The 56920-nt window shown below is 57.8% G+C and carries 40 protein-coding genes (1 of these 40 running past the window's edge); 34 read left to right on the forward strand and 6 right to left on the reverse strand.

Features of this window, described 5'->3' with window-relative positions; translation table 11 throughout:
• Together ACTEK7_RS34645 and ACTEK7_RS34650 are read right to left on the reverse strand one after the other, a co-directional pair.
• Window positions 1-80: the 5' end (the start) of a hypothetical protein gene (locus ACTEK7_RS34645; RefSeq protein ID WP_225147625.1), read on the reverse strand. The gene continues 1933 nt to the left of window position 1, outside the view; 80 of the gene's 2013 nt are visible here — the first part of the coding sequence; its start codon is at window positions 78-80; its stop codon lies beyond the left edge, outside the window.
• Between the two features lie 78 nt (window positions 81-158).
• On the reverse strand, window positions 159-2495 hold the full coding sequence (locus ACTEK7_RS34650) for an AAA family ATPase (RefSeq protein WP_225139955.1): 2337 nt from the start codon (window positions 2493-2495) through the stop codon (window positions 159-161).
• A 341-nt stretch (window positions 2496-2836) separates the two neighbouring features.
• Between ACTEK7_RS34650 and rfbC the strand changes: the two genes are divergently transcribed.
• From rfbC to ACTEK7_RS34745, 19 genes are all read left to right on the forward strand, one after another.
• The gene (rfbC, locus tag ACTEK7_RS34655; protein WP_036029165.1) at window positions 2837-3394 is read left to right on the forward strand and encodes a dTDP-4-dehydrorhamnose 3,5-epimerase; all 558 of its coding nucleotides are present in this window, start codon (window positions 2837-2839) and stop codon (window positions 3392-3394) included.
• 14 nt (window positions 3395-3408) lie between these two features.
• On the forward strand, window positions 3409-4467 hold the full coding sequence (gene rfbB, locus ACTEK7_RS34660) for a dTDP-glucose 4,6-dehydratase (protein ID WP_036029219.1): 1059 nt from the start codon (window positions 3409-3411) through the stop codon (window positions 4465-4467).
• Between the two features lie 7 nt (window positions 4468-4474).
• Window positions 4475-5464, forward strand: a complete 990-nt coding sequence (gene rfbD / locus ACTEK7_RS34665; protein ID WP_225139924.1) for a dTDP-4-dehydrorhamnose reductase — start codon at window positions 4475-4477, stop codon at window positions 5462-5464.
• Window positions 5373-6260 carry a glucose-1-phosphate thymidylyltransferase RfbA gene (gene rfbA / locus ACTEK7_RS34670; RefSeq protein WP_109143414.1) on the forward strand — a complete coding sequence of 296 codons (888 nt, stop codon included), beginning with the start codon at window positions 5373-5375 and terminating at the stop codon, window positions 6258-6260. Before rfbD ends, rfbA begins: the two co-directional genes overlap by 92 nt.
• A 109-nt stretch (window positions 6261-6369) precedes the next feature.
• On the forward strand, window positions 6370-13650 hold the full coding sequence (locus tag ACTEK7_RS34675) for a DUF4082 domain-containing protein (protein ID WP_225147624.1): 7281 nt from the start codon (window positions 6370-6372) through the stop codon (window positions 13648-13650).
• Window positions 13651-13660: 10 nt separating this feature from the next.
• Complete coding sequence (locus tag ACTEK7_RS34680) at window positions 13661-13981, forward strand: hypothetical protein (RefSeq protein ID WP_057029412.1); 321 nt, start codon at window positions 13661-13663, stop codon at window positions 13979-13981.
• Window positions 13959-16178: a peptidase domain-containing ABC transporter gene (locus tag ACTEK7_RS34685; protein ID WP_225114281.1), complete on the forward strand. Its 2220-nt coding sequence runs from the start codon at window positions 13959-13961 to the stop codon at window positions 16176-16178. The genes ACTEK7_RS34680 and ACTEK7_RS34685 overlap by 23 nt, the downstream gene beginning before the upstream one ends.
• On the forward strand, window positions 16175-17602 hold the full coding sequence (locus tag ACTEK7_RS34690) for an HlyD family type I secretion periplasmic adaptor subunit (RefSeq protein ID WP_074448161.1): 1428 nt from the start codon (window positions 16175-16177) through the stop codon (window positions 17600-17602). The genes ACTEK7_RS34685 and ACTEK7_RS34690 overlap by 4 nt, the downstream gene beginning before the upstream one ends.
• Before the next feature lie 852 nt (window positions 17603-18454).
• The gene (locus ACTEK7_RS34695; protein WP_036029170.1) at window positions 18455-18967 is read left to right on the forward strand and encodes a glycosyltransferase; all 513 of its coding nucleotides are present in this window, start codon (window positions 18455-18457) and stop codon (window positions 18965-18967) included.
• Between the two features lie 281 nt (window positions 18968-19248).
• Complete coding sequence (locus ACTEK7_RS34700) at window positions 19249-20313, forward strand: Gfo/Idh/MocA family protein (protein ID WP_036029172.1); 1065 nt, start codon at window positions 19249-19251, stop codon at window positions 20311-20313.
• Window positions 20314-20361: 48 nt separating this feature from the next.
• Window positions 20362-21834, forward strand: coding sequence for a lipopolysaccharide biosynthesis protein (locus ACTEK7_RS34705; RefSeq protein ID WP_036029173.1), 1473 nt, complete (start codon window positions 20362-20364; stop codon window positions 21832-21834).
• Window positions 21835-21848: 14 nt separating this feature from the next.
• Entirely contained in the window at window positions 21849-22376 is a 528-nt protein-coding gene (locus tag ACTEK7_RS34710) for an acyltransferase (RefSeq protein ID WP_036029176.1), read from the forward strand.
• A 91-nt stretch (window positions 22377-22467) separates the two neighbouring features.
• A complete protein-coding gene (locus ACTEK7_RS34715; RefSeq protein WP_225147623.1) occupies window positions 22468-23643 on the forward strand; it encodes a DegT/DnrJ/EryC1/StrS family aminotransferase in 1176 nt (391 codons plus the stop codon).
• A gap of 5 nt (window positions 23644-23648) precedes the next feature.
• Complete coding sequence (locus ACTEK7_RS34720) at window positions 23649-24641, forward strand: NAD-dependent epimerase/dehydratase family protein (protein ID WP_225147708.1); 993 nt, start codon at window positions 23649-23651, stop codon at window positions 24639-24641.
• Between the two features lie 306 nt (window positions 24642-24947).
• The gene (locus ACTEK7_RS34725; protein ID WP_225147622.1) at window positions 24948-25805 is read left to right on the forward strand and encodes a glycosyltransferase; all 858 of its coding nucleotides are present in this window, start codon (window positions 24948-24950) and stop codon (window positions 25803-25805) included.
• A 168-nt stretch (window positions 25806-25973) separates the two neighbouring features.
• Window positions 25974-26489: a UDP-N-acetylglucosamine--LPS N-acetylglucosamine transferase gene (locus ACTEK7_RS34730; RefSeq protein WP_225139932.1), complete on the forward strand. Its 516-nt coding sequence runs from the start codon at window positions 25974-25976 to the stop codon at window positions 26487-26489.
• Between the two features lie 505 nt (window positions 26490-26994).
• A complete protein-coding gene (locus tag ACTEK7_RS34735; RefSeq protein ID WP_225147621.1) occupies window positions 26995-28143 on the forward strand; it encodes a DegT/DnrJ/EryC1/StrS family aminotransferase in 1149 nt (382 codons plus the stop codon).
• Between the two features lie 115 nt (window positions 28144-28258).
• Window positions 28259-29416 carry a glycosyltransferase family 2 protein gene (locus ACTEK7_RS34740; RefSeq protein ID WP_225114277.1) on the forward strand — a complete coding sequence of 386 codons (1158 nt, stop codon included), beginning with the start codon at window positions 28259-28261 and terminating at the stop codon, window positions 29414-29416.
• Between the two features lie 48 nt (window positions 29417-29464).
• A complete protein-coding gene (locus tag ACTEK7_RS34745; protein WP_225147620.1) occupies window positions 29465-30748 on the forward strand; it encodes a glycosyltransferase in 1284 nt (427 codons plus the stop codon).
• A 178-nt stretch (window positions 30749-30926) separates the two neighbouring features.
• Here ACTEK7_RS34745 and ACTEK7_RS34750 read toward each other — a convergent pair whose 3' ends face one another.
• On the reverse strand, window positions 30927-31841 hold the full coding sequence (locus tag ACTEK7_RS34750) for a class I SAM-dependent methyltransferase (RefSeq protein WP_474810717.1): 915 nt from the start codon (window positions 31839-31841) through the stop codon (window positions 30927-30929).
• Between the two features lie 792 nt (window positions 31842-32633).
• On the opposite strand from ACTEK7_RS34750, the gene ACTEK7_RS34755 reads away from it, so the two are divergent.
• From ACTEK7_RS34755 to ACTEK7_RS34775, 5 genes are all read left to right on the forward strand, one after another.
• Window positions 32634-33647, forward strand: coding sequence for a glycosyltransferase family 2 protein (locus ACTEK7_RS34755; RefSeq protein WP_225114274.1), 1014 nt, complete (start codon window positions 32634-32636; stop codon window positions 33645-33647).
• A 225-nt stretch (window positions 33648-33872) separates the two neighbouring features.
• Window positions 33873-35147, forward strand: coding sequence for an O-antigen ligase family protein (locus ACTEK7_RS34760; protein WP_225139936.1), 1275 nt, complete (start codon window positions 33873-33875; stop codon window positions 35145-35147).
• 72 nt (window positions 35148-35219) lie between these two features.
• Complete coding sequence (locus ACTEK7_RS34765) at window positions 35220-36203, forward strand: glycosyltransferase family 2 protein (RefSeq protein ID WP_225114272.1); 984 nt, start codon at window positions 35220-35222, stop codon at window positions 36201-36203.
• Window positions 36204-36356: 153 nt separating this feature from the next.
• Window positions 36357-37418, forward strand: coding sequence for a glycosyltransferase family 4 protein (locus ACTEK7_RS34770; protein WP_225186826.1), 1062 nt, complete (start codon window positions 36357-36359; stop codon window positions 37416-37418).
• Window positions 37415-38140, forward strand: coding sequence for a polysaccharide deacetylase family protein (locus ACTEK7_RS34775; protein WP_057029398.1), 726 nt, complete (start codon window positions 37415-37417; stop codon window positions 38138-38140). Before ACTEK7_RS34770 ends, ACTEK7_RS34775 begins: the two co-directional genes overlap by 4 nt.
• A gap of 5 nt (window positions 38141-38145) precedes the next feature.
• Here ACTEK7_RS34775 and ACTEK7_RS34780 read toward each other — a convergent pair whose 3' ends face one another.
• Window positions 38146-38829, reverse strand: a complete 684-nt coding sequence (locus ACTEK7_RS34780; RefSeq protein WP_057029397.1) for a class I SAM-dependent methyltransferase — start codon at window positions 38827-38829, stop codon at window positions 38146-38148.
• A 754-nt stretch (window positions 38830-39583) separates the two neighbouring features.
• Here ACTEK7_RS34780 and ACTEK7_RS34785 point away from each other — a divergent pair.
• The 5 genes from ACTEK7_RS34785 to ACTEK7_RS34805 all read left to right on the forward strand — a co-directional run bounded on the left by ACTEK7_RS34785 (window position 39584) and on the right by ACTEK7_RS34805 (window position 48799).
• A complete protein-coding gene (locus ACTEK7_RS34785; protein WP_225147619.1) occupies window positions 39584-41248 on the forward strand; it encodes an FAD-dependent oxidoreductase in 1665 nt (554 codons plus the stop codon).
• Window positions 41245-42261 carry an aldo/keto reductase gene (locus ACTEK7_RS34790; RefSeq protein WP_225147618.1) on the forward strand — a complete coding sequence of 339 codons (1017 nt, stop codon included), beginning with the start codon at window positions 41245-41247 and terminating at the stop codon, window positions 42259-42261. The genes ACTEK7_RS34785 and ACTEK7_RS34790 overlap by 4 nt, the downstream gene beginning before the upstream one ends.
• 771 nt (window positions 42262-43032) lie before the next feature.
• Window positions 43033-45462, forward strand: coding sequence for an Ig-like domain-containing protein (locus ACTEK7_RS34795; RefSeq protein WP_225147617.1), 2430 nt, complete (start codon window positions 43033-43035; stop codon window positions 45460-45462).
• A 92-nt stretch (window positions 45463-45554) separates the two neighbouring features.
• A complete protein-coding gene (locus ACTEK7_RS34800) occupies window positions 45555-47489 on the forward strand; it encodes a type I secretion system permease/ATPase (protein WP_225147616.1) in 1935 nt (644 codons plus the stop codon).
• A complete protein-coding gene (locus ACTEK7_RS34805) occupies window positions 47486-48799 on the forward strand; it encodes an HlyD family type I secretion periplasmic adaptor subunit (protein WP_036029191.1) in 1314 nt (437 codons plus the stop codon). Before ACTEK7_RS34800 ends, ACTEK7_RS34805 begins: the two co-directional genes overlap by 4 nt.
• Before the next feature lie 313 nt (window positions 48800-49112).
• On the opposite strand, the gene ACTEK7_RS34810 is transcribed toward ACTEK7_RS34805, so the two are convergent.
• Complete coding sequence (locus tag ACTEK7_RS34810; RefSeq protein ID WP_109143422.1) at window positions 49113-49505, reverse strand: hypothetical protein; 393 nt, start codon at window positions 49503-49505, stop codon at window positions 49113-49115.
• 324 nt (window positions 49506-49829) lie between these two features.
• Between ACTEK7_RS34810 and ACTEK7_RS34815 the strand changes: the two genes are divergently transcribed.
• The 5 genes from ACTEK7_RS34815 to ACTEK7_RS34835 all read left to right on the forward strand — a co-directional run bounded on the left by ACTEK7_RS34815 (window position 49830) and on the right by ACTEK7_RS34835 (window position 54612).
• The gene (locus ACTEK7_RS34815) at window positions 49830-50432 is read left to right on the forward strand and encodes a transglutaminase-like cysteine peptidase (RefSeq protein ID WP_036029196.1); all 603 of its coding nucleotides are present in this window, start codon (window positions 49830-49832) and stop codon (window positions 50430-50432) included.
• Window positions 50433-50526: 94 nt separating this feature from the next.
• Window positions 50527-51324: a hypothetical protein gene (locus ACTEK7_RS34820; RefSeq protein ID WP_225147615.1), complete on the forward strand. Its 798-nt coding sequence runs from the start codon at window positions 50527-50529 to the stop codon at window positions 51322-51324.
• 448 nt (window positions 51325-51772) lie between these two features.
• Window positions 51773-52861 (forward strand): glycosyltransferase family 2 protein, encoded by a 1089-nt coding sequence (locus ACTEK7_RS34825; RefSeq protein ID WP_225147614.1) that lies wholly within the window; start codon window positions 51773-51775, stop codon window positions 52859-52861.
• A 6-nt stretch (window positions 52862-52867) separates the two neighbouring features.
• The gene (locus ACTEK7_RS34830; RefSeq protein WP_057029391.1) at window positions 52868-53782 is read left to right on the forward strand and encodes a polysaccharide deacetylase family protein; all 915 of its coding nucleotides are present in this window, start codon (window positions 52868-52870) and stop codon (window positions 53780-53782) included.
• A gap of 161 nt (window positions 53783-53943) precedes the next feature.
• Window positions 53944-54612 carry a formyl transferase gene (locus tag ACTEK7_RS34835; RefSeq protein WP_158284387.1) on the forward strand — a complete coding sequence of 223 codons (669 nt, stop codon included), beginning with the start codon at window positions 53944-53946 and terminating at the stop codon, window positions 54610-54612.
• Window positions 54613-54705: 93 nt separating this feature from the next.
• Here ACTEK7_RS34835 and ACTEK7_RS34840 read toward each other — a convergent pair.
• On the reverse strand, window positions 54706-56920 hold a 2215-nt coding region (locus ACTEK7_RS34840), incomplete at its 5' end, for a PQQ-dependent sugar dehydrogenase (RefSeq protein ID WP_474810723.1).

Below are 56920 nucleotides of genomic sequence, written 5' to 3' on the forward strand. Positions count from 1 at the left end.
CAGGCCTGCAGGCTTTCTGGCATTGCAAGCGCCGCGGCAATCGCCACCAACTCGGCCAATATGACAAGCCGGACCATCATGTGAACACCCGTGGTGTTGTGCGGTCACTCCGCTGGTCCCTCAGGCCAGCTAAAGGGGCAGGCCGCTATGAGCGAGCCTCAAGAGCCAGAAAGACCATAACGGATGTAATGGCTATCATGGTAATAGTAGCTCCGATGACCGTCATATCGAGCCATCGCCTTGGTATCGGTCTTGCTGAGAACTGCCCCAATCAGAGATTCGTGAACGTTTGGTGCCGTGTGCAGTGCGTGTTGCACGACATCAATCTTGGTCCGGCCCCATTCAACAACGAGAATGTAGCAGTCAATCAGGGATGAAGTGGCTCGAACATCCACCAACGGCGTCAAGGGCGGAAGGTCGACGATGATGTAGTCATACTCGGCTCGTAAACGGTCGAAGAGTTTGCTTATCGAGTCCGCGCAAAGAATTTCGCTGGTGTGGAGCAAAGGTCCGCGACGCACGGCGGGCAGAAATGCAAGATTGGTCGTCGGGTCCCTCCAGACAACTTCGGCGAGCGACCGGCTACCGTTTGCTACTTCGATGATCCCGCAGGCCGCCTTGGGCGCGAAGATGCCGGTTAGTGACGGATTCCTGAGGTCGCAATCGACGATGATAGCTCTTTTGCCGGTGTGCCCGATCAACTGTGCGAGCGAGGCTGCAATCGTGGTCTTCCCCTCATTCGGTAACGCAGAGGTAATGCCGACGACCTGGGAAGAGATTTTCGCCGGGTTGTGGTCGATCGCTAGCTTGATGGAACGAATGGCCTCCGTATATCGAGATAGTGGCATCCCGACCACGGTCTGATGAATTGCGGTTGGAGACGAGGCTATCCGTCGCTGAACATCATCATCGGTCTTCTGAAGGCGGATTGGTGGTTTGGGAGATTTGCGGGCCGGCAACAACGGGACCAAAGATAGACAAGGCAACTCCAGTACGGTTTCCACCTGTGAAGAGGTCCGAAAGACGCGGTCCATGAGGTCTCTGAGGAGCGCCAAGCCGATGCCCAGCGCGAGACCGCCGAGAATGCCAAACGCCAGGATCAACCTTGCTTTCGGCTTGCTCTTGCTCGCCGGCGGCGAAGCCGGAAAAAGTACCCGCGTATCCGAGGTGGGAAACGTCTCCTGCTGTGTAGAGCCCATGTAGCGCTGAAGGAAGGTCTCGTACAAGCTATGCAGGCCCTTTGCCTTGCTTTCCAAGTCCTTGATGGTCAGCTCAGCAGAATTGACCGAACGGGATTGCGAAACGGCTTTGGATAATTGCTTTTCGATCTCTTCCTGGCGCTGTTTGGCCAGTTCGAATTCGCTTCGGCTGACCTCGGCAAGTCTCTTGACCTCGTCAAAAATGGAGACGCGGAACTCTCGCGCGCGGTTTCGGATATTGACGACTGCCAAGTGGTCACGACCGACCCTCGCGGCCAACTCGGCCTCCCGTCTGGTGAGCTCCAGATATTGCTGGCGTAGCCCGGTAATAATCTGGCTGTTAAGCGCATCCGTTCCAATAGCATCCAGATTGTCTATCGAGGACGGCTTTTTCGGGTCGACGGCAAGGAGAGTTTCATAACGAGCCAACTTGGCGGTGGCTTCAGATGTCTGAGCACGTGCGGCGGCCAATCGATTGTTGATCTCCGTGATCTGCTGCTCGTCGATGGGCTTTCCACCCAGAGAAACAATGTTGTTCTGAGCCTTGTAGACGTCGACGGCACGTTGCGCGGCGAGGGCTTGGTCCCCCAGATCACGTAGCCTCTCCTGCAGCCAACTGGTTGCCTTGCGATTGGCGTCGAATTTTGCATTGAGCTGGTCTGCAACATAAGTGTCGGCTATCGCATTCACGATCTCCGCGGCCCGAGCTGCGTTGCTCGAGCTGTAGCTGATCTCAATGACCCGGCTGTACCCGACACGTCCAGCGGAAAGCCGACTGAGAAATGCGTCTACGAGAGTGTCCGATGGTTCGCCATTCGTCTCGGGTGGCGCATCCTTCTTCGATCTAGTCGAGGGCCATGGCCAAATTCGTTGCCAGAGCGCCTGCAAAGAGAGGCCGGATGCACTAAAGTCCGGATCCTCGGCCAGTTTCAACTTGTCAATTACTGCAACCGCATTGGCCTTTGATCTCAGGAGCTGAAGCTGTGTCTCGATTTGACTGAGATCGAAGGCCGGCTCGGCGAGGAGTGATTGCTGCTGGACAAATTGAGGCCTGGGATTGGCCAAAAGGATCTGAACCTGCGCCGTATAGGTTGGGGAAGCCACACGGAGATAGAGCAAGCTGGCCGCAGTGGCGAGTACGGCGGTAACAAGGATTACGAGATACTGACGCCGTAGAAGCCCGATGCCGAAATTGATGACGTCGGTGATCCCTCCACCGTCCGCCTGGGCGGGTTGCGCCGGTCCGTTCACCGGCAGCCGCATTCTATCCGCATGTTGAAGATTGTTCTGAAGCATCACGTACCTGTCCGACGATTGGTCACATTGCGCCCGCCCGCCCGCAGGCGGCATTTAAAGCGATCTGCGAGATGGTATGAAATTATATACCTTATAAAAACCTGCTTGCCAAATTAAATAGACAATATATTAATCGAAGCGGAGATGAAAAATGCAGGTGTGGCGGCTTTGCTCAAAGGGGCGTTTGCTAATGCCCTGAGATTTCCGTGACTTGCAGGCTGATCTAACGGCTTTCGCCGAAATCGTGCGACGGTTTCGTGGTTGATTGTGAGCGTGAAGATTAATCTCGACGGGGATTATGGTCCGCCTCAACGAATTGAGAGCGGACAGAAGGGTACCCAATGTTGGAGCTGCGATCCTTGGCGATCCCTGATGTCAAAGTCATTCGCACAGATCGGTTTTCCGACGCCCGCGGTTACTTCTCTGAGACCTTCCAGCGATCAGCGTTTGCAGAGAAGGGAATTCTCCATGACTTTGTTCAAGACAATCAGTCCAGCTCGGATCAGATCGGCACGGTGCGCGGCCTGCACTTCCAGCGGCCGCCGTTCGCCCAGGCGAAGTTGATACGGGTGTTGAGCGGGGCGATTCTCGATATTGCAGTTGACCTCCGGCGTTCGTCGCCCAGCTTCGGCAAGCACATCGCGATACAGCTGGATAGTGAAACCGGCGAGCAGGTGTTCATCCCGAAGGGCTTTGCGCACGGCTTCTGTACGCTGCAGCCCAAGACCGTCGTCTTATACAAAGTCGACCAGGTCTATGCCCCAAGTCATGACGGTGGCGTTTATTGGGCTGATCCAAGGTTAGCGATCGAGTGGCCCGTGACGTCCTCAGAAGCCCATGTGTCGCCAAAGGATCAGACTCTTCCTACGCTCAGCCAGCTCGGTTGCGTTTTCGACTAGTGGAGACGAGTAGAATGCGTATCTTGGTGACCGGCGGAGCGGGCTTTATCGGTTCTGCGGTCTGTCGCCGTTTGGTGCTACAGACCGGTGCCGCAGTGATCAACATAGACAAGTTGACGTATGCAGCCAATCTGGCTTCGCTCGCGAGCATCGAGAAGCTGGAGACTTATGCGTTCCTGCAATCCGACATCTGCCATCGCGCGGCCATGGATCTTGCGTTCGCTGACTATGAGCCTGACGCGATCATACATCTGGCCGCCGAAAGCCACGTCGACCGCTCCATCAACGGACCCGACGCCTTCGTCAATACCAATGTGGTTGGCACCTACACGCTCTTGGAGACGGCCAGAGCCTACTACGAACGTCTACCGGCTTCGAGGCGGAGGCACTTCCGATTCATCCATGTGTCGACAGACGAAGTCTACGGCTCGTTGGGACCAGATGATCTATTTCGCGAGGATACGCCCTACAGGCCGAGCTCGCCCTATTCGGCGAGCAAGGCCGCCGCGGACCACCTCGCACTCGCGTGGTTTCGGACCTACGGCCTGCCGGTGATGGTGTCGAACTGCTCGAACAATTACGGGCCGTATCAGTTTCCGGAAAAGCTCATCCCGCTGACGATTCTCAATGCGATCGACCGGAAGCCTCTGCCGGTCTATGGCGACGGAAGGAATATCCGCGACTGGCTTCACGTCGATGATCATGCCGCGGGCTTGATACGACTTTTGCACGAAGGAAGGCCCGGCGAGAAGTACAACTTCGGCGGAGATGCCCAGCGATCCAACCTGGAGGTCGTCACCCGGATCTGTGACGTTGTGGATCGCTTATCTCCGGGCGCGGGGTGCAGACGTTCTCTCATTACGTTCGTGCCGGATCGTCCCGGGCATGATGCCCGCTATGCAATAGACGCATCGAAAGCACATCGCGAGCTCGGCTGGAAACCGATCAGAACCTTCGAACACGGCCTGTTCGAAACCGTCGGATGGTATCTCAAGAACCGCGCCTGGTGGGAGCGTGCTCGTAGTGGGGTCTATGACGGCTCGCGTCTGGGTCTCCTGGCCGCCCAAAACTGAGGTGGAGATGACAGATCGACCAATCCTCTTTGCCGGACGGAATGGTCAGCTGGCAATGTGCCTTCGTGATCTTGCCACAACGCGCGGTTTGCCTGCGGTGGCTCTCGGGCGCCCAGAACTCGATCTAGAGAATCGGGAAGGTATCGACAAGCTCATTGCGTCGATCGGGCCGTCTGCGATCATCAACACGGCCGCCTATACGGCGGTAGATCAGGCCGAAGCTGAAGCGGCGAGGGCCTTCAGCATCAATCGCGATGGCGCGGCCGCGCTGGCGGATGTCGCGTGGCAAATGAACATTCCGCTCATCCATCTCTCGACCGACTATGTATTCGACGGTGCGAAACCCGAGGCGTACGACGAAAGCGACATTCCGGCGCCGTTGAACGTCTACGGCGCATCCAAGCTTGCCGGGGAGGCTGCTGTATTGGCAGCGCACCCGCTCGCGACCGTGATCAGATGCTCCTGGCTTTACAGTCCCTATGGCAGCAACTTCGTCCGAACGATGCTGCGGCTATGCGAGACGCAGCAGGTCGTAAGGGTTGTCAGCGACCAACATGGTAACCCGACTTACGCGTTCGACCTCGCAGAAGCCGTCCTTCGGATCGCTCAGCAATCACTAACCGACGATCGCAGGGCCACGGCCGGCATTTTTCATCTCGGTGGCCAAGGCGAGGCAAGCTGGTACGATTTTGCGCAGGCAATCTTTCACGAGTGTTCCCATCGTGGAGCGCGGATTCGGGCGCTCGAGGCGATCACGACTGAGGAGTTTCCGACCGCTGCGCGCCGGCCTCTGAACTCGCGTCTGGACTCATCCAAGGCCGAACGCGTGTTCGGGATCCGCTTGGCGCCTTGGCGCCATTCACTCCAAGCTTGTCTGGACCAGCTGGTCGGAGAAGGAGAAACCGATGCTGAAGGGAATCGTGCTGGCTGGCGGCAGCGGAACGCGCCTCTATCCGATCACACGAGTGGTCAGCAAGCAGTTGCTTCCGATCTATGACAAGCCCATGATCTACTATCCCCTGTCGACGCTGATGCTGGCAGGGATCCGCGAAATTCTGATCATCACCACGCCGTCGGATCGGTGTCAGTTCGAGGGATTGCTAGGCGACGGCAGCCAATGGGGGATCAAGCTTAGCTATGCCGAACAAACCCGCCCCGCTGGTCTGGCAGACGCGTTCATTGTCGGGGCCGATTTCATCGGAAGCGATCGCGTGGCGATGGTGCTTGGGGATAATATTTTCTTCGGCGATGGCCTGAGCGAGTTGCTTGCCAGGGCGGCAGGTCGCGCGGAAGGCGCAACCGTCTTTGCCTATCACGTGCGAGACCCAGAACGGTACGGCGTGGTCGCGTTTGATGAAGCGGACCGCCCCGTGTCGATCGAAGAGAAACCCAAACGGCCGGCTTCGAACTGGGCAATCACGGGGCTGTATTTTTTCGACAACCGCGTCGTCCGCTACGCTCGCCGTGTCGAGCCATCGGCGCGCGGCGAGCTCGAGATTACCGATCTTCAGATGCGTTACCTTTCGGCCAATGCGCTCCACGTTGAACGCATGGGGCGGGGATTTGCGTGGTTGGATACTGGCACGGTCGAATCTCTCATCGACGCAGGAACGTTCGTCCAGACCCTGGAGAAGCGGCAGGGAATGAAGATTGCGTGCCTCGAGGAGGTCGCGTTCAGACTTGGCTTCATTGATCGCGATCAACTTCTAGCGTTGGCTCAACCATTGGAGAAGAGCGGCTACGGCAAATATCTGAGCGAAATCACGCGACTGCCGCAGTTTGCCTCGCGTTAGCACCACTCGGCCGATATCGAATCTGAGTTAAATTAATGTATTGAATTGACCGCAGTTTAAAAGACAATTAAAATATTGAGAGGCGATTATTTATTTAATCGGTATGCTCATGCTGGTTCAAAAGGCGAACGCCTTCGGCCGGGGAACTCGGCACGTTCTTTGGGAGCAGGATGTTCCAGCCCTTTGGCAGGAATTGCCGGTCGCGAGCGCTTTCGCGGGTTTCGACGCACTTGGCCTCTGGGCTCCGCGGGGTGTTGATCGGTCAGTAAGCGGGGCATTCGCTCCAGGGGGGGACGTCTCGTTCTTCGAACGGACGTCTCGGGCCGACTCGGCGGGCTTGCGCGGCGTTTTGCCCGCTCTCTTCGCTGCACCTTCCCGGTCGCGATTGCCTGCGCTGCTATCTTCGACGTCTTTGACGAGCGGTCATAATGGCCTGACGCCAACGCTCTCATTTGTGGCGAGCGAAGCGGCGCGGAAATCACAATCGACTTCCACCCCAGGCGCCACTCACTGGGTGCATCCGATTGACGGAGCCTGGAATGTCGCAGCGAACTGGAGCGCCGGGCTCCCAGGCACCATCGACGCTGCGTTCCTCGATGCAGCCGGAACGTATGTCGTCACGAGCTCGGGCGGTGTTGATATTGGGAGTCTAATCCTCGATGCAGGTGCGACGCTTTCGTTGGATGCCGGCTCGCCATTTATCGTCGAACGCGATGTGCTGAACAATGGGACAGTCGAGGTTGGAGCGTTCCTCGGCAATCGCATTCCGACCGGGGAGTTCAGGGGTGACGTCAGCGGTACTGGATCTTTCGAGATTGCAGACAAGGCGATCTTGGAGATCGGAGGTTCGGTTTCCGGCCAGTTCTTGAATGGATCGTTCTCCGGCATAACGGTGTCGTTCGAAACGGGAACTGGCACGCTTGTCCTCGATCAGTCGGCCAACTTCCACGGCTTGATCGCGGGTTCGTCGCCGGGAGCGCCGCTTGCGCCAGGCAACCTCATCGACTTGAAGGATCTCCCCTTTACATCGTCGATGTCGGCGACCGTCCAATACGACAATAGCTCGAATATCAGCACGGTCGATTTCAGCAACGGTGCGGCCAATGTCTCCTTGCTGTTCTCGGGGATGGACTTGAATTGGAATTTTGAAAGCGATGGGCAGGGAGGCACCATTGTTTCCGATCCGCCCACGAATCCCATTGTACTGGAAAACCAGAAGCCAGGTACGCCGAAGAGTGTCTGGCAGATTCAGCCGGGCGAGAATTCAACTCTGACAGAAGGATTTGCGACAGCAATCAGCACCAATGTCGGAGGGACGGTCCAATTCAAGATCAACAACCTGACCGGCAACCCGAACTATCGCGTCGATGTCTACCGGCTCGGCTATTACGGCGGCGATGGTGCCAGGCTGGTTACGAGCCTGCAGCATCAGGCCGCAACGGCGGTCGTCCAACCCGATCCATTGCGCGATCCGTCGACCGGGCTCGTCGATGCCGGCAATTGGAGCGTGACCGATTCCTGGAGCGTACCGGCCGATGCGGTCTCGGGCGTCTACATAGCCAGCGTCGTCAACGGCACCGAGATTTTCCAGATCCCATTCATCATAAGGAACGACGCTTCGCACAGCGACATCGTCCTCCAGACAAGTGATCAGGACTGGCAAGCCTACAATGGCTGGGGAGGGGCCAACCTATATTTCGGGAATGGTCCGGGCGTCCGTGGATCAGCCTACGCGGTCAGTTACAATCGCCCCCTCATAACGCGTGACGGCGAGGGAACTTTTTCCGAGGGGGGAGACTCCCCGTTCACGGCTGAGTTTGCGGCCATTCAGTGGCTCGAGCAAAACGGGTACGACGTTTCTTACATTTCGGGAATCGATGCTGCGACAAACGGCTCGTTGTTGCTCAATCACAAAATCTTCATGGACGCGGGGCACGACGAGTATTGGACCGAAGCTCAGCGTGCCAACGTACAGGCCGCAGCGCATGCTGGCGTGAACCTTGCATTTCTCACAGGCAACGAGATCTATTGGAAAACAAGGTTGGCACCCAGCATCGATGGCAGCGGATCAGCCAATCGCACACTCATTAGCTACAAGGATACGCACGCAAATGCGTTGATTGATCCAACAGGACAGGCGACCGGCAATTTCTCTGACCCGCGGTTCGGTCCGCCTCTCCCCTCGAACGAGTTGACCGGTACATTGTTCGCGGTCAACGCATTCCGGTACGATACGATCACGATACCGTATCCAATGACCCAGTTGCGCTTCTGGCGCAATACGGCTGTCGCGCAAACGTCACCCGGGCAGACCGCCTCGCTCGTACCTGGCCTGTTAGGCGTTGAATGGGACACGGCGCCGGACAACGGATTTCGCCCAGCGGGGTTGATGAGTGTCTCATCTACCACATTGCAGGTGAATGGACAGCTTCTCCTCGATTATGGCAACACGTTCGCAAACGGCACGGCAACCCACAATCTCGTGCTGCATCGGGATCCCGTCAGTGGCGCACTGATATTCTCGGCCGGTTCGATCAACTGGCCGTGGGCGCTTGCAAGCGACCACGACGGACCTGCGACTCCGGTAGACCCTAATGTCCAGCAGGCGATGGTCAACCTTTTCGCTGATATGGGCGTTCAGCCGGCGACGCTGCAAGCAAACCTGACGGCCGCGATTCGGTCGACCGACACCACGGCGCCGACGTCTAGTATCGGCAATCTCTCGGCTGCCAGCGTTGTCGAGGGGCAATCGATCACGGTGACGGGGACGGCCAATGACGCGGGCGGAAAGATTGCCGGCGTCGAAATTTCCACAGATGGTGGAAACACCTGGCACCCAACCAACAGCAATGTCGGCGCGGCGACCGTGACCTGGTCATACACGTTCGTCACAGGGGCCAAAGGGACCTATAATCTCAAAACCAGGGCGGTCGACGACAGCCTGAACCTGGAAACATCCGGTGCGGGCGCAACCTACACGGTCACACCATCTTCCAACCTGACACTCTTCAGTAGTACCGATACGCCTGCGTTGCTCTCAGACAGCGACTCCGCCTCGGTTGAGCTCGGCGTCAGATTCGTCCCGGCCGTCTCGGGGAAGATCACCGGCATTCGCTTCTACAAAGGGCCTCAGAATACTGGCACCCACATCGGAGATCTCTGGACCGCAAACGGCACGCTGCTTGCGAGCGCCACCTTCACCAACGAAACCGCGAGCGGCTGGCAGCAGGTCAATTTCGCCACGCCTGTGAGCGTGAACGCTGGCACGACGTATGTTGCTTCCTACCACGCGAACACCGGTCACTATTCGTCGACCGACTTCTACTTCATCGGTTATGGAGGCGTTACGAAAGGTGCGCTCACCGCGCCGGGTAGCAGTCTCAACGGTGTCTATGCCTATGGCAGCGGCCCGACCTTCCCCAGCACCGTTTCCTCCACGAAGGCCCCGAATTACTGGGTAGACGTCGTTTTCGATGATTCAGGCGTGGCGTCGCCACAAGCTAATGGCGACAGTGGCTTCACAGTTACCCAGAATGGCTTGCTGAATATTGCGGCATCGACGTTGCTTGCGAACGACACCAACCCGTCCGGGCTGGCTTTCTCGCTTACCAGCGTCGGTAACCCGGTCAACGGAAGCGTAAGCTACAACTCGCAGAACCAGACGGTGACCTTTGCTCCTACCGATGGCTATGCCGGCGCGGCGAGTTTCACGTACACGATCACAGACACGAGCGGCCAAAGTGGTTCCGGCCAAGTGTCCCTCAAGGTCAACTATCCGGTCTCCTCGCAGAGCCTGTTCGGCACCAATGATGCGCCAAGCGTCCCCAATTCCGGGGATACCAGCCCCGTCGAAGTCGGAGTCAAGTTCACCGCATCGGTGAACGGGACGATAACCGGCCTGCGCTTCTACAAGGGATCGTTGAATACGGGTCCCCATATTGCGGATCTCTGGAGCTCGACCGGAACTCTGCTCGCAACTGCGACGTTCACGAACGAGACAGCCAGCGGCTGGCAGCAGGTCAACTTCTCTACGCCTGTGGCGATTACGGCAGGCACCATTTATGTCGCGTCTTACCATACCAACGGCAATTATTCCGGTACCCAGAACTATTTCACGACATCGCTTGCCAACGGGCAGCTAACAGCTCCGGCTGGCAGCAACGGAGTCTATGCCTACGGATCCGGAAACACGTTCCCGACGAATACCTTCAAATCCTCGAACTACTGGGTCGACGTCGTCTTCAACGGCTCCTCTAGTCCCAACAATACGGCGCCAACTGCGGTCGCCGACACCGGTGATGCCACCGAGAAGGGCGGCGTGAGCAACAGCGTCGGTGGCACGGCGGCGACTGGCAACGTGCTGACCAACGATACCGATCCCGACGCGGGCGATACCAAGACGGTCACCGCCGTCAGCTTCGGCTCGACCGGCGGCACACTCGGTTCAGCGCTGTCTGGAGCCCACGGCAGCCTCGTGCTCAATGCCTCGGGCGGCTTCACATATACGGTCAACGAGACCGATGCGGCCGTCCAGGCCTTGCGGCAATCGACCGACACGCTCAGCGATATCTTCAATTACACGATGCGCGACGCCGCCGGCGCCACGGCATCGTCCACACTCACCGTCACAATCCATGGCGCCAACGACGCGCCGGTGCTGGCCGCCCAGACCGGCAATCAGACCGCAACGGTCGGTACGTCATTCTCGTTGACGCTGCCTGGGGGTACCTTCACCGACGTCGATTCCGGGGATTCGCTCGCCTACACGGCGACAGCCGCCGACGGCACGGCACTTCCCGCATGGCTGACCTTCAACGCCTCGACGCGGACCTTCAGCGGTACACCAACGTCCAGCAATGTTGGCACCCTCAGCATCAAGGCCTCGGCCACCGATCTCGGCGGCCTGTCAGCCAGCGAGACGTTTGATCTCACGGTGACGACAACGCCCTCAACCGTGAGCCTGTTCTCGAGCTCGGACACGCCGGCCATCCTGTCGAATTCCGATGCGTCGCAAGTCAATCTTGGCGTGAAATTCACGTCCTCCGTGGCCGGCACGATCACTGGCGTCAAGTACTACAAGAGTGCAAACGACCCCGGGACTCATACGGGCTCGTTGTGGAGCAGTACCGGCACGCTGCTGGCGAGTGCGACGTTCACCAACGAGGGCAGCAGTGGCTGGCAGACCGTCACATTCAGCAATCCCGTGTCCATCTCGGCTGGCACGACCTATGTGGCGAGCTTTCACAGCAATGGTCATTATGCGTCCACCACCAACTACTTCACCACCGCGCGCACCAGCGGTCCACTCACGGCTCCTGCGAGCATCAACGGCGTCTACACCTACGGCGCCGCTAACCTGTTTCCGACCAGCACGTACAACGCCAGCAATTACTGGGTCGACGTCGTCTTCAACGGCTCCTCCAGTCCCAACAATACGGCGCCAACTGCGGTCGCCGACACCGGTGATGCCACCGAAAAGGGCGGCGTGAGCAACAGCGTCGGTGGCACGGCGGCGATTGGCAACGTGCTGACCAACGATACCGATCCCGACGCGGGCGACACCAAGACGGTCACCGCCGTCAGCTTCGGCTCGACCGGCGGCACACTCGGTTCAGCGCTGTCTGGAGCGCACGGCAGCCTTGTGCTCAATGCCTCGGGCGGCTTCACATATACGGTCAACGAGACCGATGCGGCCGTGCAGGCCTTGCGGCAGTCGACCGACACGCTCAGCGATATCTTCAATTACACGATGCGCGACGCCGCCGGCGCCACGGCATCGTCCACACTCACCGTCACAATCCATGGCGCCAACGACGCGCCGGTGCTGGCCGCCCAGACCGGCAATCAGACCGCAACGGTCGGTACGCCATTCTCGTTGACGCTGCCTGCGGGTACCTTCACCGACGTCGATTCCGGGGATTCGCTCGCCTACACGGCGACAGCCGCCGACGGCACGGCACTTCCCGCATGGCTGACCTTCAACGCCTCGACGCGGACCTTCAGCGGTACACCAACGTCCAGCAATGTTGGCACCCTCAGCATCAAGGCCTCGGCCACCGATCTCGGCGGCCTGTCAGCCAGCGAGACGTTTGATCTCACGGTGACGACAACGCCCTCAACCGTGAGCCTGTTCTCGAGCTCGGACACGCCGGCCATCCTGTCGAATTCCGATGCGTCGCAAGTCAATCTTGGCGTGAAATTCACGTCCTCCGTGGCCGGCACGATCACTGGCGTCAAGTACTACAAGAGTGCAAACGACCCCGGGACTCATACGGGCTCGTTGTGGAGCAGTACCGGCACGCTGCTGGCGAGTGCGACGTTCACCAACGAGGGCAGCAGTGGCTGGCAGACCGTCACATTCAGCAATCCCGTGTCCATCTCGGCTGGCACGACCTATGTGGCGAGCTTTCACAGCAATGGTCATTATGCGTCCACCACCAACTACTTCACCACCGCGCGCACCAGCGGTCCACTCACGGCTCCTGCGAGCATCAACGGCGTCTACACCTACGGCGCCGCTAACCTGTTTCCGACCAGCACGTACAACGCCAGCAATTACTGGGTCGACGTCGTCTTCAACGGAACCAGCGGCAGCAACCAGCAACCGGTGGCTACGACTGACAGCAGCTTCCACGCCACTCAAGGCGTCCCTCTCACTATCGACGGGGCGGCACTGCTTGCCAACGATACCGATCCGAACGGAGACGCTCTGACGATCACTGGCGTGAGCGGTGCCGCTAATGGGACCGCCAGCTTCAACGCCCAGAACAATTCGGTGACGTTTACGTCAGCGAGCGGCTTTACCGGGCCGACTTCTTTCGACTACTCCATCTCAGACGGCCGTGGCGGCACTGCAAGCGCCTCCGTCAACGTGACGGTGCATGCCCCATCGTCCAACGTCGTTAGCCTGTTCAGCTCCAATCCCACGCCGAGTGTTGTATCGGCCAACGATGGCCAGGCGATCGAGGTTGGTATGAAATTCCAGGCCTCCGCCCCAGGTGATATCATCGGGCTACGCTTCTACAAGGGACCGTCCAACACGGGTACGCACGTTGCCGATCTGTGGAGCAGTACCGGCACGCTTCTGGCGACGGCCACGTTCACCAACGAAACGGCGAGTGGCTGGCAGCAGGTCAGCTTCAGCACTCCGGTGACGATCGCGGCGGGGACCACGTATATTGCGTCTTACCACAGTGCGGGGGGCTATTCTGCGGATCCAAACCTCTTCGCCAGCTCCCTCACGAGTGGACCGCTAACGGCTCCGTCGTCGTCGTCGAGCGGCGGCAACGGCGTTTACGCGTATGGGACCGATAGTTTGTTCCCGACGAGCAGTTTCAACGCGACGAGTTACGCCGTAGACGTCCTGTTCAGACCTCAGCTAGCAGCATAGGAGACGTAAGATGCACGCCGAACTTTATACCGATGGAATCGAAGAAATTACCGTCAGTGGAACCATCGTCCGCGTCGATCTGGTCAGTCTTTCACCGACAGAGCGTGACGCCAACAACGCTCCGAAGCGCGTATTTTCTCAGCGGCTGATCTTTTCGGTCGAATCTTTCGCTAACTCGGTCGACGTAATGCAGAAGGCGCTCCAGGGCCTGGTCGATGCGGGCGTCGTCCGGCGGAACCAGCCAGCTCAATCGCACAACGGTGCGTCGGGAGTACGTGATGCGCTGGCGCACAACACACGGTCTCTGAATGTCTCTTCGAACTTCCGCTGACATCGATGCCGCTGGCGGCGCGAAGGACCGGGTTGCGGACGCGCCCGCGCCCGGATTGTCGACCCAGACGGCATTGGAATGCCTGTCCAAGGTTTCCAGTCACCATGGCATAGATCTGCCGGTCGAACGCTTGAAGCATGCGTATGCGGTAGCCGGCCCGCTCTCGTTGAATCTCCTGCTGCGCATGGCGAAGGATGCAGGCCTGCGCGCGAGGAGCACGAAGCTGGATTGGGGCGCGCTGATTCATCTTGGAGAGGCCTATCCGGCGCTGGCGAGGCTCGCCAATGGCAACTGGATCGCCGTTCTTGGTGCGGGACGGCGAACTGATGGCACCGAGGTCGTCAGCATCTTCGACCCGCTCGCCGACCGCAAGCACGAGGTCTTGGTTGTCGAGCGCGATCGATTCTGTGCGCAGTGGGCCGGTGACACGATCCTGATCAAGCGCGAGCAGTTGACACAGGATGGCCGAGGGAGTTTCGGCCTCCGGTGGTTTGTGCCGGAACTGCTTCTTCAATGGCGGCTGTTCAGGGACGTCGCCATTGCCGCCATCCTGCTCTATGCGTTGGGCCTCGTCATCCCGATATTTTTCCAGCTCGTCATCGACAAGGTTTTGGTTCACGAAAGCTTCACCACTCTGTACGTACTCGCGGTAGGAGCGGCCGTAGCGCTCGTCTTTGACGCGATATTCGGCTTTCTGCGGCGCTACTTGTTGCTATATGCGACCAACAGGGTCGACATTCGCGTCGCTACGAAGACGTTCGGTCATCTCCTCGGGCTACCGGTTACGTTTTTCGAGCACATGGCCGCCGGAGTCCTGGTCAAGCACATGCAGCAGGCGGCGAGGATCCGTGAGTTTCTGACCGGGCGCTTGTTTCTGACGACCCTCGATGCGCTTTCGCTGTTCGTCTTCCTGCCGGTCCTTGCGCTTTATAGCGTCAAATTGACTTTGATGGTCCTGGCCTTCACCGCCGCGAGCGGCGCCGTCGTCGGCCTGCTCATGGGTCCATTTCGACGACGACTGTACGATCTATATCAAGCGGAAGGTGCGCGGCAGGCTCTCCTCGTCGAAACAGTTCACGGCATGCGCACCGTGAAATCGCTGGGGATGGAGCCAGTGCAGAGCAGGGTGTGGGATAGCCGCTGCGCGCAGTCCGTGACCATGCGATTCGGTGTCGAGAAGATCTCCGCAGGCGCCCAGGCGCTTACCGGATTTCTGGAGAAGATCATGACGCTCGGAATCATTTCCGTCGGGGCACTCGATGTCTTTGCCGGCGAAATGACAATCGGCGCGTTGGTCGCCTTCAATATGCTGGCCGGCAGGGTCTCCGGACCGCTGGTCCAGCTCGTGACCATGGTGCACGAATACCAGGAAGTGGCTCTTGCCGTGAAAATGCTCGGCGAGGTGATGAATCAGAGGCCTGAGCGCGACGGTCGGAAAGATGGGCTGCGGCCCGACCTTGCCGGCAAAATCGAGTTCGAAAGTGTCTCTTTTCGCTACGGATCCGAGGGATCGCCGGCGCTTGATGATGTCTCCTTTACCGTCGAGCCAGGATCGATCTTCGGGATCGTGGGACGGAGCGGCTCAGGCAAGACGACTCTCACCAGGCTGATTTCGGGCATGTATCCGGTGCAGCAGGGGCTGCTGCGCATCGACGGATATGACTCGAGGGAGCTCGACCTCGCGCATCTGCGCCGAAACCTTGGGATCGTCCTGCAAGACAATTTCCTGTTTCGCGGGACGATTCGCGACAATATCGCCTGCGTGAAACGTGATGCCACCTTTGCCGAGGTCGTCGCTGCAGCTCAGCTCGCAGGCGCCGACGAGTTCATCGAACGGTTGCCGCGTGGCTTCGACACCATGCTTGAGGAGGATGCATCGAACCTGTCCGGCGGGCAGAAGCAGCGGCTCGCGATTGCGAGAGCTCTGATCGTCAATCCAAGGATCTTGATTTTCGATGAAGCGACGAGTGCCCTCGATGCCGAAAGCGAAATGATCATCAGGCGCAATCTCCGCCGTTTGGCGGCAGGACGTACCGTTATCGTCGTCTCGCATCGGTTGTCGATGCTGACCGAAGCAAGCCAGATCCTGGTGATGGACCGCGGCCGAATCGTCGATATGGATCGCCACGACCACCTCCTGTCGAAATGCACTATCTACAGGCATTTGTGGAATCAACAGATGAAGCAGATTGCATGAGGGAGACTGGTCCATCACGCGCGGATGTGAATCCGAACGGTCTCGTTCCGGCCAGATCGGTCGAGCGCCGCCGCAAGCTATTCAGGCCAGTACCGAGGCGAGCGCCAGTCATCGCCGAGTTCCAGTCCGATGCGACCGAACTCGAGCAGCAAGCGCCACCGCGGCTCGCGCGCTTCATCCTTTACGGCGTACTTGCACTAATTGCTTTCGTGGTCATCTGGGCTTCCGTTTCGCAGGTGGAGATGATCGTCACGGCGCAGGGAAAACTTACCACGACGCGTCCCAACCTGGTCGTGCAGCCGTTGGAAACGTCGGTCATACGCGAGATCCACGTCAAGGCCGGTGATCGCGTCAACCGCGGCGACGTTCTGGCGACGCTCGATCCGACGTTTTCGCAGGCGGATTTCGACCAACTGCGCGGCAGAGTGGCTGGATTCGATGCGTCGATCGATCGTCTGAGCGCTGAATTGAACGGAATCGAGTATGCCGTCAAAGAGCTGACGAACGCGGATCAGATCCTGCAAGGCAAGCTGTTCTTGCAGAGGAGAGCCGCCTACGAGGCGCAGATTCAGAACTACGACGCACAGATCGCATCCGCGCAAGCCAATCTCAAGACGGCACAGAATGAAGAGGCGGTTCTCCTTCAACGGCTCGACACGATGCGTTCGATTGAAGCGATGCGGACCACGCTGATGGATAAGGAGGTCGGTTCGAGGCTGAACTTCCTGCTGTCTCGCGATGCTCGGCTCGAGGTCGAAAGCAATCTGGCGCGTGTTCGCGGCAGTATCGCCGATAGTACCCATCGGCTCGAAAAGGCCCGCGCTGATCAGAAAGTGTTCGCCGAGGAGTTTCGTCGCACCACCTATCAGGAACTGGTGGAGACGCTGCCGAAGCGCAATAGCGCGGCAGAGGAATTGAAGAAGGCCGAGCTTCGTCGACAGTTGATCATCCTGCAGGCGCCGGCAGATGCCGTGGTGCTGGATATCGCGAACCGGACAGTCGGCTCGGTGGTTCGCGAGGCCGAAACGTTGTTTGTTCTGGTTCCGCGCGACGTGCCGCTTCAGGCGGAGGTCAACGTCGAGGGGCGGGATATCGGTCAGGTGGCGCTCGGACAGTCGGTTCGGATCAAGTTCGAAGCGTTTCCCTTCCAGAAGTATGGAACTGCAACGGGAGAAGTCCGCGTCATCAGTCAGGATACGTTTTCCCCGGATACGAAGGCCGAAGGTGCGCGCCGCGCGCCAGCTCCCTATTACCGCGTACTGGTCGATTTGTCGGACACGCACCTTCGGCTGCCGGCTGAACGCATTCAACTGATTCCGGGTATGGCGGTGACGGCCGAACTGAAAGTCGGCAAGCGCACCGTGATCTCCTACTTCCTCTATCCATTGCTACGCGGACTGGATGAAAGCATCCGGGAGTACTAGGTAATTCAGCGTAGATGCCGGTTCAGGTAGATCAGTCCTCATCCGGAGAGGGCGCGCGCTCGCGAGAGTCGAACTACGCCCTTTGAGGCTTGGTGCTGCAGCCCGAACATGGCCGCCGGGCGCACACCCATCGTCTGGATGGATCTTTCCCGACCAGTAAAATCGCTCGCAGGAGGCGTGATCTCCAAACGCTCAATGTGTTGCTTGTCTGTCCACCTGCCGCCTGAGAGCACTAGGCCTTAGCAGATACTTCGTCCAACGTCCCTCAGCTGACTGCACTTCAGGGCCGAAGTATGCCTTCGGGGTGGCATTACAGGCGATTGTCGAAGAGTGCTGCGCGCGCTGTCGGGTGCGCGTGTCGGCACTTGCATCGAACTGACGGAGGAAGTCGCGGCGGTGGAGGGCAAGAGCGTCGCACGCTGTTTCATTCCATATCGTCAACCGCGGGGCCGAAAGCTTCAAAGTCGCGAACAAATACCGCGAGAAAATAGGGACGGATCTAAAATTTTAATTTATTTATCTTCTTGAAAATAACCGCCCGGACGGTATTATAGAATAATAATAATTAAATGCTGTTTCGATTGAATAATACATTTTTCTGCAGAGGGTTGCGGTGCGTGCGTGGATGTTTGCGATGGTCCTTCGATACTCAAGGTATGGCCGACACCGTCGATCTCGCGAGCGCGGTTGTGGGCTGGCCGGCGTTCGACATCTTCGCATGCGCAGTGGGCGTCGCCTCGTATGTAATTCCACCGCGAATGGCCGGACCGCATTTGTCAGGAGCCAAGTCGCGTGTGGTGGCGGTACGTCACCTTGTTCGCATGTCAAACGCATCTATGAAGGACTCGCGTTATGATTTTCGTAACAGTCGGAACGCAAGTGCAATTCGACCGTCTGATCCGAACGGTCGACGAATGGGCCGGTGCACGCGCAAGGAGCGATGTTTTCGCTCAGATCGGGCCATCAAACTATCCATTCAAGCACATCCGTACCGAGCGGTTCATTGACCCAAGTCGATTCAAAAGTTGCGTCGAGGCGGCAAGCGTGGTGATCGCTCATGCAGGCATGGGCTCCATTATCACCGCCCTCGAGCTCGGAAAACGAATTATCGTCATGCCACGCCGCGCGAGCCTGGGTGAACACCGAAACGATCATCAGATCGCAACGGCAAAACAGTTCGCCGCGCAAGGCCGTATTGAGGTCGCTTTCGAAGAACGGGAATTAACGGACAAATTGGATCAGTTGGACATCGTCAATCGATGCGAACGCCTCGGTGGTGAAGCATCGCCGCAGCTGATCATGGCAATTCGGAGTTTCATCGAAACGGGACATGTTCGTTCCGGACCTAACAGCGCTTCAGCTTAGGCGGTGGATATGAAAATACAATACGGCCGAGCCTCTTCTCCTGTCCAGTCGTGCCGTAACGATGACGGAGACCTCCGCCTAAGCCAGCAACGAAGATTGCCAAAAGCGCACCGCCCTGCTCGACGTCGCCATGGCAACCGTGAGCTGGAATGTCCTAGACACACTGCGCGTCTGTCCGTGTTCACTTGGCCGCGGAGGTCAGCGGTGTGGCCATCGCCAGGACTGTCGAACTAACCTAGCAAGTTGAAAACCTCACGCGAGTTTTGATCACTGGTGCAGTTATGTCGAACGATACAGTTGGCATTGGGGTTGTCGGATACGGCTATTGGGGACCGAACCTGGTCCGCAATTTCGCTGCTCATCCTTCGGTACGTCTAGTTGGTATAAGCGACCTTGATCCGGAGAAGCTCGCGACCAGCAAGCGTCTTTATCCGGGAGCGATAACGACGTCCTGTTACGACGAATTGTTCAAGAACCCGGCCATCGATGCCGTGGCCATCGCTACGCCGGTTCATACACATTATGAATTGGCGCTATCCGCGCTCAAGGCGGGAAAGCACGTTCTGGTTGAAAAGCCGCTGGCACAAAGTTCAGATCTGGCCCGACGCCTGATCGATGAGGCAGCTCGGCGCGGTCTAATACTGAGCGTGGATCACACTTTCGTCTATACGCCGGCCGTGCGGAAAATCCGCGAGCTCTTGCTTAAGAAGGAGCTCGGTGAAGTCTATTACTACGACAGCACGCGGGCCAGCCTTGGCCTGTTCCAGAGCGACGTCAACGTGATCTGGGACTTAGCGGTGCACGACATTTCGATTATCCACCATATCTTGGATGAGAGGCCTGTTGCAGTTTCGGCGACGGGATCGTGCCATGTGGCCGGCTCGCCGGAAAGCATGGCCCATATCACATTGTTCTTCGATAGCACATGCGTTGCCCATATCAGCGTCAACTGGCTCTCGCCAATCAAGGTCCGCCAGACGTTCATTGGAGGCAGCAAGAAGATGATCGTCTATGACGATCTTGAACCGACGGAAAAGATCAAGGTGTATGACAAGGGTATCACCGTGGACGGCCCCTCCGATCACGCCCATCAATTCCGGATCGGTTATCGGGCTGGAGATATGTGGGCGCCCCACGTCGCTCCTAAGGAAGCGCTGCAGGTCGAGGTCGAGCATTTCATCGCTTGTGTGCGCAATGGGACGCCACCGATCTCGAGTGGCATGTCCGGACTGCGGGTGATCGAGGTCCTGGAGGCTGCATCTCGGTCGATCGCCGAACACGGCAAGCCGGTCCTACTGAAACGGCAGGAGTACAGGAGTCCGGAACGTGCGACGGCGACGGTTTGAAGCATTGGCGGGCGACACGGTATCCGCGAACAGCGCGACGGTCTCGCGATGAATTCGGTAGAACGTTCCATCCTGTTTTCAGCGGCCGACCGCTATGGCAGCCTTATCCTGGTCTTCGTTGCCACCGCTATCCTCGCTCGTCTGCTTTCGCCGGCAGAATTCGGGGTCTATGCAGTCGTCACTGCCATCACGACGGTGATTGGCGCATCCTTTTTTGAGTTCGGGGGCGGAAACTATCTGATTCAGAAGCGTGAATTATCCACGGCGGACGTTCGCTCCGCGTTCACCATCACGCTCGGAATATCGGTAGCAATTGCGCTTCTGCTGTTCGTGCTTGCGGGCCCGCTCTCGGAGCTCTTTGCCCAGGACAGTCTCAGAAAGGGCATCCAGGTGGCGGCGCTGAATTTTGTTCTAGTCCCGTTTCACGGGACAACATCCGCTCTGCTCCGCCGCGACATGAAATTCGGCACGCTGGCCGTGTGCAACCTGGCAACCGGAGCGGCGACGGCCGTCGCATCGATCGTGCTTGCGATGGCGGGATTCAGCTACATGGCGCCAATCTGGGGCGGATTGGCGGGGAGCATTGTATTCACCGTGATGCTGCTTGCCAATCATCGGGACTGGGGCGTCTTGCGTCCATCGCTGCTCGGGCATCGCGAGGTAGTCAACTTCGGTCTTTACTCCAGCGCGGTCAGCGTCATCAATCTCGTCTACAATCTGGCGCCGCAGCTGCTGCTCGCCAAGATCCTGGATTTTGGATCTGTCGGTCTGTACACCCGGGCTACCAATCTGACACAAATGTTCGACCGGCTCGTCGCGCAGGCTCTAAATCCTGTCATTATGCCGGCGATTGTCGCACAACGCAGGGCAGGGGCGGATCTGAAGGCCGTCTATCTCGAGGCAGTTGAACTCCTTTCGGCTGTGCAGTGGCCGTTCTTGATTTTTGTCGCGCTCATGGCTCAGCCGATCGTTCTGATTTGGCTCGGGCAGACGTGGCTGGAAATAGTTCCCTTGGTCCGCATTCTCTGCATTGCAAATCTTGCGCTATTCGCGGCTTGCCTTACCTATCCCGTGTTCCTCGCTGTTGGAAGCGTACGCGACGCCTTGGTGTCTTCGCTCATCTCGCTACCACCTTCGCTTCTGGTCGTTCTGGGCGCATCGTTTTTCGGCGTAGAGGCTGTCGCAAGCGCGGCCCTCGCAACACTGCCGTTCCAGACCGCCGTGGTGATATATTTCCTCAAACGTCATCTGGCCTTCAGTTCAGGGGAGTTTTTCCGCGCCTCTCTGAAGAGCGGCCTGGTGACGTTCGCTATGGCCCCCGGTGTACTGGCTTGCGCCGCATTGATCGAAGCGGGCATGCTTACTTCCCTGACCGGCCTGATACTGTCGTTCCCCATTGCCGGCCTCGGCTGGTGGTGCGGATTGACAATGACCGGCCATCCGCTGCTGCATCAGCTTCGCCACGTTGCAGACGGGCTCTTCCGGAGTGCGCCGAGGCTGCGTCGATCACGTCCGGCATAATCTGGAGGACAACCATGCCAATAACGAAGGATGTGAAGCTAGGCCGTGACGTCAGGATATTTCATCCCGAGCTGGTCAACCTGTATGGTTGCACCGTTGGCGATGAGAGCAAGATTGGAGCCTTCGTCGAGATTCAGGCGGGGGCAAAGATAGGTGCGCGTTGTAAGATTTCGTCGCATACCTTCGTCTGCGAGGGCGTCACGATCGAAGACGAAGTTTTCATCGGCCACGGTGTGATGTTCACGAACGACAAATATCCGAAGGCGACAACCGCAAATGGTCGTCCTCAGCTGGCTTCGGACTGGACACTTCAGCGCACTCACGTCGGTAGGAGAGCCTCCATCGGCTCGAATGCGACCATTCTATGCGGCGTGACGATCGGAGAGGGGGCCTCCGTAGGTGCGGGAGCGGTGGTGACAAAGGACATTCCCCCCGGCGCAGTCGTGGCCGGCGTGCCTGCTCGGATTCTGGCCGCCGCTGACGACGGGGTGCCAAGCGGTCGTAGCTCAGCAGAGCCGCTTCAGAAAGACTATCACCGGTAATATATATTCTGCTTGAATTTAACGCTTGATTAAATTTAATAGTGGGATTTAAATAGCCGATATAATGTCGATCAAATCAAGGCTTTGAATCTTGATACCCTTCCTGGACCTGAAAGCGCAATACAGCCAGATCAAGCCGGAAATCGACGCCGCAGTGGCGAGGGTCGTCAGTAGCGGGCACTTTGTGCTCGGACCCGAGGTCACAGCCTTCGAGGAACGCTTTGCAAACTATTGCAGGACCACCGCTTGTCGCGCGGTGAACAGTGGCACCTCGGCGCTTCACCTTGCCTTGCTGGCGGCCGGCGTCGGATCCGGTGACGAAGTCATCACGGTCTCCATGACGTTCGTCGCAACAACCGCAGCTATTCTCTACAGCGGCGCCAGGCCGGTATTTGTCGACGTTGACCCGGTAACATGGACGATGGATCCCAGCTTGATCGAAGCTGCGATCACACCGCGAACCAAGGCGATTCTGCCAGTTCACCTCCACGGGCTGATGGCCGACATGGATCCGATAATGGCCATAGCGCGTCGTCACGGGCTGGTCGTCATTGAGGACGCCGCGCAGGCGCACGGCGCGGAATATCGCGGACGTCGCGCAGGCTCGATCGGCGATCTGGGATGTTTCAGCTTTTATCCGGGCAAGAACCTCGGAGCGTTTGGCGAGGGTGGGGCGGTCGTCACCGACCGGCCTGAATTCGCACGCCGCGTGTCCCTGTTGCGGGATTGGGGGCAGGAGGCGAAGTACGACCACGTCATTGCCGGATACAACTATCGCATGGACGAAATCCAGAGCGCGGTACTGAATGTCAAGCTGGACTATATTGAGCATTGGACGGACGCACGTCGGTCGCTGGCTGAGCGATACAATGCGCTGCTTTCTGGTCTTCCATTCGCGCGTCCCCAGCCTCCCCAGTACGCCCGCCACGTGTATCACGTCTATGCGGTCAGATCGGAGTGCCGCGACGACGCGCTGAACCGGTTGCGTGATGCCGGGATTGGCGCCGGGATTCACTATCCCGTCCCAGTGCATCTGCAGAGGGCATATGCAGAACTCGGCTATCGGGCCGGTGATCTCCCCGTCACTGAGATGCTCGCGAACGACTTCCTCTCTCTTCCCATCTATCCCGAGTTGCGGCCGGAACGGACGGCCGAGGTTGTCGGAATATTGAGGAGTGCGGCGCTGCGGCCTAGCGCAGACATCAGCACCCGGTCGGAGCATCCACAAAGCTTCATGACATGGTCGCACAACAGGAGAGCGTCTTGATCGATATCAAGGGTAAACGCGTTCTGGTCACCGGCGGGGCAGGATTTATCGGCTCCCACATCGTTGATCTGCTCTGCGACGAGGGCTGCATCGAGATTGTTGCCCTCGACAACATGATCAGAGGCCGGCCGGAAAATCTCCGGCGGGCGCTCGGGCGTGGGCCCGTAAGGCTGGTTCACGGCGACATTCGCGATCGCAAGCTGATGGAAGCGTTGGTCAAGGCTGCCGACATCGTCTTTCACCAGGCCGCGCTCCGCATCACTCATTGTGCGGCCGAACCGCGCCTGGCTAAGGAGGTCATGGTGGATGCCACCTACGACCTGCTGGAGCTGTGCATCAAGCACGATATTGAGAAGATCATCGCGGCCTCTTCGGCATCGGTATATGGCATGGCCGAGGAGTTTCCGACGACAGAGCGGCAGAATGCCTACAATAACCGAACCCTATATGGGGCCGCCAAGGCGTTTAACGAAGGGCTACTGCGGGCTTTCAACGATGCATGCGGCCTCGACTATGTGGCATTCCGGTATTTCAACGTCTATGGCAGCCGGATGGACATCCACGGACGGTACACCGAGGTCTTGATCCGCTGGATGGAGCGGCTGGAAGCCGGATTTCCTCCCGTTATCTTTGGCGACGGCCGTCAGACCATGGATTTCGTCCACGTCCGCGACGTCGCGCGTGCCAACATCCTTGCCGCCAGGGCAAAGATTACCGATGAGGTCTTTAACGTCGGGAGCGGCACTGAAACAAGCCTGACCGAGCTGGCTACGGTACTTGCGTCGGTGATGGGACACCGCGGCCTCACGCCTGAATTCGCGCCGGAGCGCTCGGTCAATCCAGTACCGCGACGGCTGGCCTCGACGGGTAAGGCAGAGCGTTTGCTGGGCTTCCGCACCACGGTTTCGCTGGAGCAAGGGCTCGCAGATCTCGTGAAATGGTGGCGATCCGAGCGCGAGCTCGCTTCGGAACATCAGCGGCAGGCGGCGGCATCGTGATTCCGATCGCAATGTCGCTACTTGCAGATCAAGAGACCGAAGCGGCGCGCCTGGCCGTTCTCTCTGCTTGGGCGTCGGAGCGTTCGAGGCCGAGGCGGAACGCGCGGCCCTGCCATCCGGCTAGGTTCGGTAGAGTCCGCAGACGGGGGTGAGCACGGGTTCGCCCCTGTAGTCGGCTCGGTCGATGCCTGTGCGGCGCCCGCGCAAAGTCATCGGCTGTGAGGCTGAACCACCCCATGAGGCTGATCGAACCTGTGGCAGCCTTAGAGAGGTACGCAAATTTGATCGATCTCGACCGGACCATTCATGATTTCGATCGTCGTCCCAGCCCACAATGAGAGTTCTGTGATCGCACGGACGTTGAGGCAATGGGTTGGCAACCCAGCTTCGGACCAGATCCGTGTGGTCGTCGTCTGCAACGGGTGCTCAGACGACACTGCGAACGTCGCCCGGCGTTTCGGCCCAGCCGTCAATGTTGTGGAATCGAACATCGCAAGGAAGACCCACGCACTGAACCTTGGCGATCAAATCGCGGACGGTTTTCCGCGGATTTATGTTGATGCCGATATTTTGATTACCGTTGATGCCATTCTGGCTTTGGCAAGCCGCCTCGATGATGGTGGCGTTTTGGCGGTCGCGCCTACAGCCGACATCAATCTGGCAGGCTGTTCCTGGCTCGTCCGTAAATACTTCGGAATCCGGTCACGGCTGCCATCCTCGCGTGAGGGTATCGGCGGTTCTGGCGTGTATGCCTTATCTGAGGCGGGACGCAAGCGGTTCGGCCAATTTCCAGACATCACCGCTGATGACACCTTTGTTCGACTTCAGTTCAGACCAGAAGAGCGGGAGACACTGCCCCGCGTTAGGTCCATGGTATTCGCCCCACGCACTCTGCTGCAGCTTATCGCCGTCAGAACTCGTGCCTACAGGGGAACATTCGAGCTCGCCCGGCGCTTTCCTGAACTGCGTGTCAACAAAGGACCGGCGAATGGCCGGGCGCTCATTGCGCTGTTCAAGGAACCTCGCTTATGGGCCGGACTATTGATTTATTGTGGGGTCAACATTGCCGCTCGCTGTAAGGCTACCCTGGGTTCCCGACTTGGAGCTCATCGTTGGCAACGCGACGACACTTCCCGTGCGGTACTATCAGATTCAATCAAGTAAGATTCAAATTCGGCTGGCCTGACAGGAAATCGGACGTACCGCGCATATAAATCGCTTGATTTTAAATGGCGGCATGTTAATTTAAATTAAAATATTAAATGCAGGCGCCGAGGACCCGATCCGTTCATGGGAGCTTGCGAGCTTGCAGCGTTCTAGGGAGGCCAGCCCATGCTTCTCAGCCCGGTTTTTCACCGCAAGACGTTGCTCAAGAACAACACGCCGCGGTCACCCGGCACTCGGCCGAAACTGCTGGCGGTCTCTTCGGGTGGGGGCCATTGGGTGCAGCTGTTGCGGATCAAACCCGCCTTCGAGCATTGCGAAGTCACGTTCGTCACCGTCCACGACTCCTATCAAGCCCAGGTGCCCGACCACAAATTCTACCTTGTCAATGATGCTAACCGGTTGACCAAAATCGCGCTGTTGAAGGCGGCGCGCAGAATGGCCTGGATCGTTTGGAATGAAAGGCCGGACATCGTCGTTTCGACGGGTGCCGCTCCGGGATATTTGGCACTACGGTTTGGACAAATGATGGGTGCGCGCACTATCTGGCTCGACAGCATCGCCAACATCGAGCAGCTTTCGATGTCGGGAGACCGTATTGGTCATTGCGCCGACCTCTGGCTGACGCAGTGGCCCCATCTGGCGCGACCTGAGGGACCTCATTACACAGGCGCGGTGCTATGAGTTTCCTGGCGGTCGGAATGCCGTCACAGCTGGACCAGCAGCTCCATGTCTTCGCGCATCGTGATTTCTCGTGACGGCATTGCTTGCATGATTACCTCAAGCTTGGAAGTGGATGATAGTCATGCCTCCTTGAGGGGGACTGGATCGCAGTTGCCCCCGGGCGACCATCTGCGCTGACGCGGTGGTGTCGCGTGACGTTCGGCTACGCGACCGTCGTGTCGTGCGCATCGGCTGCAGGAAGGCAGGTTGGCGCCTGAAGCTGCCCCCGATAGTGGCAGACATCTACATTAGATTGATTTATTATCGTTGGGTTAATTGACTTAATATAATAATCTATGACAAATAAATCGCGACGCCGCATCGCGCTCCAGGAATAGGAATAGTCCTTGATGTCCTTGTCAGGTTTGAAAGCTCAAGATCGTCGGGCCAGTTCTGAGATCGATGTAGCGCCAAGCCCGGGCAGGGGTTGGTCTGGGCGGCTCGCCAGCAGGAGGGCGATAATCCCGTGATTCCGATCGCATTACCGTTGGTTGCTGAGGAGGAGGCCGACGCAGCTCGCGCAGCTGTACTCTCCGGCTGGGTCTCGCAGGGCCCCCAGGTGGCAGCCTTCGAGCGCGATTTTGCGGCCCTGGTCGGTGCGCCTTATGCCTGCGCCGTTTCCAACTGCACAACCGCCCTGCATTTGGCGCTCGTCGCCCTGGAGATTGGGCCTGGCGACGAGGTCATCACGGCGAGCCACTCGTTTATCGCCACGGCCAATTGCATCCGGTATTGCGGCGCGACTCCGGTCTTTGTCGACATTGATCCCGGTACATACAATATCGACCCTAACCGGGTTGCCGAAGCGATCACTCGGCGCACACGCGCGGTGATCGCCGTCCACCAGATGGGTATGCCCTGCGATCTGACAGCCCTCGCCACGCTGGCCGATCGCCAGGGCATCATCTTGATCGAGGATGCGGCCTGCGCAGCCGGCAGCCAGATCCGAGTGGATGGCAGCTGGGAGCGCGTCGGCAAGCCGCATGGGCGGATCGCCTGCTTCTCCTTTCATCCCCGCAAGGTCATCACGACCGGCGAGGGTGGGATGCTCACCACCTCCGATGCGAAGCTCGACCATAAGTTCAGGCTGTTGCGCCAGCATGGCATGAGCGTTCCGGACATCGTGCGGCACGGCTCACAGCAGGTGATCTTCGAGAACTATCTGGTAGTCGGCTACAACTACCGCATGACCGATATACAGGCCGCGGTCGGACGCGAGCAGCTCGAGCGGCTGCCTGCACTGGTGTCTCGACGCCGCGCGATCGCGGCCCGCTATCGAGAAATGCTCGGCAATTTCGGAGGCCTGAGACTGCCGATCGAGCCCGAATGGGCGCGGTCCAACTGGCAGAGCTATTGCGTTGGGCTGCCGGACCGCGTCGACCAGCTCAAGATCATGCAAAGCCTGCTCGATCAGGGCATCGCGACTCGACGCGGCATTATGTGCTCGCACCGGGAAGCGCCCTACGCCAAGGACAAGCACCGCCACGATCTGCGGCACTCCGAGTTCGCGCAGGACAATTCGATTCTGTTGCCAATTTACGCGCAGATGAACGAGGAAGACCAGGAGCGGGTCGCCTGCGCGTTGCGAAGGGAGCTCCAAGCCTCTGCATTGTAATAGGCCGCGTTCCTCAAGGCCCAAGACGCTCTGTGCGTTCTTCATGGCGCGTCATCGAGCAAGTTACGGCTTAGGCTCATCAAAGTGCGGATCCACAATAGGCGAGTTATTCCAAATGCAAAAGCCGCTTGTTAGCTTTGTCGTCCCTTGCTACCGACTGGCTGCTTTCTTGCCAGAATGTGTCGACAGCATCCTCTCGCAGACCTTTGAGGATTTCGAAATCCTCATCATGGATGATTGCTCTCCGGACAACACGGAAGAAGTTGCCAGAACATTCACAGACAGTCGCGTTACCTATGTCAGGAACGAGCAGAACCTGGGAGCGCTCCGGAATTACAACAAGGGAATACTCTTAAGTCGAGGGAAGTACGTTTGGCTTATATCGGCTGATGATCGCTTGCGCCGACCGTACATACTGCAAAGATACGTCGAAACCCTGGAAAATCATCCGGAGGTCGGCCTCGCGTTCTGCCCCGGGGTTAGCCTGAGACGTGGAAAAGAAGGTGCAGTGATAGATTACTCGACCTATGGAGACGTCGATACGATCGTCAGGGGAGAGGAGATCATCAAGCACTCATTGAAAGTAAAAGGAAATGCGATTCTGGCTGCGTCGGTGCTTGTTCGACGTGACTGTTACGAGACACTGAGCCTCTATCCGGTCGACGTGGTATGGGCCGGAATTCCGGTCGATTTCATATGGGGCGGCGATTGGTACATGTGGCTATTGTTCTCCTTGCACTATCACGTGGCATACTTTGCAGAGCCGATGGTGTGTTACCGTGAACATGAACTCAGTATGACAAACGCCATCACTCAAGAGAAGATCGATATCTGCTGGCACTCCGAGTTGGCCGTCATCACGATGATATCGCAGGCTGCCAAGGAGAAAGGCGCCCTGACAGTATATAAGGCTTGCTTGGGTGCGCTCGCCAACTTCTATGCCAAACATTGTGCCTCAAAACCCTATTCGTGGATGGGGCAGACATCCTGGTCCACTATAGATCTTCAGCAGGTGGAAGCGACACTCGATCGCAGCCCTTATACTGAGCAGGAGAAGGCGTGGATCCGTTCACGCATCATGGTGGCGCTGGCTGAGATCTATTATTCAGAGGGCGATTCTGTATCAGCGAGATCATACTATTTGAAGGGATTGAAGCTGAAGCCTTTCATGCTGCCGGTGTTCTTGAAATTGATTGTTCTTTCATTCGGTGGTCCAGGCCGGCAGGTTCGCGAGTTGCTGCGAACCGCTCGAGAGCATTTGGTGCGAGGCTGATTGAAGGATCAGTTTCCGAGTTTAACCGACTCTTTTGCTGTAAGTTCGATGAAGAAGACCCTAGTGATCAGCGACAGGTTTCCTCTGCCTGAGAAGTTTGGCGCTGACATCAGAACCATGAATCTCGCACGATACTTTGCCGGCCTTGGGCCCGTCGATATTGCGTATCTCTCGGATTTGCCCTCCGGCCTGCGACAGATGGCAGGAGCGGGGGGACATCTCGAAAAGGAGGACGTATTCTCCGGGAAGTATTGTTTACAGAAGCTGGAGTACCCTAGAACCTTGCGGGGACGGTTCGGAATGTCGGTCCGTGGCTTTCCGTATCCCGTTAGAGAGTATAGCAAAGCCTCGATGGAGAAGTTGGTCGCGCTAATAGAGTTTGGCGGCTACGATTTTGTGCTGGTGCGATACCTCCGGAATACCGCCGGGTTTTTTGGATTGTCACAGGCGGCGAAAATGAAGGTCATCGTTGATATTGATGACGTCCTGACTCTTTCACTCTATGATACGCTGTTTACCCCGACGAATAATGCCCTGAGGAAACTGTTCCGTGCCATCAACAAGGTGCTCCTGACTTACTATCAAACTCGTTGTGTGACCGCCTTTGGCGCCTGCTTGGTATGTTCCGAGAAGGATAAATTGGATCTGTGGGGTGAAAAGGCCTCTGAAAGTATCTTCGTTGTGCCAAACACGTTGGGGATGAGAGGTCCAGGAAAACTCCCCATGGGGAGCGGGTTCGCCGGCCGACACATTTTGCTGTTTATTGGTGCGCTTCACTATCAGCCTAATGTCAGCGGCTTGCTCTGGTTTTTGGAGAACGTGTATCCGCTCTACAGGAATGTGTACCCCGATGCCGTTCTTTTGGTTGTTGGACGTGACCCATTGCCAGAGGTGATCGAAGCTTGCGCTCGCTCAAAGGGAGTCGAGTTGCATCCCGATGTCCCTGATGTCGTCGAGTACTACAAGGACTGTAGAGCGGTTGTTGTGCCATTGCTCGAGGGTAGCGGGACGCGGTTAAAGGTTTTGGAGGCGGCACTCTTGGAGAGGCCCATTATCTCTACAAGGAAAGGTGTAGAAGGGCTGGATGTCGTCTCTGGCGTTCATTTTTTGGAGTTCAATGATGATCGTAGCTTCTGCGAGGCGTATAGGGCCTTAAGCAACGAAACGGTCTATGACGCTCTTGTGGCGAGCGCTGAAAGCATGGTTCTAGAAAGATATTCAAACAGCGCTCTTTCTGCTTCAATGAGCAAGGTGGTTGCATATATCGATTCAAGGAAGGCCAAAATGTCCTCGCCGAGGTCTCACACCCCCCGCAGGGCAACCTTCCGGTGAAGCTTTCAATTAGCTACGAATTCTCATCCGTCCAGAGCGCCACTGCCCAGGTGCGGGACCGGGAGGACCCCTGCAGTCCGCGCCGCATGTCGCAGGCTTGGCCGATCTCTTAGTCAATCGCTCTCATGCCCTTGCACTTCAAGCGTGACCCTCGGCTTGGACTTACGGTGATCCAGCCCTAGGCAGCGTTCAGCAGGAAAGCTACCTGGTCGCCCTGCTGTTCAATATTCAGCGTTGCCGCCCTCTTGGCAAACTCTCTCATTTCCCGCCGGCTGAACACATCATCTGGTCTGGATGATGCGAGCGGCTTGGAGCTCCTGTACATTTCGCTTCCCCAGAACTGAAATGCAGTCGAGTCGTCGATTGATTGCCTAACACGCAAACCACAGCGCTCCGCCAATGCACTCATTCCCTTGCGAGAGGGTATCACAACGTGGCGCGGCGCATCCAGTTGCACCCAGTTCGGGCCGTACTCTCTCCACGCATGCGAGGATGAAGTTGGGATGCGAACCAGAATGCGGCCACCGGGCGCAAGTAGCCTTCTTGCATTGCTAAGACTTTGGTCCGGCTCGGGCACGTGTTCTAACGAATGATTGAACATGATGAAGTCAAACTCGCCGGACATACTCTGAAGGTCCGATTTTTGAATCGTCACGGCACCTGCTGCTGGTTCGACAATGTAGGGATCGACTCCTGTAAGATTCTTGAACCCTGCCGCAGACATTCTGTAGAGAAGTTTCCCGGACCCGCAGCCTACGTCAAGCACCCGAGAACTGGGATTAATTCCGAAGCATCCGATGACCGCTACGATGGGGTCGTACCTCACAAAGGACGCCACGGCTCCCAATATGCTTTTGGTGCCAAGTGCGTGCGCGTCCCTGACGGCAGTAACACGCGAATTCCGCGAAGGTTTGGAGAATGAGTAATACCCATCGGGGTAAAGGCGACTCTCATCGGCTACGTCCGATAGGCGCTGGATCGTCCCACAATCACTACATTCCTGGTACTCAAACCGCTCTTTTGTGCCAAACATCATCTCAATAAAGACGTGGTGGCGATGTTCGCTGTCTGACAAGCAAGTTTTACAAATCATATCGAGTACCTAGCCACAACGGCGGATCGACTGCCGGCTCAGCGATCGGTGAGGCCGTAGAGGTGCAGTGTCCTCACTATGACGCGAAACTGACGAGCTTGCCGACGCCTTCGGCCTGATCGCTCTGTCCAACCCCTTGATCGGGCCGTCACTTTGCATGCCCCGCCTGTCGTTCTCGCCGGGTTGCGGCCCGCGGGCAATCAAGCGGAACTCCGTTGGCGCCCGGAGGTCGAAGCTTCTTGTATCTGCAATGAATATAATAAACAAACTGCCGGCTGTCCAAATTAAATAGGCAAAGATCGCATGTTTAATTCCGAGAGCTTCCTCTTAAAGTTCAACCGAAGCCGCGTCGCCCGGGATTAGGCTGCGCCGGCGTGGGCTTTGCCGGCCGCACCCCGTAAACGTTGAGCATGGTCGGGGCGCGAGGCCGGTATTTCAGTCGAAGCTCGATGTTATAATATACCAAAACGCCTCCCTTATATTTAAATAGATGGCGATTGAAAATTAAACCAGATTTAATTATGTTGAGGCGCGGAGGAGCCTTCCGAGGGGCTCCGGGTCTGACAGGCGGGATGCCATGCGTCCTGATGCGACACGGAGTTTTATTCTTGAGTGCAGACAAAGCGGTGAGTAGGCGGAATTTCATGTGCTTGCGGACTGCGTCTCCGGCGGAACCCGAGAAAGCCATTCTTGGTTTGCGCGCTGAAGCATTGCAAAAGTCTGGCCAGCGAACCGGGAGGTCGTGCAGATGGCGCCGGCGTGTCAGGCTCGACTGAGCAGGAGCATTTCGTGATGTCCAAGGCACATCCGCCCAAGGCTGGAGGAAGGGCGGAAGACCCCTTGGTCACGGTCGTGATGTGCGTGTACAACGCTGGTAAATATTTTCGTCCGTCGCTGTTGAGCATAATTAATCAGACATACAGGAACCTGGATATTCTCATTGTCGACGATGGTAGCTCGGACGGTTGCTTCAGCTCAGTTCAGGATTTGCTGGTAGATGAGCGTGTTCGCGTGATCCATCAAGCGAACTCAGGCAAGCCTGTTGCTATCAATCGAGCGCTCGATCGGATCCGCGGCGAGTTTTACGCAATTCAAGACGCGGATGACATCAGCTATCCAACTAGAATCGAAAAGCAGGTTCGTGCGCTGCTCAACAGCCCGCATTTGGCTGCCGTGTTCTGCGGCAACGAGCTCATCATCAACGAGAGATTCATGGCACCCGTGTTTTCGCCGAAAAGCGAGAGCGACTGCCAGTCCGAGATCAGGGCCTTTCAAATGCCGGCTCTCGATCCCACGGGAATGTTTCGAATGTCATTGGTTGGCGATATCCGGTTCGAGCCGTCGTTAATGGTTGCCGAGACCTGCGATTACATATGGAGAGTCGGGGAGGTGCATCCGATGATCGTATTGGGGGAGTGCCTTTATGCCTACCGCATTCTTCCCAATTCCCTCAGCCGACGGGCGCCAACCTGGCGGAAGCAGTTTGAGGTCGATGTCTTCAGGCGAGCATGCGAGCGGCGCGGTTTGCGGTTTGAGCAGGGTTGCGCGGATGCGATGTGCGGCTACAGAGGATCTAACAACAGTTTATTGGACAACAACATCGCCGCCCATTTCATCAAGAGCGTGCTGGATTGGCGTAGGTCGAACCGTCGGTTGTCGGCATTAAAGACGGGTTGGCAATGTGCGTGTTTGCACCCAGCGGATCCGCACTACTACAAAGCGCTGGTTTACGCCTTGATTTCACCCAGCGTAGCGAGCCGCCTGCGTCGTGACTTCCTGGCGACTCCCCTGGAGACGACGAAATGAAGCGCCTCGTAGGGAGGAACCGTCGCTTTGTGGGGCGCCTCGGCTTCGAGCGCGCTGCTTGTTTGCAGAACTTCTCAGATATTTGAGGTACTCGCGTTGACCCGCAAAAGCTTAGAATTGGAATCGGGTTCTCAGCTTACGTATCTGTATGGTCGGCAGCGGAGTCCAGTTGGTCGCGCGGCGGGGGCGCCGCGTTGGGGGACGGAACTGTATCTGAAGCTATTGTTGGTCGCGATTGTCTTGCCCGAAGGGCTGTCTTTCTTCGTCGGCGATTTTCGCCTCTCGGTTGCTCGAGTTCTAATTTTCTGTTCCTTCATCGCCGCGCTACAGCAGCTTGGACAGCGTCTAGGCACGCGAACCGTCGTCTGCGTCCCATCGGATATCTTGGCCCCGCTTACGGGCGTTTGGATGATGTTGGCTGCCACAGTCACTGATGGTCCGGCGGGTTTTAAAGGGGCTGGAATCGAGGCGCTCGAATTTGTGGGCGCATACCTGACGTTCCGGTTTCTTCTCGGGCCGGTCGATAGTTCCGTTCGAATAGCACGGTTCTCCTGCAAGCTGATGATTGTGATCGTCGGCATAGCGCTCCTTGACCCGCTGAGTGATAAACTGTTCACCTATGAGTTCATCAAAGGTATTACCGGCTATGCGAAGCTCAGTTACGATGGACCATTAGCAATCAGGGCTGACACGTTCTATCGGGACGGTGTCGTTCGCGCCATGGGGCCGCTCGAGCATTCGATATTGTTCGGTGCTGTTTGCGTTTGGTTTGGTGTCGTGGCCTTCACTACGTTTAGGCACCAGGTACTCGGCTGGGGTGTGGCGGGCATCGCCCTCATCGGTGTGTGGTTTTCGCAGGCGCGCAGTCCATTGTTGGCCTATTTGATCGGATTTGCGCTGGCGAGTTTCTATGCCGCAAGCCCTCGCTTCGCTGCCCGATGGAAGTTGGTCGGGTTGTGTGTGACCGCGCTACTCCTTGTTGTTTTCACTTTCTCTGGCAGCCCGGTCGCAACCCTTGTGCGCCTCAGCGGAGTAAGCCCGGAGGCGGCATGGGCTCGCCAAGCGATTTGGGACACGGGAGGACCTGTGGTCCTCGGTTCGCCGATCTTCGGAATTGGTTTGAACGGCGACTGGAATTGGCAGTCGCATGGCGCGCTCGTGAGTTCGAGCGTGGATGCCTTTTGGCTTGCCACCGCAATGTCGTATGGAATTCCGGGAAGCGCATTGATCCTTTTGACAATTGCCAGCGCATGCTGGCTTGGCTCGATCGACAAATCGCCTCACCTTACTCCCGAAGAGAGACGGCTGTCAGTGGCGCTCGGAATTGTAATAGCGACGATCGCGTTTCTAGGGTTCATTGTGCACTTTTGGGGCATTTGTTGGATCCTCATCGCTGTGTTTACCGGGATGCGAGCGAACCTCGCGGAGACCGCCATACTGCGCGATAGAGCCGCACCAGCGGCGCAAACGAGGTGCAACCCGATTACCGGAGACATTTGAAGACGGTGGACCGCGAGGTCATTACGCTGGCAGGGATGCCGATCAGGATTTCTCGCTGCGCAGGACTAAAGCATGAAGGTTTCCATTATCATACGAACTTACAATCGTGCGTACATCATCGGAGAAGCGATCGAGAGTGCCTTGAATCAGACGTATGGGAATTTCGAGATAATCGTCGTTGATGATGGATCCAAAGACGGCACGGCCGCAGCGGTGAAAAAGTTTCGAAGCGACAAAGTGCGTTACATTCGGCATGATCGCAATCGCGGGGTCAGTGCGGCAGGCAACACGGGTATAAAGGCCGCCAACGGCGATATCATTGCTCATCTGGATTCGGATGACCTGTGGAAGCCGGAGATGCTCAGCAGTCTCGTCGATGTTTTGCGTCGTCATCGTCAGATTGGCGCGGTGTTCTGTGACGTTGAGGTCGACCGTGGCAGATCCACGTCGTCAATTGTCTCAAGCATGCGTGCATTTCCGAAACTGCTCGCATCGCGCTCGCGCTCTGATTTCGATGTCTTTCTCTTCAGCAGCCGTGAGATGTATCTGTGTTTGCTGGAAGAAGTGCCTATCAAGCCGACTGCGGTATTGATCCGGCGCACTGTTCTGGATGAGCTTAGAGGTTATAATGAATCATGGTGTTCGGGCGAGGACTGGGAACTGTACCTGAGAATCTCGAAGCATCATGGATTTGGATACGTCGATCGCAAGCTCGCAGTTATGCGGGTACTCGAGGATTCAACCCTATCGAAATTCCAGGAGGAGGATAAGTCGTCCTTGCTGCAGCTGGCAGTGAGCGAGAAGAAGGGGCTTCGGCGAGATCGCGAAGCACTCGAAGCGGCAAATCGTGCAATCGCTCGGCATTGCAAGGATCTGGGATGGATCTATCTGCACTCGGGAAGACGAATGAAATCGATCTCAACCTACGCTCGCGGATTTGCCGAAACGGGACACGTACCTCTCGTTATGAGAGCCGGCGTGGCTCTTATGCCTCTGTCGCTTACTGCGGGTTTGAAAAAGCTACTTCTATCCAGCGATCGCTCGCTCGCTCCATGAGAGATCTTTCCGGCGAAGTGGTCGATGGTCCCTGTGTGCGTGAATAGAATGACTCAAAACCACATCTCCGACAGGCCGGCGGCACGGCGGATTGCATTCGCCACGATCGGGGATGGGCGCCTGGTCAGGTTCTGGTCCGGTACCCCGTTTCACATGTCGAGATCGCTCGCAGGTGAAGGTCATGAGGTGGTCCATATCGGTCCGTTGAGCGCACCGATACTGCCTTTATACAAGACGTATTCCAGGCTTTGCCGTGCCTTTCGCAGGCGCGGCCGTTCCCCGTTGCATGCGGGGGCGGTCGTTGCACAGTATGCAGCGGACTCAGCGCGTAAAATCCGAGCGGTGTCGCCCGATATCGTCTTCGCGCCGGCCGGCTCTACCTTCGCATGGAGTGTGCCTAACGGCGTTCCGCTCGTCTATGCGTCCGACGCGACCTTTCGGCTCATTGAGAACTACCATCCTAACTATCGAAACTTGTCGCGAGGTGCTCGGGACATCGCTGAACGCGTGGAGCGGGACACGATCGCGCGCGCGGATCTGATCCTCTACCCGTCGGAATGGGCAGCCGAATCTGCCATCAGGGACTACGGTGCCGACCGTAGCCGGGTGCATGTCATTCCTTGGGGCGCCAACCTCGAAGAAGCGCCGGATCGTGCCTCCGTGCTAGGTTGCCGCAAGCCGGGTCCCTGCCGTCTCCTCTTCATCGGCGCCAACTGGGAGGAGAAGGGCGCTGACATCGCGGTCGGCGTCCTCGCTGAACTGAGGAAGAGGGGCATGGAGGCGGAGCTCGTGATCTGCGGATGTACTCCGCCGAAGTCAGTTGCTCAGGATGGCCTGACGATCATCCCTTATCTCGACAAGTGTGATCGCGAACAGCGCAACCGACTGGATCAACTCTATCGGGACGCGGATCTATTTCTGCTGCCGACCCGGGCGGATTGCTATGGAATTGTGTTCTGTGAAGCCGCGGCCTATGGAGTACCGAGCATTGCGCCGGCCACTGGCGGCGTCCCCTGCGCTGTCCGTAAGGGGGAGACGGGCTTGTTGTTGCCCCCGAACGCGACGAAGGCGGACTATGCGGCGGTCATCTTCGAGACCTTTGCTAACCAGGATCGGCTGGCACGCCTGAGACAATCGAGCCGCGCCGCCTTCGAAGCCCGATTGAACTGGCAGGCTTGGGCCCGGCGGGTTTCAGATCTGATAGAAACTCTATGATCGTCTTGAATTATCATGAGCTGGTGGAAGCCTCGCCTTCGAACGCGTGGTGCCTGACTCATGAGGCGTTCGAAGTGCATCTCGCACTTTGCGGGGAAGCGCTGGTCTCGCCCCAGAATTTTCTGGAGCATTGCTCCGATCCGACATCCCACGGCACCGGCGCGGTCCTGTTGACTTTCGACGATGGATTTATTTCGGACTATACGCATGTCTACGCCCGTTACATGACGACCGGTCGTATTCCGGGTTTCATGTCCTTTATCCCGGTAGACTTTGTAGGCTCGCCGGGACGTATGAGTTGGGACATGATCGAGGAGCTTGACAAGGGGGGTGTTGCGATCGGCTCACATGGCATGGCCCACGTCGATTTGACGACTGTGTCGGACGTAGAGCTCGAGCGCGAGCTCGGTGTGTCCAAGTCGATGCTCGAGGATCGCCTCGGTCGACAGGTAGCTCTCTTCGCCTTCCCATATGGACGGTTTTCCCGACGGGTCTGGGAGGCCGCGCTGAGGGCTGGCTACACACACCTCTTTACAATCCAGCTTGGATATCATCGCGGCTTCGAATCTTTTTTGTACTCCCGCCTTTGTATGACGAACAACATGGATGCGGAGTACATGCGCCGCCACTTGCGCGATCCGGATGCGATGCGCGGCGTTTCCTGGAAAATCAGCACAAAGCTCGGGCTCTATCGCCAACTCATGCGCTTGCGGTATCACTAGCGAATTTAGTATTTTGGCGGTTTCAGTGCTGTGCAAAGCCAGGACATTGCCCGTTGAGTCGTCTTGGCCTCGTCGATCACCTCGAATGCTCGTTTTGCCTCCCGCAACACTGCCAATGATCGCCGTGATGCGGTGTAGTTCGAGACGATGATGCAGCCTCCCGGTTTGAGTGATTGCGCGTAACGCTCGAGCGACCGAACGGGGTCGCGCAAATAGAAAAGAGACTCGTTGAAGACGATGACATCGAAACGGCCGTCGGGTTCGTACACGTCGCCGTCAGCCTGAGAAAAGTCAGTGCGATCGTCGTTGTACAGACGGAGCTTCTCGATTGCCACGTCAGAGATGTCCACTCCGACGTAGCGTTCATATCCAAGCTGCTTGAAGCGCTCGAATAGCATGCCGTCTCCGCAGCCGATCTCGAGGTACTCGCCGCCACGTCTAAAAGCGTCCATGAAACCAATGAGTGTCCAGTAGCGAGCTACTTCGCGCTGCATGTAGGTCCAGAGGCCATCGCTGTACTCGGCGTCCCAAGTGGATTTCGCTTTTGGGCTGTCACCGAACCCCTGCGCAGTCTCCCACTCGCTAACGGCACGCCCCAGCGCGTCGCCAAAAGGCAGCCGGGCCAATCCGAAGGCATAGTACGCGGCGCGCACCCGGCGCCATGCGTGGTAGTGAAGTGCTGCAAGCATTCCCAACCTGCCAACGCGTATTCGACGTCAGATAGTTTAATACAGGTGAAGTTATCGACAGATCAAGAGTGTACGGCGGGCGAGAACTGCAGATTTCATAGTACCTGTGAGGTGAGCTTCGCCCGGTCAATTCGCCTGCGCATCTCGGACCTTTGTCCGTGAGCCGCCAAGGAACGATTCCCGCAAATGTCTTGCGCTCCTATCGTTCCGTGATCGGATCGAGAGTACCACGCTCCGCAGAATCACAGCACGTCCCAATAACTCGCCCCGCTGCCAACGCGCGGGCATCATCAGGTAGTGGCTGGACGCTGCCACATCGGGTCTTCCGTTGTCGCGGATCGGGTCTAAAGCATTGTTTCTAGCTGAAAGCCGGCCGGGAGTATTGTCCGCGAGAAGGTAGTGCTTTTGGCAGGAGCTACACACTCCGAATATTCGGAGAAATGGGTTGGCTTGTGCAATGCAAAAATTAAATGCCTATTAACAGTTGACGGATGTATTTAACTGCGCCTATCATTATTCGTTTTTGCAATTTGTGACAGAAAATCAAAGCCATGAGTAATGGTTTTGCGGAAGCGATAATTTCCCTTTCATTGCATGCATTGCCAGGGCGGTTGCGCCTAAGCGTTAAACCTGGAGCGCTCGGTTACCGGGTTGGTCGACGGATTTGTCTTAAGTCGCTGTTTACAGCTGGTGGCCCATCGCTGTCCGCTTGGCATGCTAGCCCCCGACCAATTTTCGCTTGAAGGGAGTTGTCATGCAGATCGGGCCGGCGCTTTCAGGTGTATTAGGTACCACGACGATTGAGGAGTTGCGGCGCCCGGGAGCGCAGGATGCGATCGTGATCGGCGGGGGAGCCGCCGGGGGATTGGCGGCGCTCTTACTCGCCGAGGCTGGCCTGCGCGTGCTTGTGCTTGAGGCCGGGTGGCAGAATTCGCCGCGAACGACTGGGATGCGCCGAGCTATAGCCGGGATGAGCCGTAGGCTCGCGGACCCTGCGACACTTCGGTTGCTCCCTCCTGCGGTTGTTCCCTTTGGCAAGATGGCCTTGAGAGGCCTCGGCATGTTGCGCCAGCCCATCCAATCTCGCTGCAGCATCTGGGGCCGAGCACCGGACTCGTTTGTAGATGATCATGACCTGCCTTACGTGACGCCACGGAGCCAACCTTTTGTCTGGATACGCGCGCGAAAGCTCGGCGGACGCGTGGGCCTTCCAGGGCACGGCCGGCAATACTATCGGCTGAACTCCTCCGACCTTGCGCCGTGCGATGGATTGAGCGCGCCTTGGCCGCTAGAGCCGGGTGAGTTGGACCCCTGGTATTCGATGGTCGAGCGACGGCTAGCGCTTGCCGGTGCCATGGATGGCGTACCATGGCAGCCTGACAGTCACCTCTCGCGAGAACTTGAACCTTCACCGAATCAGTTCGCGCTGATGGCAGCGATCCGCGCACGGTGGCCTCACTCGCGGCCGATGCTCACGCGCTTTGCCGCACCGCTGGATGCCTTGGAAACTGCTGCTCTTACAGGGCGCCTTCGATGCCGTGAGGGCGCAGTCGTACGGCAAATCGATGTTGATCGATCAGGTCGCGTAGGCGGCGTAGTCTGGTTCGATCAACAAAGTGGAACCGACGTACGTGCTTGCGCTCCGTTGGTCTTTCTGTGCGCGTCCTCGTTAGAGTCGACACGAATACTCTTGCTTTCGCGTTCATCCAAAGGGGGCCAGGGGCTCGGTGCAGGATCTGACGCGCTGGGGCGCTACTTGATGGACCATATTGTCGTAACTGGGTGGGGTGGAGGTGCGCCGCTGAAGCCCAGCCCAGTGCTCGAAGATGGGTGCGCGATTTACCTTCCACGCTTCGATGCGCGCGACGGGCCCGCGCCCCTCGGCGGGCGAGGTTTTGGCGTGCAGTTGTATCAATTTCCAGGAGGGCACGGGCGTTCCCATTTTACTGCGGTTAGCTTCGGTGAAATGCTTCCTCGTGCCGAAAACCGAGTAATGCTACATCCTACGCGACGGGATATATGGGGAATCCCCGTATTGCATATCGACTGCCGCTATAGCGAAGCGGATTTGGCGCGTGCCCGCGATCAGGCAGCTGCCATACGCGAGATCGCCGCAACAGCTGGCGTGACGTTGAGCCGCGTTAATGAACGGCCGGCCCCGCCTGGCTCCGCGATTCATGAATGCGGGACCGCCCGGATGGGTATCGACCCCGCGACCTCCGTGCTCGATCCAAATAACCAGTGCTGGGACGCACAGGGATTGTACGTTACGGATGGTGCCTGTTTCCCGTCCCAGGGCACGCAAAATCCCACGTTGACCATTCTCGCTCTGACCGCGCGCGCATGCCATCATGCGGTGAGCACCGTCGCCCAAACAAAGCGAGAAGCTGCATTCGGACTAGCCGGAGGCGCGTCATGACGGTGGCTGCTGCCGCGCCGTTTCGAGAAATCCTTCCGCGAAACATGCTCCCCCTAGGTTTTGGATCCGGCGCACTGTTGAGCAAGCGACGAACCCGCCGTGAGGCTCTTAAGTTGCTCGAAGCAGCTATGGATTGTGGGGTCACATATTTTGATACTGCGCGAATGTATGGCGCCGGTCGCGCAGAGGGCATTCTGGGAGAGTTGGCGGCGCGAAAGCGGGAGCGCCTGGTTCTGGCAAGCAAGGCGGGCATTGTCCCACAAAGTCATGCACTTCATGTCCGCGCAATGGGTCGTAGCATTCGTCTTCTGCACAATGTCGCGCCAAGCTCAAAGAATTACCTGCCTGTGCCGTCCAACTATCTGCCGCGTTTCGGAGCCTTTGGTCTCGTGGAGTTCCGAAAAAGTGTCGAGACTAGTCTCAAGGAATTGCGTACAGACTATCTCGATATTCTACTCCTGCACGAGTGCAGCGCTGCCGACGTAGAGGAAACGGACCTGATCCGTCTTCTCGATGATCTCAAGCGTGAAGGGAAGGTTCGCGCCATTGGCATAGCGACAGGCATAGAGGAGACGGTGTCCATCCTCCAAAGACATGCAGCGCTGTTCGACGTTGTGCAGATTCCAAATGCCATCTGGAATATGAACGTCAGGAAAGTTCCGGCAACTAACCGCCTCGTGATTACGCATTCGTCTCTTACCAGCCGATTTAAAATACTGCTTGATCGATTGTTGTCCGATGAGCGGATGGCGGCTGAATGGCGTTCGCTGACGCAGGTAGATCCACGCGATTCGACAGAACTGGCTCATCTACTGCTGGCTCATGCGCTGAATGCAAATCAAAACGGGATCGTCATCTTTTTCTCATCCAATCCGTCGAATGTTGTGGCAAACGTGAGATCTGTCAGCAGTCGAGCTATCGACGAGAAGCAGATCGCGGGTTTGAACGCATTATTGGCGAGAAAGCATGTTGCCGAATTTCTTGACGCGAGCTTTCGAGATCTGAGTTTCTGATCGGTGCAGACCGACGACGGTGGCTTGACTTTGCATCAGTCAGACGCGGCAGAGTATGGCCAGGTCGTCGGCAGGACCTGATCGAACATCTTGTTGCGACCCTGCCGGGGAAGCGGGTCACTGTGTGCTGGGCTCGGGGGACATCAACGATCAGGATAATCGGCGCGCGCTCGTAACTCTCGATCTGAATGGTGTGTCCGCAACGGTATTTGCTTTGCTTGGCGTTTTTGGATGGCGCTGGATGGGCCATTACCTGAATCGGGCAATATGGGTTCGGATTGTTCGCAGCGCGATGTGTGCTCAAATGCTCTTGCTCGACGCTTGCGCTCTTGATTGTCCGGGCAAAAATTATGTCGTGTTTGGCGGTGGATAATCTTGTGGATCGAAATATTTAATTGGTTTTCTGCTGTGGCGCCGTCGACGACACTTGGTAAGCTGTTGTCTAGTGGCGAAGGCGTAACATCGATTCCGGCATACTTTTGTATATCTTCGACCGCTCCGTGTGGCCCTCGTTCAATGCGGTGCACGAGTGGTTGATCGGACTGAAGAAATTTCCGGCATTTAATTCGCGCGATGCGAATGTGTCTAGGGTAGCTCAGGAAATTACCTTGGGTGAGCCGTCGTGTCGTCGCAAAAAAGCCTCCACCCGCCGGGAAGACGCACCCCAACGGCGCTGCGCCAGCAGAGTCGCACTTGGGGTCGCGTCGCTTGGGGAAACAATTGGGCGCGTGCCAGGGGCAAACCAGATTGAAATTAACAGGAGAAAACTAGATGGCATCCATTCCTCTGACATGGAATGATCCGATGTTTAGCGACCAGACCAATTCGGGGACGGTCTGGCTTGGAAATGGAGAGACGATTTCGGGTGTGAGCATTTCCGACCAGAGCGACACTGTCGCCGTCGGAGGGAGCGGCTCGTTCACCATCGACGACGTCCGTATTTCTTCAAGGGAAGGCGTGCGCATTGGGGGCAGCGGTGATGTCACCATCAACAATACGTACATCGAGACAACGGGACTGTCGGGCGATCACGCCGACGGAATTCAGGCCTATGCTCCCGGCGCCACCGGGAATCTGACCATTACAAACTCGACGATTGTATCGCACGACCAGAATGCCACTGCTGGGCTGTTCATCGCAGATGGTTATAGCGGAACGTTCACTTTCAATAACGTGGTGTTCGACGGTGGCCCATTTGGTCTGCGCATTGCCGCGGACGCAGGAGCCGGTCACGATGACTACCTCGCCCTCAAGGACGTGTATTTTGTGGGGCCATTTGCGTATGGCGCGCTTTGGTTGGAGGAGGTCAATGCGAACATACACATCACGCAATGGGAGAATGTTCGCTACGCAACGATCGTGGACGGTCAACTCATCCCGGGCGACCTTATCCCGCCTCCGCTTCCGGTTGAAGGACCGACCGCACCCAGCACGCCGACCGTGCCGGATGCTCCGACTATCGCGTCGTTCTCGACCGACAGCGGCACCGCTGGCGACAAGATTACCAACGACAATACCATCGAGCTCAAGGGCACCGCGGCTGCCGGCAGCACGGTCAAGATCTACGACGGTACGACCCAAATTGGTTCGACGACTACGGACTCGAGCGGCAGTTGGGACTACATCACCAAGATCCTGACCGACGCCAAACATACGCTGACCGCAACGGCGACCAGCTCGTCGGGTCAGACCAGCGCGGCGTCGTCTGCGTTGGCAATCACTATCGATACCAAGGCTCCGACTGCGCCGACCATTGCCAGCCATACCGTGAACACCGCCAATCAGGTGGTGATGTCGGGCAGTGCCGAAGCGAGCAGCGTCGTGAAGGTGTTCGACGGCACGACCCAGATCGGGACCGCGACTGCCAACAGCACCGGCGGGTGGAGCTATACAACCAGCGCCCTTGCGGCCGGTTCGCACAGCCTTACCGCGACGGCAACGGATGCAGCAGGCAATACCGGCCCGGCGTCCACTGCGTTCACCGCCAGCATCACCGGCACCTCGGCGCCAGCCACACCGACCTCGCCGACGTCACCGACGTCGCCGACTGCCGGCACGGTGGTCGAGTCAGCTGGCGCGACAACTCTCGTTGAGAGCGGCGGCAAATATTACCTCAATGGCAGCACCGGATCGGGTCCCACGCTGAAGGACAACGGTGTGCAGTTTGTGAAAGGGTCGGATGGCACCTGGACTCCCATCGGTGCGGAGAAGACGGCGACGGGCTATGTGGTTGCGTGGAAGGAGACGAGCACGGGTCAGTACACGGCGTGGAACACCGACAATAACGGCAACTACGTGTCCCATGTCAGCTCCCTGACCGGCTCCACAGACGGTGGCTCGGTGTCGGGTACTGACTCTGGCCTTAAGTCGCTCGAGACGAGCTTCCATCAGGATCTGAACGGTGACGGGCAGGTAGGTACTTCCACTGCGACCATCCCGACGTCGCCAACCCCGACGACTGGCAAGGTCGTCGAATCGGCTGGTGTGACAAGTCTCGTTGAGAGTGGCGGCAAATACTACCTCAACGGCAGCACCGGCACTGGCCCGGCGCTAAAGGATGACGGCGTGGATTTCGTGGGCGGGTCCGATGGCACCTGGACTCCCATTGGAGCGGAGAAGACGGCGACGGGCTATCAAGTTGCCTGGAAGGAGACGAGCACCGGTCAGTACACTGCGTGGAATACCGACAATAACGGCAACTACGTGTCTCATGTCAGCTCCCTGACCGGCTCCACGGACGGTGGCTCGGTGTCGGGTACGGACTCTGGCCTCAAGACGCTGGAGACCAGCTTCCATCAGGACCTGAACAGTGACGGGCAGATCGGTACGTCCAGCGTAGCTACGTCATCCACTGCAACCGGTAGCAACGCGGCTATTGCGGGCAGTACGTTCATCGCTTCGCCGGGCAACACGACCCTGACCAGCACTTCCGGCGATGACACTTTCGTTGGCAGCAGCCAGGCCGATACTTTCGTGTTTGGCGCGAACTTCGGCAACGACGTCATCAAGGGCTTCGTTGCCCGCGGACCTGCTCACGACACGATCGAGTTCAGCAAGAGTGTGTTCGACAGTTTTGCCAGCGTTCTTTCTCACGCGACGCAGTCCGGCACCGATGTCGTGATCGCGACGGGGAGCGATACGCTCACGCTGAAGAACGCCAAGCTCGGCTCGTTGACCAGCAACGACTTCCACTTCGCGTAGGGGACGGCATCCACAGAGAGCAATCTTCAACAACTGCCTTGGGGATCTCTTGAGGGATCTTCCAACAAAGGCGCGTTTCAGGGGCAGAAGCCATGATTGACTTTGGACGGCGGGGGGTATTCCCCCCGCCCGCAAATCTCTATCGAATTCCAGTTCTTTACATATCAGGACTCTGGTCAGCCGGACGGCAGTGGGCGGAAAACGCTCAACTGCAGACGCCGCAACTGGTCGGCTGGGCAAAGGGCCTGATCGAAGTGCTGCGGTCACGGATATTCGCTGGTCGACCCCGGCCAGTGGATCACTATGACGAGTCGCAGTCAGAGTTGTCGGCGTTCCTGCGGTCTTGCCGCCGGATCTTCTGGGCGCTAGCGGCATTCAGCGGCATGAGCAACCTTCTCATGCTCACCGGCTCGTTCTTCATGCTGCAAGTCTACGATCGGGTGCTGCCCGGACGCAGTATACCGACTCTTGTCGCTCTGTTGGGTCTGGCAACGGTGCTCTACCTGTTTCAGGGCGGGCTCGACTTCGTCAGGAGCAGGATCAGCGCCCGGGTGGGCCGGTATTTCGATGAAAGTCTCGGGGTTCGCATCTTCGAGGCTCTTGTTCGCCTGCCTTTGAAGACCAGAGCGGATGGCGATGGCCTGCAGCCGGTGCGGGACCTCGATCAGGTCCGCAGCTTCCTGTCGAGCGGAGGGCCGACGGCGCTCTTCGATCTGCCCTGGATGCCGATCTATCTCGGCGTCTGCTTCCTCTTTCACTTCTGGATTGGCATCACTGCGCTGGCTGGTGCGTTGGTGCTGGTCGGCATTACGATGCTCACGGAAACGCGTACCCGAGGTCCGGCAAAGGCGAGCTCGCGTCTTGCCATTTCGCGAACTGCCCTCGCGCTCGAGGGACGGCGCAATGCCGAAGTTCTGCAGGCCATGGGTATGCGGCAACAGGCGGCTTTGCGTTGGCAGGATGCCAACGCAAAGTACCTCGCAGCCCATGAACGGGCCAGCGATGTCGCAAACGGACTCGGTGGTGCCTCGAAGATTTTCCGCGCGATCTTGCAATCGCTGGTTCTTGCCGTTGGCGCCGTCCTCGTCATCAACCAGGAATCGACGGCCGGCATCATCATTGCCGGATCGATCCTCACCGCGAGGGCCCTTGCGCCTGTCGAAATGGCAATTGCGAACTGGAAGGGGTTCGTCGCGGCGCGCCAATCGGGACAACGACTCGATTACTTGCTGAAACTTCTTCCTCAGGAGGAGGAGCGGTTGGCATTGCCTGCGCCTGTGGAAACCCTTAGCGCCGAGAACCTCTATATCAGTGCTCCGAACTCCGAGAGACCCACTCTCAGCGAAGTGTCATTCCAGCTGCGGAGTGGGCAGGCGGTCGGAATCATCGGTCCGAGCGGATCCGGCAAGTCGACGCTGGCGCGTGCGCTGGTTGGCGTGTGGCCGTGCATTCGAGGCAGGATCCGGCTCGACAACGCCGCCCTCGATCACTGGTCTTCGGACGACCTCGGCAAGCACATCGGTTATCTGCCCCAAGACGTAGAGTTGTTCGACGGCAGCATTGCTATGAACATTGCACGCTTCGACCCGAACGCAACCGCCGCCGCTGTTCTGGAAGCCGCCCGCGCCGCGGGCGCGCATGACCTCGTCCTCTCACTGCCGGACGGGTACAGCACGAAGATCGGCGAGGGAGGGCTGGCGCTGTCGGCGGGGCAGCGGCAGCGTATCGCGCTTGCGCGCGCTTTTTACGGGAAACCCTTCCTGGTCGTGCTTGACGAACCCTCTTCCAATCTCGATGCGGAGGGCGAGGAGGCTCTGACGGAGGCGATCCTGAACGTGCGACGCCGCGGAGGGATTGTGGCCGTTGTCGCTCATCGGCCGAAGGCGCTGGAAGGTGTGGACCATGTATTGTGCCTCGGCGAAGGCAGAGTTCAGTCCTTCGGCAAGCGAGAGGAGGTACTCAAGAGAGTGCTGCGGACTCCGGTGCCGCTGAAGGTCGTCGCAGAAGCTCAAGGAGGCGGCCGATGAACGATCAGATAGCGCCGGCGTTGCAGTCCATCCAACGTTACATGATCGTCGGAATGATCATGTTCGCTTTGGTGACTTTTGGGGTCGGCGGCTGGGCGACGACTTCCCAGTTGTCGGGCGCGGTGATCGCGCAGGGCGTGGTCGTGGTGGATTCGAGCGTCAAGAAGGTCCAGCACGCCACAGGTGGAATCGTCGGAGAGTTGCGCGTGCGCCAGGGCGATCGGGTCAATGCAGGCGACATTCTGATCCGCCTCGACGAGACGCAGACGCTCGCGAATGCGACGATCGTCACCAATAGCATCGACGAATTGCTGGCGCGGCAGGCCCGTCTCGAGGCCGAGCGCGACAGTGCCGAGCAGGTCGTGTTTCCAAAGGTACTGCTCGACCGAGCCAAAGAGAGCAACTCCGAGGCGAGCCGTGCAATCGCCGCGGAGCGGAAGCTGTTCGACCTGCGTCGTCAGGCGAGGAGCGGCCAAAAAGCGCAGTTGCAGGAGAAGAGCGCGCAGTTGGAGAACGAAATCAAGGGCTATATGGGGCAGACGGAGGCCAAGCAGAAGGAGGTGGAGTTCATCCGACAGGAGCTGGAGGGCGTGCGCAGCCTCTGGCAGAAGAACCTGGTGCCGATCACCCGGCTCAATTCCCTGGAGCGCGACTCCGCCCGCATCGAGGGCGAGCGCAGCCAGCTCGCAGGAATGATCGCTCAGTCGAAGGGCAAGATCTCCGAAATCGGACTCCAGATCATTCAGATCGACCAGGACCTCCGTACCGAGGTCGGCAAGGACCTGATCGAAACCCGCTCGAAACTCTCCGAGCTGGGCGAACGCAAGACTGCGGCGGTGGATCAGTTGAATCGGGTCGATATCCGGGCGCCACAATCCGGTCGCGTCCACGAGCTCAGCGTCCACACGGTCGGGGGGGTGATCTCTCCGGGCGAGCAAATCATGCTGATCGTTCCTGACGCGGACTCGCTCGCGGTCGAAGTCAAGATCGCACCGAAGGATATCGATCAGGTCTACGTGGGGCAGACCGCTACAATGCGCTTCGCAGCGTTCAACCAGAAGACCACGCCCGAAATCGACGGCGAGGTCAGCATGGTCTCGGCAGACATCACGCAGGATCAGCGTGCCGGCACGAGTTACTACACAGGCCGCGTCTTGCTGAAGACGGAAGAGCTGGTGAAGCTCGGCTCGGCCAAGTTGCTGCCCGGCATGCCTGTCGAGGTCTTCATCAAGACGGCAGGGCGGACCGCGTTGTCCTACCTGCTCAAGCCGCTACACGATCAGGCGCAGCGCGCATTCAAAGAGCGCTGAGCCCTTTGGATTTGAAATGACACAGCCCCGAGTGGACCCGCACTCGGGGCTGAGAGGAATCTCAAGAGTGTGTCCATTGCTGCGAACAACATTGATGTTCAAGACGAAAAAGAAGCCCAAATGAAAAGATAACGACGGGCTTGCAGGCGTGCCGTGAGCTGGGTGAACACCGAGGAGAGCTGCTCGCTGCGGATGGCTCGCCGCTCGTCGCATTGCATCCGAAGCCTATCGTTTGGCTTCGACCGCCCGGAGCTCAAGATTGCGCCGCGAGATCGATCGAGTCGATGCGGGGTAGACCGCAACGTTGGCCGCATCAACGAGCACCGAGCTGACGACGAGCCCCTGCAATGAGGCTGGAGGTGGACGGCGTGGCTTGAGGGCGCTCTGGCCGCCAGGAACGAGCCACAAGGGTGGACAGCTTTCGCACCTTCGTCAGGCTTGATTGGGCGTGTCTGAGCAGCCGCCAGAGATTGGCTGGGGTGAGCTTGGCAATACCGATCCACGTCGTCAGCGCCGACAGCAAAGCTCCTGCGCGCGCACGGACCGAGTATGGCGCAGGCTTGCTGTGTTGGCCGGCGGACCAGCTAGCCGCCCGGCGGTGCAGCCCGCTCAGCACATCCATTCGCTTGTTGTGCAGAGTCATCGCTGTGACGAAGACAAGCAGGATGGCTTCAGCCCCCAAAATGACGAGCAGTTCTTCCGGCATATGCAATCTCGATTGTGAGGCGGAGAGGTCGTTCGGAATACGATCTGCCGGGGGGCACATTAAATCAACGATTAATTCGTCGGAGCCGTTAAATTGTTGCCTTATTTGCCGGCGATGCGCCGGGGGCCGGGACGCGTCTGCGGGGGCGATCTGCTTGTGGCTGTACTGGATAATGCGCAAACGGATTATTTCTTCCTGCCGATTATATTTAATTGACAATTAAATTAAATAAATTAAAGATGAAATATGGTTGCCGCGGGACTGTCGGTGTCAGCCTGCCAGCGGATCCGAGCCTCAGTTTTGCGTTTGCGAGGGGATCGGCAGATGTATCGAACCTTCGGCTCCGTCGTGGCGGTCGCTATCATGCTCGGAGGAGTTCAATGGGCGGGGGCGGGGCGCATGTCCTTGCCGGCGACGCCGCGGTCAGGGCAGCACATTGAACTGGGAAACCCGACGCTGCCGCCCCTTGCGTACACGGTGTTCTGCCTGCGCTACGAGGCGGAATGTCTTCCGCCGCGCTCGTTTCGTGGTGGGCCGATCCGGCTGACCGAGGACCGCTGGGCGGCTCTGCAGGAGGTCAATCGCGCGGTCAATCTCGCCATCGTGCCGGCGCGCAACGAGCTCGGCCTTGCCGGCGAGGAATGGGTCATCAACCCGAAGCACGGCGATTGCAATGACTACGCCGTGAGCAAGCGCCACGAATTGCTTCGGCGCGGCTGGCCTGCGCGAGTCCTGCTACTGAGCGAAGTCGTCGTCAGTTCCGGAGAGCACCACCTCGTGCTTCTCGTGCGCACGCGAAATGGCGATTTCGTTCTCGACAATCTATCACCCGAAATCAAACCATGGTCGCGCGTTCACTATCGCTGGGTTCGGGTACAAATGCCACGCCACATTCTGTGGGCGAGGATCGAAGGGAAGGGAGCATGAACCCGACAACCATTCAATGAAATATCTCTGGTTAAGATCGCCTGCGGTGTGAACGCGCAATCCGCATGGTCGCAATCATTTGAAGGGGAAATCTGTGCAGAAATTATCGCGTTGGCGAGGCTTTGGCTGGGCGCAAATAGCCGCCGGCTTGTGTTACGCCGGTTCCGCACTGGCGGATCAAACACTTTCCTCCAGCCAAGCGCCAGGTCCTGCCTCCTCGCGTTTGCCTTCTCCTGCGTCGGCTCCTCCACTCTCATTTGATGACCCCCGCTTTGCTGGAAATTCCTCCGAGCCATACACCCGTTACGGGAAGTTCTTCAGCAACGGTGAAGTCGTCGAGCATCGTTCCTGGGACCACAACAACGATGGAAGCTCGGTCGTTTGCGGGGATTGCACTCTGAAAAATTCCCGCATTCGATCCAACGAGGGATTCCGGTGTATTGGCTCCGACGGTATTGGCGGCATCAACATTGATGGCGTCTACATCGAAACCAAAGGTTTGCCGGGCGATCACGCAGACGGGCTTCAGTGTTATGATCCTGGCAAAACCAACGCCATCACGGTTCGCAATACAACATTCAAGACCTACAACAACACCAATGCAACGGCCGGATTCTTCTACGCTGATGGATTAGGGGGCTCAGTTAGCTTTGAGAACGTCCTGTTCTGGGGCGGACCTTACGGGTTGCGAATGCATCCCGATGGCATGAACGTCACTGTTTCCCTTAAGGATGTGTATTTCGTTGGCCCGTTCCTATACGGCGCATTTCTGATCAACAATGCGGGCGGCGGAACAATGACGATCACCAAATGGGAAAACGTCAGGAGTGCAACCATCGTCAATGGCCAGCTCGTCCCGGGGAGTTTGCTTCCTCAGCCTCGGATCCGCTGATCCATTTTCCTGCCCCAGCCCCGCGGCTTGCATTCTCGGATTAAGGTCGCCCGTCCGGAAATAATAACTTGCAAATTAAACCAATTTAATAATATAAATGTTTAATAGTGGGTTCCAGCCGGTTATGCCATACAGAAGACGAGGAAGGCTGTCGTTTCCATTTGAGCTTGGGATTCGCAGTGGATGTGGGTGGTAAAATGGTGGCCGGCCCGGGCCGCACGCAGCGACCGGGCGGTGCAGTTGCGAAGGAACCGGGAAAAGCTCGTGTTTACAGGAGCGCGCACTTAGCATGGCCGACCTGGGTCGCCAGGCACTCACCACATTGATGAGCCAATTCCGGATGGTTTGGCGACCATCAGGAAGGACGGGCCTGACAAATCGCGTTCGAGCGAGATGGTTGTCGAAGATGGGTTCGGTCGAACATTGAAGGGGGGGCCGGACGTATCGCATGAGGCTGAATCCCATGTCGGATGCAATTTATGGGGCCGCTGAGCCCGACATTTCGATCATCATCGTGAGCTACAACACGCGCACCATGACGCTCGAATGTATTCGATCTGTCTTGGCACAAACAACGACAGTACTCTACGAAGTCATCGTTTTCGATAACGCTTCAACAGACGGATCTCCGGAAGCCATTCGCGCAAACTTCCCTCAACTCGAGCTCATCGCGTCGCAAGAAAATCTTGGGTTTGCCGGCGCCAACAACATCGCCGCGATGCGGGCGCGGGGGCGCCGGTTTCTGTTGCTCAACCCGGACACCCTGATCTTGAATCACGCAATCGATCATCTGCACGAGTTCGCCGATGCGAATCCGCGCTTTGGGATCTGGGGCGGGCGCACCGTGCTGTCTGACGGCCGCTTGAATCCTGGCTCCTGTTGGGGAGATGCCACCTTATGGAGCATCTTCTGTTTTGCTACTGGTCTGACCAGCTTGAAGCGCAGCAGCTCGGTTTTCAATCCCGAAGGATACGGCGGTTGGAAGCGTGACAGCATTCGTGCAGTCGACATTGTCACGGGCTGCTTTCTTCTCATAGACCGCGAACTTTGGAAGCGACTTGACGGCTTTGATCCCGAGTTTTTCATGTACGGTGAAGAAGCGGACTTGTGCCGCCGGGCGCGCAAGCTTGGTGCATCCCCAACCATCACGCCTGCAGCTACCATCATTCATTACGGCCAGTCTTCCGAGCCCGATCAAGCAGAGCAACGCATCAAGGTCCTTGCCGGCCGGATCACGCTGTTGCGGCGTCACAATTCTGCTGCGACGATTCTCGCAGGCAAGACACTTTACATGCTTCTCCCCCTCCTTCGCTTGCTTGCGTACGGAACGGCCGGCCTGATCTCCGGCAGAAGTGATTTGCGTGAAAAGGCGCGAAACTGGCGCTATGTCTGGCAGCATCGTCAACGTTGGGTGAATGGCTGGAGCAATGTCGGCGTGAGGAGAGCGCGCGGTAATCCGCGCAACAACCTGCCAGAGGAGGTAGCTGCTGTGGAACGTCCGTTAGGGGACGCGTTATCCCGCTCGCGCCAGGGATAGCCACTGATGCGGCGCGACGTTACCATTGTGGTCTATCATCATATCGCGGACCATGAAGACCCGTTAACCGGCAAGCTTGGAGTTGTTACAAGGCCAGAGGTTTTTGAGAAGCACGTCAAGTATTTCGCGCGTCATTTTGACGTGGTGAGCGGATCGGACCTTGTAAGTGGCACTCTGCCGCGTAAACCTTTGCTGATCACCTTCGATGACGCATATCGCTCAGTTCTCGATACCGCAAGTACTGTCCTTAAAGCGGCAAATGCACCTTCGCTGTTCTTCGTCAATCCGACAACGCTGCTCGGAAGCAGATTGCCAGTGGATAATATCCTATCGTTGGCAGCGGTGGTGCTCGGTAAACAGCAACTGATAGCTCTCCTGAACATCAACGAAACCGGACCAACATCAGTCCCTAGGCTCATCGCCAACGTGATTTCAAAATGGACTCAGGCGCAAATTGCGGAGGCGAAGCAGCAGCTGTGTACCGCAATGGGCACCAATGAATTGGAGCTCCGGCGTACATCGAAGCTTTTTCTTAATATCACCGATATCAAGCGGTTTGCGAGCTTAGGGATTGAAGTAGGAAACCACTCGATGAGCCACACGTTCTTTCGTTCGCTTTCATCGAGCGAGTTGGAGACCGAGATCGTGCAAAGCCGAGAGCTTCTGGAGAAGTTATCGGGACAAACGGTTCAATGCCTGAGTATTCCTTATGGGAATGCATTGGACGCGACCGAAGGTGCGCTGCGCGCCGCACGGCGTAATCACAAGGCGATCTTTCTAGTGCATGCGAAAAGCAACCGCTTTAAACCAGCGGCTGACATTTTCTATCGGATTAGCCTGGGGAACGCCGCGCCAGAAGAGATTCCGTTCAAGCTCCGGATTATGCCTGTACTACGGTGTGCGAGAGATTGGCTATGGTAGCTGGGCAGCCCGAACCAAAGAGAATAGTGATTCTGACGCGGGATGGCCCAGAACATCGTTATGTCGCAAACATGCTTTGCGCTGGACTCTCCATTGACCGCATCATTGTGGACCGGTCAGCACGGAGAACAAGACTGCGGCGCGCCGTACGGAAGGGGTTGGTGCATTTCTTAGGAAAGGCAACCCGTGCTGTCTTTCTCAAGATGACTCGAGACGATGAGGCCCGGACTCGGTCACTTGAAAGTCTGTTGGGGCAAAAGGCTCAAACATTCTATGCATCTGATCGAATCGACTATGTCGAGGGCATAAACGGCACCGCAAGCTTGGAAGTCCTGCGGCAGAGACGCCCCGATGCGATTCTTATTTACGGCACGTCGGTCGTGAAGAATGCGGTCCTCGACTCTGCAACCGATATCTGCATCAATCTGCATACAGGTATTAGCCCGCAGTATCGCGGAACCGCGTGCAGCTTTTGGCCTGTAGTCAACGACGAGTTGGACATGCTCGGTGCGACCATTCACGAATGCACGTCCGGCGTCGACAGCGGGCCGATCTTTGAGACAGTGCATTCGAGATACGAACCAGGGGACGATTTGCATAGGATTTTTGGCCGAGCCGTGATGGTCGGTGCCGAAGCGTATGTACGAGTGGTTCAACGCTATGTGGCGGGCACCTTGAGCGGAGTTTCGCAAGATCTCAGCCTTGGGCGCGAGTACCGTGGAGCCGATTTGACCATTGGTCCGGAATTGGTGGCGCGACGCCGGCTCGCCCGTCTGAGGTCCATCGCCGAAATCTCGATCATTGGTCAAAACGACAGGGTAGTTCGCTGACGCGCAATCGTGCAAAAGCTCGCCTTATCGACCGAAGTCGTAAGCCGCCCCAGCAGATCGTCATCGATGGGGGAAAGCCGTGACCGGCGCCTGCTAGGACGACGCTGCGAGCCCCAGCGCCGTAACCGCTGAGGGGTCGACCCAACGTCGGATAGTGCCGTCAATCAAATTGGCCCCGTACATCCAGCCATCAGGGCCCTTCTGCATGTCGACGATGCCTTGTACGTTGTCCACCAACTGGACGCTGGTGACCTGCCGGCTTGCGTTCAGGGTCGCAGCGAAGATCGTTCCGTTTTGGACATCGTCGAAAAAAATGGTGTTCTGATTGTAGAAATCCCCCGCGGTAATCACGTGGGCATTGTCGGGGGCCCCGTGGCTTAGAGACAGGATCGGAAATACGGCGGGCGGGTCTGACGTATTGTTCCGATTGCCATTGTTATAGAAGGTGATCGCCTGCGCGAGATTTTGGTAGCTGCCGGTCCTGTCGGGGCCTTCGAGATAGGGCCATCCAAAGTTCGAGCCGGCTGGCCCCGTATTCAGCTCTTCCCAGCTGTTCCAGCCCACATCTCCGAGCACAGGAAGATTAGTAACTGGATCGAAGCTGAAGCGGTACGCGTTGCGAACACCGTAGTAGAACACCTTCGACGCATTACTGTTTGGATCGCTTGCCTGATAGAACGGATTGCCGGGCACTCCCTCACCTGTAACGGGATCGATCCGCAACAACTTGCCCGATAGATTGTGGATGTCTTGGACGCGCACTCCCCGGGGGTCGACGAAGTTGTACGACACGCCATCGCCGACGGTGAGGTAGAGATAGCCGTCCGGGCCGAAATGAACAGCGCCTACGCCGTGCGAATCGCTATCAGTCGCCAGATAGTCACGAATGTTTTGGTTCTGGATGCCGGTCCGATCCGGATCGTTGTCCTGCGATCCACTCTCGATCTGGCTCGCCGGAGCTGTGATCGTGGTGCCGTTGACGATGCCGGAAGGAGCGATGCTCGGATCGCCTGTGCTGTTTACGTCGGGACGGCTCGTATAGGCCCAGATGCTGTTCTTTCCGACCAGCACTACCTCGCTCGCCGGATCGGCAATCATTGTGGTTGGGTCAACGGTGACCCTCACCAGGCGAGCAGGTCGGTTGCCGGCCTGATCGGGGCCGGCAAGGCCGGGCTGGCCCGCCGTTTCGGGTGGATCGTAGGTATAGAGCAGGTAGACATAGGGGTTCGTTGCGAAATTCGGGTTCACCGCGATACCCAGCAGTCCGCGATCATTGACGTCATTTACCTCGCTCGAAATGTCGATCAGCGGAGTTGATCGAAGTTCTCCGTTGTCCACCACACGCACCACGCCGTCCTTTTGGGCAATCAGCATGTAGCGGCCGTCTGGAGTCCAATCGATCGCCGTTGGCCCGCCGGCATACCCCTGGCCCAGTCCCGTCACGTACGTCTCACCCGCCAGATTGCCGAGATTGGGGTTGTCATTATCCAGGATTTTCACAGTCGTCGTTGTCTCGGCGCCGAAAGTGGCACCGGTCGGGTTGCTCAACGTGACCGTGAAGGTCTCATCATTCTCCGGTGTCGCATCGTTGATGATCGGTACCGTGATCGTCTGGGTCACCTGGCCAGCAGCGAAAGTCACCGTGCCTGACGAGGCGGTGTAGTCGGAACCCGCGAGGGCGCTGCCGTTGCTTGTCGTGAAGCCGACAGTAGCTGTTTGACTGGTGTTGCCGCTGCGCAGCAGCGTAATCGTTGCCGTCTGTGTATTCTCGGTAACGCTTATCGCCGCGTCCGCCATTGAGATCGCGACGGGCGAGTCGTTGTCGATGATGGTCACGAGCACTGTGCGCGGGGTCCCGAGAGAACCGGAACCGGGATTCTGAAGCCCGACCGCGAACGTCTCGTTACCCTCGGTGAGCTGATCGTTCACAATTGAGATGGTGAAGCTCTTGGTGCTCTCTCCCGGGTTGAAGACGACCTGACCGGTGTTCGACCGGCCATTAAACGTGGGCTGGATGAAGTCCTGGCCTGCCGTAGCTGTGCCGCCGGTGCCGATTTCGTTCGTCGTGTACTCCACGGTTGCTTGAGATTGGAGGTCGCCGGAGCGTACGACGGTGATGGTAGCCATCCCTCCCGTCTCACTGACATAGACTGTGGAACTGCTAAGTAGTGAGATGACGTTGCCCGCAGCGAACACGACGTCGCGGAAATAGTTTGCATTCTGATAGACATTGGTGGGGAAGGCGCCCTTGGACAGGTCGAAGACGCCGGCACCCACTGGGGCGTTCAGGCCACCATTGCTGATGGCT

The sequence above is a fragment of the Bradyrhizobium sp. JHI2711 genome (genome assembly GCF_056156565.1).

Coding starts and splice junctions, on each gene's coding strand:
- ACTEK7_RS34650 (WP_225139955.1), bottom strand. CDS start 2,495: ATGCTTCAGAACAATCTTCAACATGCGGATAGAATGCGGCTGCCGGTG.
- rfbC (WP_036029165.1), top strand. CDS start 2,837: ATGTTGGAGCTGCGATCCTTGGCGATCCCTGATGTCAAAGTCATTCGC.
- rfbB (WP_036029219.1), top strand. CDS start 3,409: ATGCGTATCTTGGTGACCGGCGGAGCGGGCTTTATCGGTTCTGCGGTC.
- rfbD (WP_225139924.1), top strand. CDS start 4,475: ATGACAGATCGACCAATCCTCTTTGCCGGACGGAATGGTCAGCTGGCA.
- rfbA (WP_109143414.1), top strand. CDS start 5,373: ATGCTGAAGGGAATCGTGCTGGCTGGCGGCAGCGGAACGCGCCTCTAT.
- ACTEK7_RS34675 (WP_225147624.1), top strand. CDS start 6,370: ATGCTGGTTCAAAAGGCGAACGCCTTCGGCCGGGGAACTCGGCACGTT.
- ACTEK7_RS34680 (WP_057029412.1), top strand. CDS start 13,661: ATGCACGCCGAACTTTATACCGATGGAATCGAAGAAATTACCGTCAGT.
- ACTEK7_RS34685 (WP_225114281.1), top strand. CDS start 13,959: ATGTCTCTTCGAACTTCCGCTGACATCGATGCCGCTGGCGGCGCGAAG.
- ACTEK7_RS34690 (WP_074448161.1), top strand. CDS start 16,175: ATGAGGGAGACTGGTCCATCACGCGCGGATGTGAATCCGAACGGTCTC.
- ACTEK7_RS34695 (WP_036029170.1), top strand. CDS start 18,455: ATGATTTTCGTAACAGTCGGAACGCAAGTGCAATTCGACCGTCTGATC.
- ACTEK7_RS34700 (WP_036029172.1), top strand. CDS start 19,249: ATGTCGAACGATACAGTTGGCATTGGGGTTGTCGGATACGGCTATTGG.
- ACTEK7_RS34705 (WP_036029173.1), top strand. CDS start 20,362: ATGAATTCGGTAGAACGTTCCATCCTGTTTTCAGCGGCCGACCGCTAT.
- ACTEK7_RS34710 (WP_036029176.1), top strand. CDS start 21,849: ATGCCAATAACGAAGGATGTGAAGCTAGGCCGTGACGTCAGGATATTT.
- ACTEK7_RS34725 (WP_225147622.1), top strand. CDS start 24,948: ATGATTTCGATCGTCGTCCCAGCCCACAATGAGAGTTCTGTGATCGCA.
- ACTEK7_RS34730 (WP_225139932.1), top strand. CDS start 25,974: ATGCTTCTCAGCCCGGTTTTTCACCGCAAGACGTTGCTCAAGAACAAC.
- ACTEK7_RS34740 (WP_225114277.1), top strand. CDS start 28,259: ATGCAAAAGCCGCTTGTTAGCTTTGTCGTCCCTTGCTACCGACTGGCT.
- ACTEK7_RS34745 (WP_225147620.1), top strand. CDS start 29,465: ATGAAGAAGACCCTAGTGATCAGCGACAGGTTTCCTCTGCCTGAGAAG.
- ACTEK7_RS34750 (WP_474810717.1), bottom strand. CDS start 31,841: ATGATTTGTAAAACTTGCTTGTCAGACAGCGAACATCGCCACCACGTC.
- ACTEK7_RS34755 (WP_225114274.1), top strand. CDS start 32,634: ATGTCCAAGGCACATCCGCCCAAGGCTGGAGGAAGGGCGGAAGACCCC.
- ACTEK7_RS34765 (WP_225114272.1), top strand. CDS start 35,220: ATGAAGGTTTCCATTATCATACGAACTTACAATCGTGCGTACATCATC.
- ACTEK7_RS34770 (WP_225186826.1), top strand. CDS start 36,357: ATGTCGAGATCGCTCGCAGGTGAAGGTCATGAGGTGGTCCATATCGGT.
- ACTEK7_RS34775 (WP_057029398.1), top strand. CDS start 37,415: ATGATCGTCTTGAATTATCATGAGCTGGTGGAAGCCTCGCCTTCGAAC.
- ACTEK7_RS34780 (WP_057029397.1), bottom strand. CDS start 38,829: ATGCTTGCAGCACTTCACTACCACGCATGGCGCCGGGTGCGCGCCGCG.
- ACTEK7_RS34785 (WP_225147619.1), top strand. CDS start 39,584: ATGCAGATCGGGCCGGCGCTTTCAGGTGTATTAGGTACCACGACGATT.
- ACTEK7_RS34790 (WP_225147618.1), top strand. CDS start 41,245: ATGACGGTGGCTGCTGCCGCGCCGTTTCGAGAAATCCTTCCGCGAAAC.
- ACTEK7_RS34795 (WP_225147617.1), top strand. CDS start 43,033: ATGGCATCCATTCCTCTGACATGGAATGATCCGATGTTTAGCGACCAG.
- ACTEK7_RS34800 (WP_225147616.1), top strand. CDS start 45,555: ATGATTGACTTTGGACGGCGGGGGGTATTCCCCCCGCCCGCAAATCTC.
- ACTEK7_RS34805 (WP_036029191.1), top strand. CDS start 47,486: ATGAACGATCAGATAGCGCCGGCGTTGCAGTCCATCCAACGTTACATG.
- ACTEK7_RS34810 (WP_109143422.1), bottom strand. CDS start 49,505: ATGCCGGAAGAACTGCTCGTCATTTTGGGGGCTGAAGCCATCCTGCTT.
- ACTEK7_RS34815 (WP_036029196.1), top strand. CDS start 49,830: ATGTATCGAACCTTCGGCTCCGTCGTGGCGGTCGCTATCATGCTCGGA.
- ACTEK7_RS34825 (WP_225147614.1), top strand. CDS start 51,773: ATGAGGCTGAATCCCATGTCGGATGCAATTTATGGGGCCGCTGAGCCC.
- ACTEK7_RS34830 (WP_057029391.1), top strand. CDS start 52,868: ATGCGGCGCGACGTTACCATTGTGGTCTATCATCATATCGCGGACCAT.